A 56,954-nucleotide genomic window follows, 5' to 3' on the forward strand; every position below is an offset into this window, starting at 1 on the left:
GTCGAAAAACTGTGTACCGTTGCTCAACGCCCGGATACTCACGGATACTCGACGTCGCGTGGCATTCCGCGACTGCGACGTGCCATTTCTCGCTGGTATCAGGATCGCTATCAGATTGATATCGATCCTGAAAGCGAAGCTATCGTTACGATTGGATCGAAAGAAGGACTCGCACACCTGATGCTGGCGACGCTGGATCATGGCGATACCGTACTGGTGCCAAATCCGAGCTATCCGATCCATATTTATGGTGCGGTGATAGCTGGCGCGCAAGTTCGTTCCGTGCCGTTGGTAGAAGGCGTGGACTTCTTCAACGAGCTGGAACGCGCGATTCGAGAAAGTTATCCGAAGCCGAAAATGATGATTTTGGGCTTTCCGTCGAATCCGACGGCGCAGTGCGTCGAGCTGGAGTTTTTTGAAAAAGTGGTAGCGCTGGCGAAGCGTTATGACGTGCTGGTGGTCCATGATTTGGCGTACGCCGATATCGTGTATGACGGCTGGAAAGCACCTTCAATTATGCAAGTACCCGGCGCGCGCGATGTGGCGGTTGAATTCTTTACGCTGTCGAAAAGCTACAACATGGCTGGGTGGCGTATCGGATTTATGGTCGGCAATAAAACGCTGGTCAATGCGCTGGCGCGAATCAAAAGCTATCACGACTACGGCACTTTTACGCCGCTACAGGTGGCCGCGATTGCTGCGCTGGAAGGCGATCAGCAATGTGTGCTAGACATCGCCGCGCAGTACAAACGACGCCGCGATGTGCTGGTGAAAGGGCTGCATGAAGCGGGCTGGATGGTCGACATGCCGAAAGCCTCGATGTACGTCTGGGCAAAAATTCCTGAGCACTATGCGGCCATGGGGTCACTGGAGTTTGCTAAAAAGCTGCTTCAGGACGCAAAAGTCTGCGTTTCCCCTGGCATCGGTTTTGGTGATTATGGCGACACGCATGTGCGTTTTGCGCTCATTGAAAATAGCGATCGTATACGCCAGGCGGTGAGAGGGATTAAAGGCATGTTCCGAGCCGATGGTCTTTTGCCGTCGGACAAAAAGAATTTAGCAGAATCTGAATAGCCGTCGCACGCATAAAAAAAGAGGCGCCAATGGCGCCTCTTTTTTTAACGGTTGTTCTTCGCTCAGATCATCAGGGCAAAGGTTCCGGCCCAGACAAATACAATCACCGAAATGCCCATAAAGAAATATTTCACGTTTGTCGCTCCGCGCATCTTTTGATACGCCTAAAAAAACAAAGTCCAACTGAGTATAGAGAGTTGAAATCGGACGCTATCGGAAATAAGAATTATCCCGCTATGCCATCGACTCCAACTCAGAATTCTGTGCCTTCCCGTTGCCAGACGGCGCTAATGTACGCCTAAAAAACAGGAGTGACAAGGGGCATTTTTTTAAATACTTTCCGTCACTTACGAGTGTCGTGGAATGGCGACAGATTAATTTCATCGTGCAATAAATAGACGTTGAGCGACGATGAAAATTAACAATTGAGACTGTGATGGCAGGTGATTGAAAAGGTTAGTTTCTCAACGAAACTAACCTTCAAAGATGTTACGTATAAAGAGAGGATTCACCAACAGGACGTGTTTTGAAGCGGCGATGGACCCACAAATATTGTTCAGGGGCACGCATGATTTCTTTCTCGATCACTTTGTTGATGTAAGCGGCCGCTGCCGTCTCGTCCTGGGGATAATTTTTCAACTCAGGTGATATAAAGAGACGATAACCTGAGTTATCCGCTTTTCTGATCATAGTGACAGTCAGCATCGGTGCGCCAGAAAGACGTGAGATCACAAACGTACCGTTCGTTGTAGCAACATTCCCAACGGCAAAAAACGGAGCAAAGCTGCTTCCTTTGCGGCCATAATCCTGGTCGGGAGCGAACCAGACAGCTTCGCCTTTTTTGAGTGCACTCACTAAGCCACGCAAATTGTTACGGCTGATCATGGCTTTGTTAGACCGAAGACGACCGCGCGTCTGCACCCATTCCATCAGTAAGTTGTTGTGCGGACGATAGGTCGCCATCATGGGTTGGCACAGCCCCATCACCCGACCACCCAGCTCCAGCGACATAAAATGAACGCCAATCACCATTACGCCACGGTTTTGCGCCTGCACCTCTTTCAGATTCTCCAGGCCCTCAACATCGAACCATTTACGCACGCGCTCGTCGGGCCAGAACCAGGCGATACCTGTTTCCAGCAGCGCCATCCCAATGGCTTTGAAGTTTTCTTTAATCATTTTTTCACGTTGAGCGGACGTGTCGTTTGGGAAACAGAGCTCAAGGTTTCTGCGCGCAATGGATTCACGTCGTTTCAGGAAGTGGCGGGATGCACTGCCTAACCGCGAGCCCAGAACACGAATAGCGGGATAAGGTAATTGAACCAGTAGCCAAAGTAGACCAAGACCAAACCACGTTACCCAGTAACGCGGATGAAGAAATGCACGCTGGAATTTGCATTGAGACAAAATAGTGAACCTATATAAAGCCTGAGAAGGTAGCGCAAACTTCGCGTTACAACCTGCTTGCGTAGACCGCATTTCAGGATAGTAGTTTCAGCGCTTACCGATATTTACGGAGTCAATAACCACTGCCAATGTAAGGTAGGCTGCGTAATGTAGCATCGTTGGACACCGTGTTCCACGACTACTTTATCTGAAAAAGCAAGCTCAGTGTGATGAGGACTACAGGCTTTAAAGTGCAACGCGTGCGCCAGTATTTCGACCTATATTGCATAAGTACGACCGCCAATATTGATTGTTAAATATCCTGATAATGAAACCATAATCATCTTATTCCAGTGCTACAGGATATTAAACAACCTGATACAGTCATGAAATAACGTCGTCAAAGAGTCATCTGGCTCTATTATCGGCCCGCATTACGTGAAAGGGTTTCTCGCTTCATCGGTGAACACCATTTACAGAGTGATATTTTGACAGCAAAACGATGAATGTCTGTTTTGTGGTGATAATTCGTCGCCACGTTCAGATAGACTGCTGTTTGATGTTTTATGAAGAGTGCTGTATAGCCTGCTGATTAACATGATTCAACAGGCTTCACGAAATCAGCGTGCAGCCGATTTTACTTGATGAAAGCGGGGAAGATCTAAAATATCGTAGGTGTAAGTGTCTTTCAAATAACAACGGTCGGGCGTATCGCTATTCGCGTACAGTAAAAAATACTGTTGGGTGTCCTCAAAAATCACAAGGTCATCGCCATTCCTGAAGTGAGTCACCACATAAGGCGTGTTATTTTTTGTGCGGGCATGGTTAACACCTGAGGCAATTTGAAAGCGATCGGCCCATTTCATGGTGCTGAGCTGATATTTAAAGTGAGAAATGGTCACACTGCTCCGTAAAGAACAGGAGAGCCGAATAGCAGTGGCGGCAAACGACGGTGAGCTTATGAGGGTGATGAGGCTGAGTAAGAGTAAAATTTTCAAGGTGTCTCCATTGAGGATGATATTGCGAGGAACAGTACTGGAATTGCCGTCAGCATGATTGAATCAGCGGCGTTGTTGACGAGGTACACGCGAGGTGGTGGTCTGGTGATGCCCAGCAGAGATAACATTGTATAGATAACTCAAAGAGATACAAGTTTGGTGCGCAGTTTACTGTCCGTAAAACTTGCACGGAGCTGCATTTCCGGGAGGGATGTACCTTCTCGAATGCATCTGTCACGTTAAGATGAATTGTAATCGGAAATGATTATGTATTCTTGACGGTAAATATAGTCATTAAGGCTCAATGTTTATTTCCCGGATTTTCGCTTGATTGTCTTTATTTATCGTTTTGAGATTGTCTTTTCTGTTATTTTATCAGGCTCGCTTCACAATCCAGTTTTTTGCATACAAGCGGCGCACAGAAAAAGTCTGAATTGCCTCTGAAACGTGTTTTGATGGGCAATTATAGCAACGGAATAGAGCCGCAGCCCATTTCGGATCGCGCAAAGATCAATGTGAATAAAATAACGCTACCAGTCTACTGGCTGAAATCTCGTCAGCCATACATTACCGAGTTCATGGTTGAAGGGCGGGTGTTACACCGGCCTGATCTTTTACAGATTTGGCTTGCTGCATTTCTGTCACCGCTACCGGCAACATAAAAGCCAGCACAGGGGATGTATTGCGTCAGCAGCCTCGTTACCCTAAACAGTAATTTCACAAACGCAGCGGCGGCTTACCAGGCCGATAACAAGAATGACCGGATGCCGTTGTCTCAGGCACAGGTTCAAAGACATTTAGGTTTTTACTCGGGTGGAAGAGGATAATTTTTTGAACACGGAGTAAATAACGTTCAACAGGGGTTGGACTCGTTGAGATTGCTAAGTCGAGAAAAGAGGAGTAACGGCTGATTTCAGGCTAAGTGGGATTTGGTAGATATAACGAGAAGTCTCAATGGTGTCCCCTGCAGGAATCGAACCTGCAACTAGCCCTTAGGAGGGGCTCGTTATATCCATTTAACTAAGGGGACGAAGCGGCACGAGTATAGCGTTATTTACGCTATGCGTTAAGCTCAATGCCGCTTGACTGCTCAAAGAGTCGCCATTTAATCCGTTTTTTTTGGACTTTCGTCATTGTTTTGCCGAGCTTTTTCTTTTTCCTTTAACTCCGCCTTACGTTTATTCGACATGTCATTGCGAATTTGAGCATGGCTTAAGAGGGCGAAAATGAAGGTCCCGCCGCAGATATTTCCTGCCAAAGTCGGCAGCGCGAAGGGCCAGAAAAAGTCTGTCCAGTGCTGCGTCCCATTGAATACCAGGTACAACACTTCAACCGTTCCCACCACAATATGCGTCGTATCGGCCAGTGCAATAAGCCATGTCATCAGGATAATAACGACAATTTTTGCGGATCCCGCAGACGGGAACATCCAGACCATGGTGGCAATAATCCAACCGGAGATAATGGCGTTGGAGAACATCTCAAGAGGCGTGTTCTTCATGACGTCCGTACCAATTTTGACGAACGCGTCGCGCGTCGGCTCATCAAAAATGGGCATATACTCGAAGGCCCACGCAGCCACTCCTGTGCCAATAAGATTCCCCAGTAACACAACGCCCCACAGGCGCATTAAAAGGCCAAAATTTCCCCACGTCGGACTTTGCATCACCGGCAGAACCGCGGTCACTGTATTTTCAGTAAACAGCTGTTGGCGCGCCATTATGACGATGACAAATCCAAAGGTATAACCCAGGCTCTCAATCAAGAAACCACCGGGAACACCTTCTAGCTGTACGTGGAAAATACCTTTCGCCAGCAGCGATGCGCCCATCGACAATCCTGCTGCAATCGCAGACCACAGCAGGGCCATGGCATCACGTTCAAGCTCTTTCTCGCCGTCCTGGCGGATATGCTCGTGAATAGCCATGGCTCGTGAGGGAAGGCGATCTTCATCGACTTCTATTTTTTTACCACGCTGCTTTTCTTCGCTTTCAACTTCAAGCTCATCCGAATGTTTATCGATTTTTTCTTCTTTTAGATCGTCCATAGAAAGTGTCTCGCTTCGTTATCATCCCTATAATCGTAGCGTTTTTTCGGATGTTGCCCGTCGGGATGCTCTTATTTTCTGGTAATGGCAACAAACGCGATACATCACGTTGTGTCACACGCTAAAATCGCCATCAAATGAAATGGCAAAGTCAGGCTATGCTGTGATCAGGGCGTGAGCGATCATCACCCGGCATTGTGTGCGTGGACATCCAGAAACGTGCTGTTACAATCACTTGCATGTTTATAGAGGAGCGTCATGCGCTCCGTTACGGATGGCAATCTACGATAGCCATACTTAACAGGGAGAAATAAATGAAACTTCGGCTGTCGGCGCTTGCGCTGGGCACAAGCCTGCTTGTGGGCTGCGCCAGCTCAGGCGAGCAAACGGGGCGCTCCGATCCTTTAGAAGGATTCAACCGCTCCATGTATAGCTTCAACTACAACGTGCTGGACCCGTATCTGGTTCGTCCGGTGGCTGTGGCATGGCGCGACTATGTTCCACAACCTGCGCGCAATGGGCTGAGCAATTTCACCAGTAACCTGGAAGAGCCCGCAGTGATGGTGAACTTCTTCCTGCAAGGCGATCCGTATCAGGGGATGGTGCATTTTACTCGCTTCTTCCTGAACACCCTGTTGGGTATGGGCGGCTTTATCGATGTAGCTGGGATGTCTAACCAGAAACTGCAACGTGAACAGCCGCACCGCTTTGGTAGTACGCTCGGAAGTTATGGCGTCGGCTATGGCCCGTATATGCATTTGCCATTCTACGGTAGCTTTACCGTTCGTGATGACGGTGGCGATATGGTTGATACGCTTTATCCGGTTCTGTCATGGCTGACGTGGCCGCTGTCGATTGGGAAATGGACGGTCGAAGGTATCGAAACGCGCGCGCAATTGTTGGATTCTGACGGCCTGCTGCGCCAGTCTTCCGATCCTTATATCATGGTGCGTGAAGCTTACTTCCAGAATCATGATTTCATTGCCAGCGGTGGCAAGCTGAAGCCGGAAGATAACCCGAATGCGAAAGCTATCGAAAACGAACTGTCCGAGATTGATGCGGAATAAATAAAAAAAGGTGAGCAAATGCTCACCTTTTTTAATGATTGCGGAATTAGAACGCGTAGTTGAAGTTAGTACCGAACAGCCACGCTTTACCTGCAGATTTGAATTCGTACGCAGACACACCTTCACCCTCGGTGAAGCTGACGTTCTGACCATGCATGTAGGATGCACCCACATCAACAGAAGCATCGTCGTTGAAGGCATAAGTCATACCTGCGCTCAGCCAGAAGCGGTCCTGATCCGGAATTGAGATAGAACGTTTGTCGGCCGGCACCGGGCTGTCATCGAACGCGATACCCGTACGGAAGGTCCAGTTCTTATCGTAGTAGTAGGTTGTACCCAGCGCGATACGATAAGCATCTTTGAAGTTTTCGTCTTTCTGGAACAGCGTCTGGCCGTTGTCGCCCGTCGCTTTCAGTTCCTGGAACTGGCTCCAGCTGGTGTAAGTCAGGCTATAGTGAACGGCCCACTGTGGCGCGACGCGGTTATAACCGGACACTTCCCACATTTCAGGCAGATTCAGAGTAAGCGCACCGTTCTGTGTTCTTCCGCCGGTACCGGTTGGCAGGGAAGTCATCCCCATGTTGGCGAAAATACTGTTAAGCGCCGGGTTAATGGAGCTCTTATAGTCGCCTTCGAAGTCGATTTTAACTTCTGAACGGTAAGTCAGACCCCAGCGGTTGTTTTTATCCAGCTCATACAGAATGCCGGCATTCCAGCCAAAGCCCCACTCGTCACCCTTCAGGTATGCAATTTGGTCGCTCGGTGAGCTAATACCATCCCTGTACGGAGGAGGGAGTTGGGAAGCCAGTAATGGACCCAAATCGCCCGCGTAGCGTTCGATTTTCGCTTTGGCATAAACGGCATCAAAGCCAAGGCCGAAGCTCCAGTTACTGTCCAGACGATATGCACCGCTCAGGTTCAGGTTCATCGTCGTCAGATCGGTTTTGCCGCCGTAAATACCTGCGCCATAGCTGTCATTGAATTCGGTTGCCAGACCATAGTTTGACGTGACCGATGCACCCCAGCCAAACTGATCGTTAATGGGCATCACGAAGTGCATGTTAGGCACCCAGGCTACCGGAGCAATATTGTCCTGATTCGCGCTTTGCCCTGTCAGGCTAGATTTTCCAGTGACGTTTACATCAGGATCGATATAAACCGCACCTATAGAGAAGGTTGGGCGATCAAACATCGTGATCAGCGCCGGGTTACGGCTCACGTTGCCTGCATCATCGGCAATTGCGCCTTCCCCAGAATAGGCACGGCCAAGGCCAGAGGAAGAAAATTCGTTGAGCTGGAAGCCCGCTGACCAGGCGGACGTTGATACGATTGCCACTGCGACTGCCAGCGCAGTCTTTTTGAACAGGGTTTTCTGGCTCATGACCATAACCTCATTGAGTTTTTTTTATTCAATAATTGTTACACGTAGTAACAGGAGCGCGGAGTGTAGGGTCTGTGGTAACACTTAGAAATCAGACCAGTGGCGAGAGTATAGGTCTGACCAGATGGAATGTTGCAAGTTTGTTTATTAAGTTTTTCAAAGATGTTTATCGAAACGGGATCTGCGTGGCAAAAATGCGACCCGTCGCACTCATTGAAAAGGGTGATTTTTGCGTTAGATCATTTTTTAGTGTGATATCGCTCACTTATCGCCTTTTGCGCCATTAACGACTGGAGAGACCACCGGCTCGGGCGTAAAATATCGACAACGTGTTTATCTCGCGCCGTGCGCGAATCCAGAGGAACTTGAGCTATGAGTAAATGCAGTGCTGATGAAACCCCGGTTTGCTGCTGTATGGATGTCGGTACCATCATGGACAATACGGATTGCACCGCGTCTTACAGCCGCGTGTTTAGCAAACGTGCGGACGCCGAAGAAACGCTGAGTGCATTGACTAAGCGCGCTCGCGACGTGGAGTCCGATCCTTGCGAAATCAAATCCACGCTCACCGAAGTTGAAGGTGGTGTGAAACTGGATATCGATTTCATTTTTGCTTGCGAAGCAGAAACATTGATTTTCCAGCTCGGCTTACGTTAATCCCGTCTTTTACGCCTCTGTTCTTCAGGGGCGTTTTCTTTTTCTTCTCTGTGTTTTAGCTCGCATTTTTTCGTTTCCCTGATTGGCTGAATGTAAAAAAATGGTTAAGACTGTTATCAGGTCAGACCACTTTATGCGTTTTGTCATTAACAGGGGAGTGTTATGAGTCAGGCATTACCGCTTATCACCCGCCAGGGCGATCGCATCGCCATTGTCAGCGGATTGCGTACGCCATTTGCACGCCAGGCGACGGCATTTCATGGAATACCGGCTGTCGATTTGGGCAAAATGGTGGTGGGGGAGATGCTGGCTCGCAGCGAAATATCCCCTGACGTCATTGAGCAACTGGTTTTTGGCCAGGTTGTTCAGATGCCTGAAGCACCGAATATCGCTCGTGAAATTGTGCTGGGCACCGGTATGAATGTGCATACCGACGCGTATAGCGTCAGCCGCGCGTGTGCGACCAGCTTTCAGGCGGTGGCAAACGTCGCTGAAAGTCTAATGACGGGAACCATTCGCGCCGGTATTGCGGGTGGCGCCGACTCTTCTTCCGTTTTGCCTATTGGCGTCAGCAAGAAACTGGCGCGTGTGCTGGTGGACGTCAATAAAGCGCGCACAATGGGGCAACGCCTCAAACTTTTCTCTCAACTACGTTTACGCGATCTCGCACCTGTTCCTCCTGCCGTCGCGGAATATTCGACGGGCCTGCGCATGGGCGACACCGCCGAGCAAATGGCAAAAACGTACGGTATCACGCGCGAACAGCAAGATGCCCTGGCGCATCGTTCACATCAGCGCGCTGCGCAGGCCTGGTCAGAAGGCAAGCTCAGGGACGAAGTGATGACGGCGTATATCCCGCCATTTCGCGAACCGCTCACCGAAGATAATAATATTCGCGGCACCTCAACGCTGGCGGATTATGCAAAATTACGTCCGGCATTCGATCGTAAACATGGCACCGTCACGGCGGCAAACAGCACCCCGCTGACCGACGGCGCGGCGGCGGTTATCCTGATGACCGAATCACGGGCGAAAGAGCTGGGTCTGGTTCCACTTGGGTATCTGCGCAGCTATGCGTTTACCGCCATCGACGTGTGGCAGGATATGCTGTTGGGGCCAGCATGGTCGACACCGCTGGCACTGGAGCGTGCCGGATTAGCGCTATCGGATTTAACACTCATCGATATGCACGAAGCCTTTGCCGCGCAAACTCTGGCGAATCTGCAATTGCTGGGCAGCGAACGCTTTGCTCGCGATGTCCTTGGACGGGCACACGCCACGGGCGAGGTCGATGAGAGCAAATTTAACGTTCTTGGCGGCTCGATTGCCTATGGGCACCCCTTTGCGGCCACCGGTGCTCGAATGATTACGCAAACCCTGCACGAGCTTCGCCGTCGCGGGGGAGGGTTTGGTCTGGTTACCGCGTGTGCAGCGGGTGGTTTGGGCGCAGCGATGGTTCTGGAGGCTGAATAATGGAAACGACTTCCGCATTTACACTTAACGTGCGTCTGGACAACATCGCGGTTGTCACTATCGATGTCCCGGGCGAGAAAATGAATACCCTGAAAGCCGAATTTGGCGTTCAGGTACGCAGCATTTTGAAGCAGGTCCGCGACAACAAAAATATCCGTGGGCTGATCTTCATTTCCGCCAAATCTGACAACTTTATCGCGGGTGCGGATATCAACATGATTGCCCGCGCTAACAGTGTGCAAGAGGCTGAAGAGCTTGCCCGGCAAGGGCAGCAAATCATGGCGGAGATCCATAGTTTACTAATCCCGACGATCGCCGCGATCCATGGCGCCTGCCTTGGCGGCGGGCTGGAATTAGCGCTGGCCTGCCATAGCCGCATTTGTACGGATGATGCAAAAACCGTTCTTGGTCTGCCGGAAGTGCAGCTTGGGTTGTTGCCAGGCTCTGGCGGAACGCAACGATTACCACGGCTGGTGGGTGTCAGCACTGCGCTGGAAATGATTCTCACCGGCAAACAGCTCCGCCCACGGCAGGCCCTAAAAGTCGGCCTGGTCGACGAAGTGGTTCCTCATTCTATTCTTCTGACGGCGGCCGTTGAACTGGCGCAAAAGGAGCGGCAGGCAAGCCGTCATTTGCCCGTGCGGGAGCGTATCCTGGCGGGGCCGCTTGGCCGCGCGCTGCTGTTTAATGCGGTTGGCAAGAAAACCGAACAAAAAACCAAAGGCAACTACCCGGCGACGAAACGTATTTTAGACGTTATCGAAACGGGGCTATCACAGGGAAGCAGCAGCGGTTACGCCGCAGAAGCCAAAGCCTTTGGCGAATTAGCAATGACGCCTCAATCGCAGGCCCTGCGAAGCATCTTTTTTGCCAGCACGGATGTCAAAAAAGATCCCGGCAGCGAGGCTGCTCCTGGTCCGCTAAATGCCATTGGCGTTTTGGGCGGCGGATTAATGGGCGGAGGCATCTCTTTTGTGACCGCCAGTAAAGGCAAATTGCCCGTTCGTATCAAAGACATTAATGCGAAAGGCATCAACCATGCGCTGCAATATAGCTGGCAGCTGCTTGATCAAAAGGTAAAACGCCGCCATATCAAAGCCAGCGAGCGAGACCGAGAACTGGCGCTGATTTCAGGCACCACAGACTTTAGCGGTTTCAAACACCGTGACGTGGTCATTGAGGCAGTGTTTGAAGATCTGAAACTAAAGCAACAGATGGTGGCGGACGTTGAGCAGCACTGCGCGCCACATACGATTTTTGCATCAAATACGTCATCTTTGCCAATAGGCGATATCGCGGCAAATGCGGCGCGACCAGAACAGGTGATTGGTTTGCACTTCTTCAGCCCGGTAGAAAAAATGCCGCTTGTTGAAGTGATCCCTCATGCGTCGACCAGCCCACAAACCGTAGCAACGGTCGTTAAGCTCGCTAAGCGGCAAGGGAAAACGCCGATAGTCGTGGCAGATAAAGCGGGATTTTACGTCAATCGTATTCTTGCACCCTATATCAATGAAGCAATGCGGCTGCTGACCGAAGGCGAAAAAGTCGAAAATGTTGATGACGCGTTGGTGAAGTTTGGGTTCCCGGTTGGGCCAATCCAACTTTTGGATGAGGTCGGAATTGATACAGGCACTAAAATTATACCTGTGCTTGAAGCGGCTTATGGCGAGCGCTTTAGTCCCCCTGCGAATATTGTTTCAGCGATTTTGAATGACGATCGCAAAGGCAGAAAAAATGGTCGGGGTTTCTATCTTTACGCAGCAAAAGGGCGTAAAAGCAAGAAACAGGTTGACCCCTCGGTTTATGGGCTTATCAATGCCAGTGGCCAGGGCAAGCTTACCGCGCAACAGTGCGCTGAACGCTGCGTCATGATGATGCTTAACGAAGCGGCGCGTTGCTTTGATGAAAATGTGATTAAAAACGCGCGCGACGGTGACATTGGCGCCGTATTTGGCATTGGTTTTCCGCCTTTTCTTGGCGGCCCGTTCCGCTATATGGATAGTCTGGGCGCGGGTGAAGTTGTGGCGACATTGCAGCGTCTGGCATCACTTTATGGCTCTCGATTTACACCCTGCGAGGCATTAAAACAGATGGCAGAAAATAAGCTGCGTTTTTGGCCAGCACAGGAAACTGACCCAATAAATTAGGGTCAAAATAGAGTAGATCCTGGGGTGAATGGGATAGCCATTGTCTAATTTGTAAACAGATATTGACTATACTTACGCCATTAAGGTAAAAAACAGCGTTTCATTCATCGAATGGATCAGGCACAATGCCCGGCCATCGGGTTTTCTGCCTTTTTGCTGTATTCGCGGGTAGTCAACGCCGGTGATCCTGGTCAACAAAAGCGGTGCAATATGCAAGTTTTTATCATGCGTCACGGCGACGCGGCACTCGATGCCGCCAGTGACTCTGTTCGTCCTTTGACAACCTGCGGCTGTGACGAATCTCGTCTAATGGCCACCTGGCTCAAGGGTCAAAAAGTGGACATTGATCGTGTTCTGGTGAGCCCATTCTTGCGTGCTGAACAGACGCTAGACGTGGTAGGCGAATGTATGAACCTGCCTAAAAACGTGGACGTGCTTCCTGAACTCACACCTTGCGGCGATATCGGTCTGGTGAGCGGTTATCTTCAGACATTGAGTCATGAAGGCGTCGCGTCTGTGCTGGTCATTTCCCACCTGCCACTGGTCGGCTATTTAGTTGCTGAACTGTGCCCTGGCGAAACGCCTCCGATGTTTACCACCTCGGCCATTGCTAACGTCACGCTCGACGAAAGCGGCAAAGGGGTGTTCAACTGGCAAATGAGTCCGTGCAATTTGAAGATGGCAAAAGCTATCTGACGTGACGTGCGATCTGGCGGGTAAATAGTATTACCCGCCACTCTGTCAGGGCAGCTCAGGCGGCTGCCACTCTTCAATTTCAATCAACACCAGCAATGCGGCATCTCCGCCGTACTCTTTCGGTGCCTGATGAAAAGCCATCACGTGTGGGTGCTGAGCCAGCCACAGTGGCGTTTGTTGTTTAAGAATATGTTTGCCGTGCCCGTGCATAACACAGGTGCAAAAAACGTGTTCGCGACGGCATGCCGCAATCAATGCCCCGAGCTCCTGTTTCGCCTGCATCTGCGTCAGGCCATGCAGATCAAGAAACAGCTCCGGCGAATAATCCCCACGACGTAATTTTTTCAGCTCAAAATGGCTGACGTCTTCGCGCACATATTTTACCGGGCCCTGTGTGTTGAGCAGCGGCTGGAATTCATCTGAAAAATAGTGGCTGTTATCGGCCTGTTCCTGAAGCATCCGTTTAACCGGCACTTCGGTGATTTTTTTACGGATCGGACGATGAACAATGGTGTCCTGCGCGATTTGACGCGTCCCGCTCATAAGCTGGCGAAACAGCGACTGATCCTCCTCGCTAAGCGATGTTTTCTTTTTCATTCTTGGGTCTCATCTCTTATTTCCCTTAGTTTACCTGAGGGAGGCGCAAGCAAAACGCATTTTTTCACCTGTCTCGCGTCGCGACAATGCTGATTTATCGCCGTCTTCATGGCAAACTAGCCGCCGAAAATTATGCAAGCATGCCCTGGAGAGAATAATGGATAAAATTTTTGTCGATGAAGCAGTAAACGAACTGCATACCATTCAGGACATGTTGCGCTGGTCCGTTAGCCGCTTCAGCGCCGCTAATATCTGGTACGGTCACGGCACGGATAACCCGTGGGATGAGGCTGTGCAGCTCGTACTGCCGTCGCTTTATCTGCCGTTGGATATCCCCGAAGACATGCGCACTGCGCGCCTGACCTCCAGCGAAAAACACCGTATCGTTGAGCGTGTGATCCGTCGTGTGAACGAACGCATTCCGGTCGCGTATCTGACCAACAAAGCCTGGTTCTGCGGCCACGAATTTTATGTCGATGAACGCGTGCTGGTGCCGCGTTCACCGATTGGCGAGCTGATCAACAATCATTTTGCGGGTCTGATGGACCATCAACCGGAGCATATTCTGGATATGTGTACCGGTAGCGGATGTATTGCGATCGCGTGCGCCTACGCTTACCCGGAAGCAGAAGTCGATGCGGTGGACATCTCGACTGACGCGCTGGCCGTCACTGAACACAACATCGAAGAGCACGGTTTAATTCATCATGTGACGCCGATCCGCTCCGATCTGTTTCGCGATTTGCCGAAGCTGCAATACGATCTGATTGTGACCAATCCGCCGTATGTGGATGCGGAAGATATGTCCGATCTGCCGAATGAATATCGCCATGAACCCGAACTCGGCCTGGCATCCGGTACAGACGGCCTGAAGCTGACGCGCCGCATTCTGGCCTGCGCGCCGGATTATCTGACCGATGACGGCATTCTGATTTGTGAAGTCGGTAACAGCATGGTACATCTGATGGAGCAGTACCCGGAGGTGCCTTTCACCTGGCTCGAGTTCGACAACGGTGGCGAAGGCGTCTTCATGCTGACCAAAGCGCAGCTTATCGCCGCGCGTGAATACTTCAGCATCTATAAAGATTAATCTTGCGGGCTTCGGCCCGTTTCACCTGCTCAAACAGAGAACAACGATAACGGAGCCGTGATGGCAGGAAACAGTATTGGACAATTATTCCGCGTGACCACGTTTGGTGAGTCGCACGGTCTGGCGCTCGGGTGCATCGTAGACGGCGTACCGCCGGGCATCGAACTGACCGAAGCCGATTTACAACACGACCTTGACCGTCGCCGTCCGGGCACCTCGCGTTACACCACGCAGCGTCGCGAGCCAGACCAGGTCAAAATCCTCTCCGGCGTCTTTGAAGGGCGCACTACGGGCACCAGTATCGGCCTGCTGATTGAAAATACCGACCAGCGTTCTCAGGATTACGGCGCGATTAAAGATGTTTTCCGCCCAGGTCATGCTGATTACACCTACGAGCAAAAATTTGGTTTTCGTGATTATCGCGGAGGCGGTCGTTCGTCTGCGCGCGAAACCGCGATGCGCGTTGCCGCAGGTGCGATTGCGAAAAAATATCTGGCGCAGAAGTTTGGCATTGTGATCCGCGGTTGTCTGACCCAAATGGGCGATATTCCGCTGGCCATCAAAGACTGGGATCTGGTTGAACAGAACCCGTTCTTCTGTGCCGATGCGGACAAAATCGATGCGCTGGACGAACTGATGCGCGCCCTGAAAAAAGAGGGCGACTCCATTGGCGCAAAAGTCACCGTTGTCGCTGATGGCGTGCCGCCAGGCTTAGGCGAACCGGTATTTGACCGTCTGGATGCTGATATCGCGCACGCGATGATGAGCATTAACGCTGTGAAAGGTGTAGAGATTGGCGACGGTTTTGAGGTCGTTGCGCTACGCGGCAGCCAGAATCGCGACGAAATCACCGCGCAAGGTTTCCAGAGCAATCATGCGGGCGGTATTTTGGGCGGTATCAGCAGCGGCCAACAGATTGTGGCCAATATCGCACTGAAGCCGACTTCCAGCATCACGGTGCCTGGTCACACGATTAATCGCGCGGGCGAAGAAGTTGAAATGATCACCAAAGGCCGTCACGATCCTTGCGTGGGTATCCGCGCGGTGCCGATTGCTGAAGCGATGCTGGCGATCGTGCTGATGGATCATTTCCTGCGCCAGCGCGCGCAGAACGCGGATGTGATTCCCCCTCTTCCACGCTGGTAACCATGAAAAAAACCGCAATTGCTCTGCTGGCACTGCTTGCCAGTGGAGCCAGTCTGGCAGCCACTCCGTGGCAAAAAATCACCCATCCGGTGGCGGGCAGCGCGCAGTCGATCGGCGCGTTTTCCAACGGATGTATAGTAGGTGCGCAGGAATTGCCGTTGCAGTCCGACACCTATCAGGTGATGCGAACCGATCAGCGCCGTTACTTTGGTCATCCTGATCTGGTGACTTTTATCCAGCGTCTGGGGAATCGGGTTCACAATCTGGGGTTGGGGACGATGCTGATTGGCGATATGGGTATGCCCGCGGGCGGTCGCTTTAATGGCGGACACGCCAGCCACCAGTCGGGACTTGATGTCGATATTTTCCTGCAATTGCCAAAAACACGCTGGAGTTCAGCACAGTTGCTTAAACCTCAGGCGCTGGATTTGGTCGCGCGTGACGGCAAAAATGTTGTGCCGTCACTGTGGACGCCCGATGTGTTCAGTTTGATTAAAGTGGCCGCAAAAGATAACGATGTGACGCGTATTTTCGTCAATCCGGCAATCAAACAGCAGCTCTGTCTGGATGCCGGAACGGATCGCGACTGGTTAAGCAAAGTTCGTCCGTGGTTCCAGCATCGCGCGCACATGCATGTCCGCTTACGTTGCCCGGCGAACAGCCTTGAGTGCGAAGACCAGCCATTACCTCCGCCTGGCGACGGCTGTGGCGCTGAACTACAAAGTTGGTTTGAACCTGCCAAACCTGGAACCACTCAGCCTGAGAAGAAGACACCGCCTCCGCTGCCGCCTTCCTGCCAGGCGCTACTGGATGAGCATGTACTGTAATGGATAACTTCGTCGATCTTTTCATGGTGTCACCGCTGTTGCTGGCGGTGCTTTTTTTTGTCGCCATGCTGGCCGGTTTTATTGATGCGCTGGCGGGGGGCGGGGGATTATTAACGGTTCCCGCGCTATTGGCCGTGGGCATGAGCCCTGCGCAGGCGCTGGCAACCAATAAACTCCAGGCCTGTGGCGGCTCTCTTTCGGCCTCAATTTATTTTATTCGTCGCAAAGTCGTTAGCCTTGCCGATCAGAAGCTCAATATTTTGATGACGTTTATCGGCTCAACGTCAGGCGCGCTGCTGGTTCAGCACGTCCAGTCCGATATTCTGCGCCAAATTTTACCGATTCTGGTTATCTGTATTGGTCTCTATTTTTTGCTGATGCCAAAGCTTGGCGAAGAAGACCGACAGCGTCGTTTGCACGGTTTGCCGTTCGCCCTGATTGCTGGCGGTTGCGTCGGTTTTTACGACGGATTTTTTGGTCCTGGCGCGGGTTCGTTCTATGCGCTGGCGTTTGTTACGCTTGCTGGTTTTAATCTCGCCAAATCCACCGCGCATGCCAAAGTGCTGAATGCGACCTCTAATCTCGGCGGCCTGCTGCTGTTTATTATCGGTGGCAAAGTTATCTGGGCAACCGGTTTTGTGATGATGGTGGGGCAGTTTTTAGGCGCGCGCGTGGGCTCTCGTCTGGTATTAAGCAAAGGGCAGAAACTCATTCGTCCCATGATTGTTATTGTTTCGGCGGTGATGAGCGCCAAACTTCTTTATGACAGCCACGGACAGGAGATCCTCCACTGGTTGGGGATGAACTAATGAACAGTACACATAATTATGAACAGCTGATTGAAATTTTTGACGGCTGTTTCGCTGATGATTTTAATACCCGTCTGATTAAAGGCGACGACGAACCGATCTATCTTCCTGCTGATGCCGACGTGCCGTACAACCGGATTGTGTTTGCGCACGGCTTTTATGCCAGCGGGTTGCATGAAATTTCCCACTGGTGTATTGCCGGGAAAGCGCGTCGCGAGCTGGTAGACTTTGGTTATTGGTACTGCCCGGACGGGCGCGATGCGGCGACGCAGGGGCAGTTTGAAGATGTGGAAGTCAAACCCCAGGCGTTCGACTGGCTGTTCTGCGTGGCGGCAGGTTTTCCGTTTAACGTCAGCTGTGACAATCTCGAAGGCGATTGTGAGCCAGATAGAATTACCTTCCAGCGCCGCGTTCATGCGCAGGTGATGGAATATCTTGAGAAAGGCATCCCGGAACGTCCAGCGCGTTTCATCAAAGCATTGCAGGATTACTACCACACGCCGGAATTAAAGGCGGAACACTTCCCATGGCCGGAAGATATTTAACTGAGGAAAGAAGATGATCGCAGAATTTGAATCACGCATTCTGGCGCTAATTGATGGCATGGTAGAGCACGCCAGTGACGATGAACTGTTTGCCAGCGGTTATCTGCGTGGTCACCTGACGCTTGCCGTAGCGGAGCTGGAAGCGGGCGACGATCACTCGCCTGAAGCCGTTCACGCTGCCGTGGGGCGTGGTCTTGAAAAAGCCATTCAGGCAGGCGAGCTTTCTCCACGCGACCAGTCTTTGGTACTGGATATGTGGGATAATCTGTTTGAACAGGCAAAGTTGCAGTAAATTTTCTGCCCTTGTGAGAACCCTCTTCCAGAAGAGGGTTCAGACCACGTCTTATTTCACCGCTTTCCCTTTCAGCAATTTCCGCACCCACAAACGATTCGGACTCAGACCCGCAAGCGTCGTACTGTCCATCGGAATCGGCTCTTCGCTCATCTGTGATGCCAGGATTTCTGCCAGCAGCGGGGCGGTACACAGCCCGCGCGATCCCAGCGCACCCAGCATAAAGAGGCCTGGATATACCGGCGCAGTGACTACGGTTTCGTTGTGCTCAGCAAGATCCTGATATTGCGTCAGCGTCGATTCGTAATCCGGCACGTTCCCGACCATCGGCAAGTGATCCCGCGTCGCACACCGCACGCCGCAGCGGGCATCTGAATCAGAGACATCCACCTCTTTTGCCCATTCGGCGTTCGGGAAACAATCCACTAAACGCTGGCGATTTTGCTGCTGATCGGCTTCGCTGTACTCCATTTCTGTCTGGCCGCGATGATAGCTGGCGCCTATGCAATGATGGCCATTTGCTGGGTTTTGCGGTGTTAAATAGCCGTCATAACAGAGCACCTGACGGAGTTTTTCGAGCTGTTGAGTCGTGGGAATATGACTGACCTGACCGCCAACCGGATAAACGGGTAACTTTTCTGTTTGCGAAAAATCGCCAATGCGATGGCCGTTAGCCAGCACAACGCTTGAGTGCCGGGCATCAGCGTCATTGTTAAACCGTAACTGCCAGTCACCTTCCTGATGATTTAGGGATTCCAGTTGATAACCGTAATGCACGTCCAGGCCGCGAGACTGCGCCAGACTTATCACCGCAGCCGTCAGTTCCGCCGGGCATAACCACCCGCCTTCAGGGTAGTGAATGCCACCGCAGCCGGTTGGCACACCGGTGTTTTCCAGAACCTGCTGCGCATCCACGGCTGTTGCGATTTGTTCCGGTAAACCCAGTGACAGCATCTGGTCTATTTTTTGTTGGCTTTTTTCATCCCAGCCGAGCTGCGTCACGCCGCACCAGTCGTGCGCATAGGTAACGGGAAGAGCGTCATACAGGCGACGGGCGAAGGTGAAGGCTGCCGGGAAAAACTGGCTGATCGCCGGGTCGTGAGCACTCAGAAGCGGATACAACGCGCCCTGACGGTTGCCGGAGGCGCCATTTGCCGGTGAGTTGTCGGCACAGTAGAGCGTCACCCGCCAGCCGCGCTGAAGTAATGCAAAGGCGAGCAGGGCACTGGCGATGCCGCCGCCAATAATCGCCGTTTCACGTTTTTCAATGCCGCTGCGGGTAAACCAGGGCGCGCGCGGGCTTGGGGCATTGTCCTGCGCCATGACGCCCGTGAGCATTTCGCGTTTGCGGCCAAAACCTTTGCATTTTTGCATGGTAAAACCGGCGTCCTGCAAGCCACGACGAACAAATCCGGCGCAGGTAAATGTTGCCAGGGTTGCACCGGGGCGAGCCAGGCGCGCCATTGCAGCGAATAACTGCTCGCTCCACATATCCGGATTTTTGGACGGAGCAAACCCATCAAGAAACCAGGCGTCGACCTGTTGATTGAGTGAGTCGTCGAGTTGGTCGGTCAGTTCATTGATATCGCCGAACCATAAATCGAGCGTGACTCTGCCTTCATCCAGTAACAGGCGGTGACATCCGCCGATCGGCAACGGCCACTGCGTCTGTAGCTGTTCTGCCCACTGAGCCAGTTCTGGCCAATGCTGATGCGCCAGTTTGAGATCGTGACCGGTGAGGGGATATTTCTCAAAACTGATGAAATGTAATCTTTGTAGCGTAGCTTCGGGATGGTCAGCACGGAACTGCTCAAACGCCTGCCAAAGGGTGAGGAAGTTTAAACCGGTGCCAAAACCGCTCTCCGCCACGACAAATTGGCTGCGGTTATGGAGGGGAAAGCGCGCGTTGAGGTGGTTTCCATCCAGAAAAACATAACGGGTCTCTTCCAGCCCGTTATCATTAGAGAAATAGACATCGTCGAAATCTCGGGAAACAGGTGTACCCTCAGCGTTGAACTCAAGGTTAGCGGGTTGTACGACGTTTTGTTTCACGTAAGTTACTCGTCTGACAGGCAGTGGCATGATCTTAACGATGTGAGCCCGCTGGTGCAAATTTCCACAGAAATTGGCTGATCGGACTTGTTCAGCGTACAAGTGTACGCTATTGTGCCAGTCGAAACTTTAATAGTGCGACTTATAGAGGTATTGAATGAAACGTGCAGTGATTACTGGCTTGGGCATTGTTTCCAGCATCGGTAACAACCAGCAGGAAGTCCTGGCATCTCTGCGTGAAGGACGCTCTGGGATCACTTTCTCTGAAGAGTTTAAAGATTCAGGTATGCGTAGCCACGTATGGGGTAACGTCAAACTGGACACCACCGGTTTGATTGACCGTAAAGTGGTTCGTTTCATGAACGATGCCTCTATTTATGCTTATCTCTCCATGCAGGAAGCAATTGCTGATGCTGGTCTGAGCGAAGAAGTTTATCAGAGCAACCCACGCGTGGGCCTGATTGCAGGCTCCGGCGGATCTTCAAAAGCGCAGGTATTCGGTGCTGACGCTATGCGTAGCCCGCGTGGCCTGAAAGCAGTGGGTCCGTATGTTGTGACCAAAGCGATGGGTTCAGCGGTTTCCGCGTGCCTCGCGACGCCGTTCAAAATTCACGGCGTAAACTACTCCATCAGCTCTGCCTGTGCGACTTCAGCACACTGCATCGGTAACGCGGTTGAACAAATTCAGCTGGGTAAACAGGACATCGTCTTTGCCGGCGGCGGCGAAGAGCTGGGCTGGGAAATGGCCTGTGAGTTTGATGCGATGGGCGCACTGTCCACCAAATATAACGAAACGCCAGAAAAAGCGTCCCGTACCTATGATGCACACCGTGACGGTTTCGTTATCGCGGGCGGCGGCGGTATGGTTGTCGTTGAAGAGCTGGAACATGCGCTGGCACGTGGCGCGCACATTTATGCAGAAATCGTGGGCTACGGCGCAACGTCCGATGGCGCAGATATGGTCGCTCCATCCGGTGAAGGCGCAGTGCGCTGCATGAAGATGGCGATGCAAGGTCTGGACACCCCGATCGATTACCTGAACTCCCACGGGACGTCTACGCCAGTAGGCGACGTGAAAGAGCTGGGTGCCATCTGTGAAGTGTTCGGCGACAACAGCCCGGCCATTTCCGCCACCAAAGCGATGACCGGTCACTCTCTGGGCGCTGCTGGCGTTCAGGAAGCCATTTACTCACTGCTGATGTTGGAACATGGCTTTATCGCACCAAGCATCAACGTTGAAGAACTGGACGAGAAGGCTGCGGGTCTGAACATCGTGACCAAGCCAACTGAGCAAACGCTGACGACCGTTATGTCTAACAGCTTCGGCTTCGGCGGGACGAACGCCACGCTGGTTATGCGTAAACTGAAAGCGTAAGTTTTCCGTATCACGTTAAACATCACGTAAAAAGGGAGCCAGATGGCTCCCTTTTTGTATATGTATTTGGGTGTTATGCCGCTCGGCACAGATGCCACTTAGCACGTTTTCAACGAATTTTTCGCACCTGCACGAGCATTTGCGCTTAAATCACAATCCACACGATCGCCAGCGCAATCATCAGGGCAATGAACATCAGCCCTGGGCGCGCGGACATTGATTTGAGTGTTTCCACCACGGGCGCAAACAGCGGGCTGTAAATTGGCTGGATATTACGGGCTTCTGGCACACCCGATTCGCGCTCAGCGCGGCGGACAAAAATCTGGTTGAGGAGATCCTGCACCTGCGCGGTCGTCAGTACCGCCTGCGGCGTCACCTGCCAGTTTTGTTGCGCGTAATCACGTATCGCTTCAAATTCCCGTGGCTCAAGCGGCTGTTTTAGCGCAGCCTGTAGGGTGTGCAGCGTTGGCGCGCTTTGCGTGCTCAACGTCTGACGCGCCTGAAGCCAGGTCACCAAATGGGTAAACTGTTTGGCTGGGATTAATTCGCCATCCTTTACGCCAGAAAGTTCCAGCATGGATTGCCAGATGAGCTTCGTGGGTTCTCCGGTCGCAGCGGCGAGTTTAGTCACCATCTGCTTGAGCGTGTTGTGCTCGGCGGGCAAGAGCGAGCGTTCTGTCGCCGGGCGCGTTTGCGGCTGCGGAATCGACATTTCATTATTTTGCAGCAGCGTCAGCACGGTTTTTAGCTGATCCGGCGTCAGTTGACTCAGCGCCGTCTGGCCAAATTGCTGGCGGATAAAATCACTCACCGCCTGGCGATTGTTACCCTGACCTAACAGCTCGGTGAGCTGCGAGATTGTCTGGCGCGTTGTGTGATTTTGTTGCGCGGTGTTCAGACGCGTATTCAGGTTTTGTTCCGCCGCTGGAAAGTGACGCGACAACAACGGCGCATCGTTTTTCAGTCCGAGCTCGTGTTTGACCCCAGCCCATACTTCCGCACTCTGTTGCGAAGTGAGGGCAACAAGACGGACGATCAGACGCTCCAGCACGGTGCGCTGCAGCGTAGAAAGCGGTTGTTCACCAGCGGCGGAGGGAACTCCCGGGCCATCACCTGGAGGGCGCGGCGGCGTACCTGAAATGGGCTGCATCGTCATAAATCCTTAAAGTCGTTACTCACCGTAATCCAGGCTACCTGTACGTGTATGCCTGGGGGCGAGATTATGGCACACTTGCCCGGTTAACTTCCTCTCAAACAGGTACTCAGACGTGAAAATCCTCGTTGACGAAAATATGCCTTACGCTCAGGCGCTATTCAGCCGCCTGGGCGACGTCAAAGCTGTTCCTGGTCGTCCTATTCCCGTTGCTGAACTCGACGATGCGGATGCCCTGATGGTGCGCTCCGTGACCAAAGTGAATGAGACGCTGCTGGCCGGAAAAGGCATCAAGTTTGTGGGTACCGCAACGGCGGGTACCGACCATGTGGATGATGCCTGGCTCGCCAAAGCCGGTATTGGATTTTCGGCAGCGCCTGGCTGTAACGCGATTGCGGTTGTGGAATACGTTTTCTCATCGTTATTGATGCTGGGTGAGCGTGATGGCTTTGCGCTTCAGGACCGCACCGTGGGCATTGTCGGTGTCGGTAACGTGGGCGGCCGTCTGCAAAAACGTCTCGAGGCATTGGGGATTCGCACGCTGCTGTGCGATCCGCCGCGCGCCGATCGCGGTGATGAAGGCCATTTTGTCACCCTTGATGAACTGGTCGAGCAGGCGGATGTGATCACCTTCCATACGCCGCTGTTTAAAGACGGCCCATACAAAACGTTCCATCTGGCCGATGAGACGCTGATTCGTCGCCTTAAGCCTGGCGCTATTCTGATAAATGCCTGCCGTGGCCCGGTTGTGGATAATGCAGCATTGCTGAAATGTCTGGAAGAGGGGCAAAATCTCAGCGTTGTGCTGGATGTCTGGGAGCCAGAACCGGATCTCAACGTGGCGCTGCTGAATCGCGTTGACGTGGCAACCGCACACATCGCGGGCTACACGCTGGAAGGGAAAGCACGCGGCACAACGCAGGTCTTTGAGGCCTATAGCGCGTTTATTGGCAATCCACAGCAGGTGGCGCTGGATACGCTGCTGCCCGCGCCGGAATTTGGCCGTATTACGCTCCATGGCCCACTCGACGCGTCTTCGCTAAAAAGGCTGGTGCATTTAGTGTATGATGTGCGCCGCGATGACGCGCTGTTGCGAAAAGTAGCAGGAATTCCGGGTGAGTTTGACAAGCTGCGCAAGCACTATCTTGAGCGCCGCGAATGGTCTTCTTTGTATGTGATTTGTGACGATGCCGATGCGGCAGCGTTATTGAATAACTTAGGTTTTAACGCCGTACATAACCCGGCGCGTTAATGTCTTCTTAATGCTCCCTGCCGGATAATCTGGCGGGGACGCTAATTCATTTCTGGAGTACACCACCATGTCTGAAGGCTGGAATATTGCCGTACTGGGTGCCACTGGCGCTGTGGGCGAAGCCCTGCTCGAAACACTTGCGGAGCGTCAATTCCCGGTGGGAGAAATTTTTGCACTGGCGCGCGCAGAAAGCGCGGGCGAAGGGCTGCGCTATGAAGGAAAAACGGTGCGCGTTCAGGATGTCGCACAGTTTGACTGGTCGCAGGCCCAACTGGCGTTCTTTGCCGCGGGCGCTGAGGCATCAGCCGCTTACGCCGACGAAGCCGCCAACGCAGGTTGTTTAGTTATCGATTTGAGCGGCCATTTTGCGCTTGAGCCTGACGTCCCATTGGTCGTGCCGGACGTTAACCCGTTTGTGCTGGCAGATTACCGTAATCGCAATATTATCGCCGTACCGGATAGCCTGACCAGCCAGCTTCTGACGGCGCTTAAACCGTTGATCGACGATGGCGGTTTATCGCGTATTTCAGTGACCAACCTGCTTTCTGTCTCCGCGCGCGGGAAAAAAGCCGTCGACGCGCTGGCAGGGCAGAGCGCGAAACTCCTGAACGGTATCCCGGTTGACGAAGATGATTTCTTTGGTCGTCAACTGGCGTTCAACATGATGCCAATTCTGCCGGATCGCGAAGGTAGCGTGCGCGAAGAACGCCGTATCGTCGAAGAGACGCGGAAAGTGATGCAGGACGAAGGCCTGATGGTTTCCGTCAGTTGCGTACAGTCCCCCGTATTTTACGGTCATGCGCAGATGGTGAGCTTTGAAGCGCTGCGCCCACTGGCCGCCGATGAAGCCCGCGAAGCGTTTGAACGCTGCGATGATATCTCCCTGAGCGATGAAACGGATTTCCCGACCCAGGTGGGGGATGCCACCGGCAGCGCGCATCTTTCCGTCGCCTGCGTGCGTAATAACTACGGTGTGCCAGGTGAAGTACAGTTCTGGTCGGTTGCCGATAACGTCCGTTTTGGTGGCGCGCTAATGGCCGTCAAAATCGCCGAGAAACTGGTGCAGGAGTATCTGTACTGATGTCAGAAGTGGAACTCAAGCCGGTTCATAGAATTGCCCTTGGAATTGAGTACGATGGCAGTAAATACTATGGCTGGCAGCGTCAAAATGAAGTGCGCAGTGTTCAGGAAAAACTGGAAAAAGCGCTCTCTCAGGTGGCGAATCATCCGATCGCTGTCTATTGCGCGGGTCGTACTGATGCAGGCGTGCACGGTACCGGCCAGGTTGTGCATTTTGAAACCACGTCGGTGCGTAAAGACGCTGCATGGACGCTAGGCGTAAATGCGAATTTACCTGGTGACATCGCTGTGCGCTGGGTGAAAGATGTGCCGGATGATTTTCACGCGCGTTTCAGCGCCACGGCGCGTCGCTATCGCTACATCATCTACAATCAGCGCCTTCGCCCGGCGATACTTGGGCAAGGTGTGACGCACTTTTACGCGCCGCTGGATGCGGAACGTATGCAGCGCGCTGCGCAATCGCTGATTGGTGAAAATGACTTTACCTCGTTTCGCGCGGTGCAGTGCCAGTCGCGCACGCCGTGGCGAAACGTGATGCACATAAACGTCAGCCGTTATGGCGCGTATGTGGTGGTGGATATCAAAGCAAATGCCTTTGTACATCATATGGTGCGGAATATTGTTGGCAGCCTGATGGAAGTGGGCGCCGGACACCAGCCGGAGAGCTGGATTGCAGAACTGCTGGCAGCGAAGGACAGAACGCTTGCAGCAGCAACGGCAAAAGCGGAAGGTTTGTATCTGGTTTCAGTTGATTATCCAGAACGTTTTGACCTTCCAAAACCGCCAATGGGCCCGCTGTTTTTAGCGGACTAACGCAGTTGCAATTAAGGCTTAACCAATATGGACGTAATACATTTTATTATCGATTTCATCCTGCATATTGATGTGCATTTGGCGGAGCTGGTCGCGCAATACGGCGTCTGGGTGTATGCCATTCTGTTCCTGATTTTGTTCTGTGAAACCGGCCTGGTCGTGACACCGTTTTTGCCGGGGGATTCCCTGCTGTTCGTCGCGGGTGCGCTTTCAGCGCTTCCGACCAACGATCTGAATGTGCACCTGATGGTGATGCTCATGATTGTTGCGGCGATTGTTGGCGATGCGGTGAATTACACTATTGGACGGCTGTTTGGTGAAAAACTGTTCAGCAATCCAGACTCAAAGATCTTCCGTCGCAGTTATTTAGACAAAACGCACGCGTTCTATGCACGTCACGGGGGGAAGACCATTATCCTGGCGCGTTTTGTGCCAATCGTTAGAACGTTTGCGCCGTTTGTTGCGGGAATGGGGCACATGTCCTATCGTCATTTTGCGGCGTATAACGTCATCGGCGCGCTGCTGTGGGTTCTGCTGTTTACCTATGCAGGCTACATCTTTGGCGATCTGCCGATCGTGCAGGAAAATCTTAAGTTATTGATTGTTGCTATCATTGTGCTCTCGGTTCTGCCGGGTGTGGTCGAAATCATTCGACACAAACGAGCAGCAGCAAAGCAAGCGAAGTAAGTACGCATTTGCGGTTCGACCACTTTTTTATCCAAAGTTTCGGGCTGTTATGTTTTAATGTGCAACATTCATGGTCTGTTTGTGGCAAAAATGGCATTATGCGCCGCTTACAGCAAAACTGGCATACGACCAGGTTCAGGCAGAAAGGTTATCAATGAGCTGGATTGAACGAATTAAAAGCAACATAGCCCCAACCCGTAAGGCGAGTATTCCTGAAGGGGTGTGGACCAAGTGTGATAGCTGCGGCCAGGTTCTGTACCGCGCTGAGCTGGAACGCAATCTTGAGGTTTGCCCGAAGTGTGACCATCACATGCGTATGTCGGCGCGCAATCGCCTGCATAGCTTGCTGGATGAAGGCTCGATGGTAGAGCTGGGCAGTGAACTTGAGCCGAAAGATCTGCTGAAGTTCCGTGACTCCAAGAAATACAAAGATCGCATCGCTTCTGCGCAAAAAGAGACCGGCGAGAAAGATGCGCTGGTGGTGATGAAAGGCACTCTGCACGAGATGCCGGTTGTCGCTGCAGCCTTTGAGTTCTCCTTTATGGGTGGCTCGATGGGTTCTGTCGTGGGCGCGCGTTTCATCCGCGCCGTTGAGCAGGCACTGGAAGACAACTGTCCTCTGATCTGCTTCTCCGCCTCGGGTGGCGCACGTATGCAGGAAGCGCTGATGTCCCTGATGCAGATGGCGAAAACCTCTGCGGCACTGGGCAAAATGCAGGAACGTGGTCTGCCGTATATCTCCGTACTGACTGACCCGACCATGGGCGGCGTGTCGGCGAGCTTCGCCATGCTTGGCGATCTGAACATCGCTGAACCGAAAGCCCTGATTGGCTTTGCGGGGCCGCGTGTTATCGAGCAAACCGTGCGTGAGAAATTGCCGCCTGGCTTCCAGCGCAGCGAATTCCTCATCCAAAAAGGCGCCATCGATATGATCGTTCGCCGTCCGGAAATGCGCCTGAAACTGGCAAGTATCCTGGCGAAGCTGATGAATCTGCCCGCGCCGAGCCCGGATGAACCACGCGAAAGCGTCGTTGTACCGGATCAGGAACCCGAAGCCTGATAACTCGAAAGGGCAGGGCCAAACGGCGCTGCCCTTTTGCTTTCTCACCGTAACTGAAAAGTGCGTATCATGGAAAACAACAGCATTCCCCAAGCCACGTCACCCCTGGTCACGTGGCTTTCTTATCTGGAAAACCTGCACAGTAAAACCATCGATATGGGGCTTGAGCGCGTCAGCCAGGTAGCGGCTCGCCTTAATGTGTTGAAACCCGCGCCGTTCGTTTTCACCGTCGCCGGCACCAACGGCAAGGGCACCACCTGCCGTACGCTGGAGTCAATGCTGATGGCGGCAGGGTATAAGGTCGGCGTGTACAGCTCTCCGCACCTGGTACGCTACACAGAGCGCGTTCGCATTCAAAATACCGAGCTGCCAGAGTCTGCGCATACCGCCTCTTTTGCCGAAATCGAAGCGGCGCGTGGTGAGATTTCATTATCTTATTTCGAGTACGGCACGCTCTCGGCGCTGTGGCTCTTTAAGCAGGCGAAGCTGGACGTAGTGATCCTGGAAGTCGGTCTCGGCGGGCGTCTTGATGCCACCAATATGGTTGATGCCGATGTTTCGGTGGTCACCAGCATCGCACTGGATCATATCGACTGGCTGGGACCGGACCGCGAAAGTATTGGTCGTGAGAAAGCGGGCATTTTCCGGGCGAATAAACCGGCTGTCGTAGGCGAGCCTGATATGCCGCATACCATTGCCGATGTGGCGCAGGAAAAGGGCTCTGTCCTGCTGCGTCTGGGCGTAGACTGGCAGTATGACGTGACGGAAAACGACTGGCGCTTTAGTGATGCGCAGGGTGTGCTTGAGCATCTTCCGCTCCCGCATGTTCCTCAGCCCAATGCCGCCACCGCGCTCGCAGCGATACGCGCAAGCGGTTTGAACGTCAGCGAGCAGGCAATCCGCGACGGCATCCAAAACGCCATGCTTCCGGGACGTTTCCAGATAGTGAGTGAATCGCCGCGTTTGATTCTGGACGTTGCGCACAACCCACACGCTGCTGGCTATCTCGCAGAACGCCTGAAATCATTGCCAAAAAACGGGCGCGTTCTGGCGGTTATCGGTATGCTTCATGATAAAGATATTGGCGGCACGCTGGCCTGCATGGAGAGTGTTGTCGATTGCTGGTATTGTGCTCCACTGGAAGGGCCACGCGGTGCGACTGCTGAACAGCTGATGGAACATATTAGCGCAGGAACCGCCTTTGATAGCGTGGCACAGGCGTGGCATGCGGCGATGGCTGATGCTAAACCTGAAGATACCGTGCTGGTATGTGGGTCATTCCATACCGTTGCACATGTCATGGAAGTGATGGACGCGGGGAGAACCAGTGGCGAGTAAGTTTCAGAACCGTTTAACAGGAACCATTGTGTTGGTGGCGCTGGGAGTGATTATTCTTCCTGGCCTGTTGGATGGGCAAAAAAAACATTATCAGGATGAATTTGCGGCAATCCCACTGGTGCCAAAACCAGGCGATCGTGATGAACCTGACATGTTACCTGCGGCAACGCAGGCGCTGCCGGCACAGCCGCCTGAAGGTGCCGCGGAAGAAGTGCGCGCCGGAGACGCGGCTGCGCCATCGCTGGATGGCACTCGCTTAACCGGCAACGGCAGTAACGAGCTGGATCCTGTCGCAGAGCCGGTGGTGCAACCGAAGCCTGTCGAGAAAGCAAAACCTGTCGAAAAACCTCAACCGAAACCGCAGCGAGATAAAGCCAGCGAGCAAATTGCTGCTGCGACGGAAGTGCCTCCGGAAAAACCGGCCCAGGAAGAAAAACCTGCACCAACCGGAAAAGCCTACGTTGTGCAGTTGGGCGCGTTAAAAAATGCCGATAAAGTCAATGAAGTCGTCGGTAAATTACGCGGTGCGGGATATCGTGTTTACACTTCACCTTCGACGCCAGTGCAGGGTAAAATTACCCGCATTCTCGTCGGCCCGGATGCCTCGAAAGATAAACTGAAAGGGTCGCTTGGCGAGCTGAAGCAGATTTCCGGTTTGAGCGGCGTGGTGATGAATTACAGTGCAAACTGATTGACCTTATCCCGGCCCTTTCTCTAAAAAGAGCGGGGGAAAACCGTCCCATTTTCCCTTTAAGGAGAGGGGGACGGTGAGAGGAGAAGGTCCAGGCATCCGTCCGAAGAGACGTAAGAAGCCCTCGGCGTTGAACATTTTTTCAGCGCCTTTTTTATTTACGCGGGGGAAGGAAATCCCTACGCAAACGTTTTCTTTTTCTGTTAGAATTCGCCCCGAACTGGATGACAGGGCGTTTAATCGTGGGACATATATGGTCTGGATTGATTACGCCATCATTGCGGTGATTGGTTTTTCCTGTCTGGTTAGCCTGATCCGTGGCTTTGTTCGTGAAGCGTTATCGCTGGTGACATGGGGTTGTGCTTTCTTTGTTGCCAGTCATTACTACACGTACCTGTCCGTTTGGTTCACGGGCTTTGAAGATGAACTGGTCCGAAATGGGATCGCCATCGCGGTGCTGTTTGTTGCGACTCTACTCGTCGGCGCTATCGTCAATTACGTGATAGGTCAGCTGGTCGAGAAAACCGGTCTGTCAGGAACAGACAGGGTGTTGGGGATCTGTTTTGGTGCGTTGCGAGGCGTATTGATTGTGGCCGCGATACTGTTCTTCCTTGATACCTTTACCGGGGTTTCAAAAGGTGAAGACTGGCAGAAATCGCAGTTGATACCACAGTTCAGCTTCATCATCAGATGGTTCTTTGACTATCTGCAAAGCTCGTCGAGTTTCTTGCCCAGGGTCTAACCCTGAGATGTGGCTTAGAGTTTGGTTTATTAGGGTACGTGTTCGCTCCAGTTGTTGGGCGCTGTCTGCACTCAAACTGCCTGCGACAATGACGCCTACTAAACCACGCTCTTAACGAGGAAAAGACGAATGTGCGGTATTGTCGGTATCGCCGGTTTCATGCCGGTAAACCAGTCTATCTATGACGCGTTATCGGTGCTTCAGCACCGTGGTCAGGATGCAGCGGGTATCATCACGATTGATGCAAACAACTGCTTCCGTTTACGCAAAGCGAATGGCCTGGTCAACGATGTGTTTGAAGCCCGCCATATGCAGCGCCTGCAAGGCAACATGGGTGTTGGTCACGTTCGTTATCCTACTGCTGGCAGTTCCAGCGCTTCTGAAGCTCAGCCTTTTTATGTGAACTCACCGTACGGTATTACGCTTGCCCACAATGGCAATCTGACCAATGCGCATGAGCTACGTAAAAAGCTCTTCGAAGAGAAACGTCGCCACATTAACACCACTTCTGATTCAGAAATCCTGCTCAATATCTTTGCCAGTGAGCTGGATAACTTCCGCCATTATCCGCTGGAAGCAGACAACATTTTTGCCGCGATTGCCGCGACAAATCGCCTGATTCGGGGCGCTTATGCCTGCGTCGCGATGATTATCGGCCACGGTATGGTGGCCTTCCGCGACCCGAACGGTATTCGTCCGCTGGTGCTGGGTAAACGCGATCTGGGTGATGGCCGAACCGAATACATGGTTGCCTCCGAGAGTGTGGCGTTAGACACGCTGGGCTTCGAATTCCTGCGCGACGTTGCGCCGGGTGAAGCGGTGTACGTTACCGAAAAAGGCCAGCTGTTTACCCGTCAGTGTGCGGAAAACCCGGTTAGCAATCCGTGCCTGTTTGAATACGTTTACTTCGCACGTCCAGACTCCTTCATTGATAAAATTTCCGTGTACAGCGCACGCGTTAACATGGGAACCAAACTCGGTGAAAAAATTGCCCGTGAGTGGGACGATCTGGATATCGACGTGGTCATTCCGATTCCCGAAACCTCCTGTGATATTGCGCTGGAAATGGCGCGCATTCTGGGTAAACCGTACCGCCAGGGCTTTGTGAAAAACCGCTACGTTGGCCGTACCTTTATCATGCCGGGTCAACAGCTGCGCCGTAAATCAGTGCGCCGTAAGCTGAACGCCAACCGCGCTGAGTTCCGTGATAAGAACGTTTTGCTGGTGGATGACTCCATCGTGCGTGGCACGACTTCTGAGCAGATCATTGAGATGGCGCGTGAAGCCGGTGCGAAGAAAGTCTACCTGGCCTCTGCCGCCCCTGAAATTCGCTTCCCGAATGTGTACGGTATCGATATGCCAACGGCGAACGAACTGATTGCGCACGGTCGTGAAGTCGACGAAATTCGTCAGATAATCGGTGCCGACGGTTTGATTTTCCAGGATCTGGATGACTTAATCGACGCGGTTCGTGCTGAGAACCCGGATATTCAGCAGTTTGAATGCTCCGTGTTTAACGGCATTTACGTGACTAAAGATGTTGATCAGCAATATCTTGATTATCTGGATTCGCTGCGCAATGACGACGTTAAAGCCGTTCAGATGCAAAACGATCTCGAAAGTTTAGAGATGCACAACGAAGGCTAATCCCTTCGCGAGTGAGGGCGCTGGCCCTCACTTGCAACTCCCCGCAAAATCCTGCAAAGTCTGCCCTGATACAAGAAAGGGCGAAATTATGAAACGACTCATCGTAGGGATCTCAGGTGCCAGTGGCGCAATTTATGGCGTACGCTTACTGCAAGTGCTGCGCGACGTGCCAGAGGTCGAAACCCATCTGGTGATGAGCCAGGCTGCGCGCCAGACGTTGACGCTCGAAACCGATTTTTCCCTGCGCGATGTTCAGGCTCTGGCAAACGTGGTGCACGATGCCCGCGATATCGCCGCCAGCATCTCTTCCGGCTCATATAAAACGGCTGGCATGGTTATCTTGCCGTGCTCAATCAAAACCCTTTCTGGGATTGTGAACAGCTATACTGACACGCTGGTGACGCGCGCGGCGGATGTGGTGCTTAAAGAGCGGCGTCCCCTGGTGCTCTGCGTGCGTGAAACCCCGTTGCATCTGGGGCATTTGCGTTTGATGACGCAGGCCGCCGAACTGGGTGCGGTGATTATGCCTCCCGTTCCGGCGTTTTATCATCGGCCTCAATCGCTGGATGATGTGATTAATCAGACCGTCAACCGCGTACTCGATCAGTTTGATATCGACCTGCCAGAAGATCTCTTTACCCGCTGGCAGGGCGCTTGATCCCTCGCACAACGTCGGTGCATGAAAAATGGATTTGCCCTGTTTCGGGGCAAATATGCAACCGCGATCATATCCTCAACATTTAATTCGTTTTTTCCCCTTTTCCCTCTGCGGTTCGTTCGGTAGACCTGCTATCTTTCACCATTAAGGCATTATCGCAACGTTTTATTAACATATTTAACGTCGATTTTTTCACCCGACGGCAATGTGGCATAAGACCTGCAAGGATCGCCTGCAATACAACACACAACACAATACATAATAAAATCACGACACTTGAGGGTAAATGTATGAAGAAGACGGTTCTGGCTCTGTCTTTGCTGGTGGGGTTAAGTGCGGCGGCAAGCAGCTATGCAGCACTTCCACAGACAGTTCGTATCGGTACCGACGCAACCTACGCGCCATTCTCGTCGAAAGATGCCAAAGGTGATTTTGTAGGCTTTGATATCGATCTGGGCAATGAGATGTGCAAGCGTATGCAGGTTAAATGCACATGGGTGGGCAGTGATTTTGACGCGCTGATCCCGTCGCTGAAAGCCAAAAAAATTGATGCGATTATCTCCTCACTCTCTATCACCGAAAAACGTCAGCAGGAAATTGCGTTCTCCGAGAAGCTGTACGCTGCGGATTCCCGTCTGATTGCTGCTAAAGGTTCCCCAATTCAGCCAACCATTGAATCGCTGAAAGGCAAGCATGTGGGCGTGCTGCAAGGCTCCACGCAGGAAGGGTATGCTAACGCTGACTGGCGCGAAAAAGGTGTCGATGTCGTGGCTTACCAGAACCAGGATCTGATCTATTCCGATCTGGCGGCGGGTCGTCTGGATGCGGCATTCCAGGACGAAGTGGCGGCGAGCGAAGGCTTCCTGAAACAGCCTGCAGGTAAAGATTTTGCGTTTGCTGGCCCGTCGGTTAAAGATAAAAAATACTTTGGCGACGGCACCGGGATTGGCTTACGTAAAGACGATGCCGAGCTGAAAGCCGCATTCGATAAAGCCTTTAACGAAATGCGTAAAGACGGTACCTACGACAAACTGGCTAAAAAATACTTCGACTTCAACGTTTACGGCGATTAATCGTCAATAACGGGAAAGGGTGCCATGGCGATTCCCTGCCATGGTGCGCCTCGGGTGTGAATGACCCAATGTGGTGCAAAAAACGCACCATGTTGGGTCGTCAGGTGCATAGTTAAGCACTTATGATGCAAAAAACTCCATACAGCGGGCATTATACTTTGCCATGTCTGGGGGATTGATGGCACATTAACGACACCCCCTCGTCGTAAAATCCCGTAATAGACAGTTTGTTGAGGATAGATATGAAAAAACTGGTGTTGTCACTTTCACTGGTGCTGGCGTTTTCCAGCGCTACCGCGGCGTTCGCTGCCCTCCCGCAAAAAGTTCGTATCGGCACAGATCCCACTTATGCCCCGTTTGAATCGAAGAATTCGAAAGGTGAATTGGTCGGTTTTGATATCGATTTGGCAAATGAGCTGTGCAAACGTATCAAAGTGCAATGTACCTACATTGAGAACCCACTGGATGCGCTGATCCCCTCGCTGAAAGCGAAAAAAATTGACGTGATCATGTCTTCTCTGTCTATCACCGAAAAGCGCCAGCAGGAGATTGCCTTCACGGATAAACTCTACGCGGCTGATTCTCGTCTGGTGGTGGCAAACGCCTCTGATATCCAGCCGACACTTGAGTCCCTGAAAGGCAAACGCGTAGGCGTGTTGCAGGGTACAACTCAGGAAACCTACGGCAATGAACACTGGGCGCCAAAAGGGATCGAAATCGTCTCTTATCAGGGCCAGGAAAATATCTACGCTGATCTGACCGCGGGTCGTATCGACGCCGCATTCCAGGACGAAGTCGCTGCCAGCGAAGGTTTCCTGAAAACGCCGGTCGGTAAAGACTATAAGTTTGGCGGTCCGTCCATTAAGGACGAAAAACTCTTTGGCGTCGGCACCGGTATGGGTCTGCGCAAAGAAGATAATGAATTGCGCGAAGCGCTGAATAAGGCCTTTGCAGAAATGCGCGCTGACGGAACGTACGAAAAGCTGGCAAAGAAATACTTCGATTTTGATGTATACGGCGGCTAATTGCGCTGTTGAATAACGTGCGGCCCCTCTCGTTACGGGAGGGGAAAAGACACGGTTTGACCACTCACGACACGACAGGGCAGGCGTTATGCTGTACGGATTTTCTGGCGTTATTTTACAAGGCGCGCTTGTCACCCTCGAACTGGCCCTCAGTTCTGTGGTGCTGGCGGTGCTGATAGGCCTGGTGGGTGCGGGAGCGAAACTTTCGAGCAATCGAATTCTGGCATTGGTCTTTGAAGCCTATACCACACTGATTCGCGGCGTACCCGATCTGGTATTGATGCTGTTGATTTTCTATGGCCTGCAAATTGCGCTTAACAGCCTGACGGATGCCATCGGGATGTCGCAAATTGATATTGACCCGATGGTGGCCGGTATCATCACGCTGGGCTTTATCTACGGCGCATACTTCACTGAAACGTTCCGTGGCGCGTACATGGCCGTCCCCAGAGGACATATCGAAGCGGCGACCGCTTTTGGCTTTACCGCGTCGCAAATCTTCCGTCGAATTATGTTCCCGGCCATGATGCGTTTTGCCTTACCGGGCATTGGCAACAACTGGCAGGTTATCCTCAAAGCGACGGCGCTGGTGTCACTGCTTGGTCTGGAAGATGTGGTCAAAGCCACTCAGCTTGCCGGGAAAAGCACGTGGGAACCGTTCTATTTTGCTGTCGTATGCGGATTGATTTATCTGGTGTTTACCACCGTCTCCAATGGCGTGCTGCTTCTACTCGAACGTCGCTATTCCGTGGGTGTGAAGAGGGCTGACCTGTGATTGAGATTATTCAGGAATACTGGAAATCGCTGCTGTGGACAGATGGCTATCGCTTCACCGGCGTGGCAATCACCCTGTGGCTGCTGATCTCCTCCGTCGTAGTCGGCGGAATTTTGGCGGTGTTTTTAGCGATTGGTCGCGTCTCGAACAATAAGTACATCCGCTTTCCGATCTGGCTGTTCACCTATGTGTTTCGCGGAACGCCGCTTTACGTGCAACTGCTGGTGTTCTATTCCGGGATGTATACGCTTGAGATCGTGAAAGGCACCGAGATGCTGAATGCGTTCTTTCGCAGCGGGCTGAACTGTACCGTCCTGGCACTCACGTTGAATACCTGTGCATATACCACCGAGATTTTCGCCGGGGCGATTCGTTCGGTGCCTTACGGTGAGATTGAAGCGGGTCGGGCGTACGGCTTTTCATCGGTGAAACTCTATCGCTGCATTATTTTGCCCTCGGCGCTGCGTATTGCGCTCCCGGCCTACAGCAATGAAGTGATCCTGATGCTGCACTCCACCGCGCTGGCGTTTACCGCCACCGTACCGGATTTGCTGAAAATCGCCCGTGATATTAACTCGGCGACCTATCAGCCCTTTACCGCATTCGGTATCGCTGCGGTGCTGTACTTAATTATTTCGTACGTTCTGATTAGCCTGTTCCGTAAAGCGGAAAAACGCTGGCTGCAGCATGTCAAACCTTCGACGCACTGAGAATAAAGATGGCTGAGAACAAACTAAACGTTATCGACTTGCACAAGCGCTACGGCGAACATGAAGTGCTGAAAGGGGTGTCGTTGCAGGCAAACGCGGGCGATGTCATCAGTATTATCGGGTCATCCGGTTCGGGGAAAAGTACTTTCCTGCGCTGCATTAACTTCCTCGAAAAACCGAGCGAAGGCTCTATTGTTGTCAGCGGGCAACAAATTAATCTGGTGCGCGATAAAGACGGACAGCTGAAAGTGGCGGATAAACATCAGCTGCGTTTGCTGCGTACCCGTCTGACGATGGTATTCCAGCACTTCAATCTCTGGAGCCATATGACGGTGCTGGAGAACGTGATGGAAGCGCCGATTCAGGTATTAGGTCTGAGCAAGCAAGAGGCACGCACCCGCGCAGAAAAATATCTGGCGAAAGTGGGCATTGACGAGCGCCAGCAGATTAAATATCCGGTGCATCTGTCGGGCGGTCAGCAACAGCGCGTTTCGATTGCGCGTGCTCTGGCGATGGAGCCCGAAGTGCTGCTGTTTGATGAACCGACGTCGGCGCTGGACCCGGAGCTGGTGGGAGAAGTGCTGCGCATCATGCAACAGCTCGCCGAAGAGGGAAAAACGATGGTGGTGGTGACGCACGAAATGGGCTTTGCCCGTAACGTATCTAACCACGTCATCTTCCTGCATCAGGGCAAAATCGAAGAGCAAGGACATCCGGATGACGTTTTAGCGAATCCGAAAAGCCCGCGCTTGCAGCAGTTTTTGAAAGGGTCACTCAAGTAGTTATCGTTCCCCCTCTCCCGCTGGGAGAGGGCATCAAACCGCACGCATTTCCAGCCGATACACCCAGTCGTCAAACTTCACGCCGTCAATCTCGTAGGCTTTTTCCAGCACCTGCGTACGCACAAATCCGGTTTTCTCAAGCACCCGCACTGAACCGACATTGTCCGCCAGCACATACGCATTCACCGCTTTAACGCCCAGGTTAAACGCGTAATCGCACACCGCGCGTAGCGCTTCGCTGGCAATACCTCTGCCCTGCGCTTGCGGAATTACGGTGTAACCGATGTCTGCCTCTTCGCGGAACTGGGTGCTCACTTGCAGGCCAATGTCACCCAGCGGGGTGTCATCGTCATGAGCGCGCATGACAAAGGTATGCTGCGCCGTCAGGCGGGCGGCAAAAACGCGACGGGTCTCTTTTTCTGAAACGATGCTGGCCATAAACCGCATGATGTCGCGGTCTTCACGCAGCGAACGAAAAAACGCCCAGTCGGAGGGTTCAAAAGGAGTGAGAAGGAGTCGGGGAGTGGTGATTGTTGCCATCGTTACGCCATCGCAGTGAGTCTGAATGCTGACTTTACCATACGTAACGCGGCAAATTTAACCCACCACATCTCCCAGGGCTTCTTCTAGGTCATACCAGCGAAACGCAAATCCTGTCGCTTCTAATCGTTTTGGCAGCGCACGCTGCCCACCAAGCACGAGCACCGACGATTCACCCATCAGCAGGCGAACGGCGGTTGCCGGGGCGCGCAGAATAGCAGGACGTTTTAGCGCATGACCGAGCGCATGCGCAAATTGTTCATTGCGAACCGGATACGGCGACACCATATTGAACGGGCCGCGCAGATCGTTATCCAGCAGCCAAATAATCGCATTGATCATATCGTCCACATGAATCCACGCCAGATACTGACGTCCGCTGCCAATGGGGCCGCCCAGTCCCAGCTTAAAGACGGGCATCATTTTCGCCAGTATCCCGCCTTTGGGGGCGAGTACGACGCCGGTGCGCAACAGGCAAACGCGGGTGCGGTCGCTTTGCGCGCCGCAGGCAATCTGCTCCCAGCGGGCGCACAGTTTGTGGGTGAACTCGTTATGCGGAGGCTCTTCTTCGGTGACAACGACTTCGCCGAGATCGCCGTAGTAACCCGCCGCCGATCCAGAGATGAATACCGATGGCGGCGTTTCACTGGCATGAAAAAGATCGACCAGTTTTTGCGTGATGTTCCAGCGGCTATCGCACAAACGCTGTTTTTGCTGCTCCGTCCAGCGCTTATCGGCAATGGGTTCACCGGCGAGATTGATGACAGCATCAAAGCCGTCGAGATTCTGATGCTCAGCCAGCCCTTTCCAGATGCCAACATCATTGCCGAGCACCTGGCGCGCTTTATCCGGGCTGCGCGTGACGACGGTGACGTCATGTTTCAGCGCTTGCAAACGTGGAATAAGATGGCGACCAATCAGGCCAGTACCGCCTGTCATCAGAATCTTCATGCAACCTCCTGGCTTGCGCTTAGCCTCGCCAGCTCAACGTCATCGAGACGGAGTCGGCATAGCGTAGCGCGTGAAGTTTATCGATCTCTACCTCAGCATAAGTGACCCAATGATGTTCGCGTGCGATATCGAGCACATCCTGAGTTAATTTTTCCAGCAACGAGAAACGGTTATTTTCAACATATTTAATGATGTTTTTGGTAACGGTGCGATAGTTCAGCGCATCGTTGATATCCTCACTGGCGCGCGCTTTATCAGCCGGATAATGGATAACCACATTGATGAGGATATCCTGTCGATTCTCCATCTCTTCGGCTTTGATCCCAATAAACGTGCGCAGGCGTAAATTTTTTATACGAATAATCGCGTCGTGCTGTGACATTGCAGGCTTCCTCCGTTCATTATTTGCCTCATGATACATGAGGAAATACGCCGCGCACATTCCGCCACGCGCTTATATTTGCTGCATTTTCTGCATGGCACGTTCGGTTGCCGGGCGGTGACGGATTCGCTCGAACCAGTTGTTTACCGCAGGATAGTTGGTCAGATTTATTCGCTGACGCTCATGCGCGTTGATCCACGGCCAGCAGGCGATATCAGCAATGCTGTAATGGTCTCCGCCCAGCCATGGCGACGTCTCCAGCCGTTTGTTCATCACGGTGTAAAGTCGTTGAGTTTCAAACTGATAACGTTCGATGGCATAGGGAATGGTCTGCGGGGCGAAATGATTAAAGTGATGATTTTGCCCAAGCATTGGCCCCAGCCCGCTGGACTGCCAGAAGAGCCATTGCAGCGTGTGGTGGCGCTCACGCAATTCACCACTCAATAGTTTTCCGCATTTTTCAGCCAGATAAAGCAAGATCTCGCCAGATTCAAATAAGCTTAATGGCTTTCCGGCATCGGCCGGCTCGCTATCGACAATGGCCGGAATTTTGTTGTTGGGGGAGATGGCCAGAAAGTCGGGCCTGAACTGATCCCCCTTGCTGATATCCACTTTAATGACACGGTAATCTAATTGTGTTTCTTCCAGAAAAAGCGTGATTTTATGACCGTTTGGGGTTGGGGCGTAATAGAGGTCTATCATTTCAACTCCTGTCGTGACATGACTCAGCGAATAGAATCGAGTATAGGTGCTTGCGGTAAATCGTGAGTTTTGATCAAGTGACAGGAAAGCCAGGAGGCGATATGTTGGATGAAAACCGAACTGCCGATGAGGATGCTATGAGTCAACCTACGATTACCCTGTGGTCCGATGCTAACTATTTCTCACCTTACGTCATGAGTGTGTATGTTGCGCTGGCGGAGAAGGGGCTGACTTTCACGCTTAAAGCCGTAGATTTGGATCGGGGTGAGCATCTCACGCCGCAATGGCAGGGCTATAAGCAAACGCGTCGCGTGCCTGTTCTGGAAATTGATGACTTTGAGTTGAGCGAGTCTTCCGCTATTGATGAGTATCTGGAAGAGCGTTTTGCACCGCCAGAATGGGAGCGCATCTATCCGCACGACCTGCAAAAGCGCGCCCGCGCCCGGCAGATTCAGGCGTGGTTACGCAGCGATTTGGGACCGATTCGTGAAGAGCGTTCGACCGACGTTATTTTTGCTGGTGTGAAAAAGCCTGCGCTGACACAAGCGGGCGCGGCGAGCGCCAGTAAACTGTTCGATACGGCCTCCAGGCTGCTCGAGCATGGCAATCCCAATTTGTTTGGTGAATGGTGTATTGCGGATGCCGATCTCGCCCTCATGCTCAATCGCCTTGTCCTGAACGGTGATGACGTGCCGCAAGCGCTGGCAGATTATGCCGCATTCCAGTGGCAACGCGCTTCCGTGCAGCGTTATGTCGCGCTTTCTGCTAAGCGCGCAGGCTGATTAAGACAGCAGACTGCGGTATCATAGGGCCGTGTTTTTTCGTCAGGAGTGATTGATGAAACTAATGTTTGCAACAGATATCCACGGCTCGCTGCCCGCCACCGAACGCGTGTTGTCACTGTTTGAACAAAGCGGCGCACAGTGGCTCATTATTTTGGGTGACGTGCTCAATCATGGCCCACGTAACGCCTTGCCGGAAGGTTATGCCCCTGCGCAGGTAGCTGAAAAACTTAATCAGTACGCAGATAAAATCATTGCGGTTCGGGGAAATTGCGACAGCGAAGTGGACCAGATACTGCTGCATTTTCCGATAACCGCACCCTGGCAACAGGTTTTACTGGATAATTGCCGTTTATTTTTGACCCACGGCCATCTCTTTAGCCCGGATAATCTGCCCGCGCTGACAACTGGCGATGTGCTGGTTTACGGTCATACTCATATTCCAGTGGCGGAGACGCGGGGGGATATTGTGCATTTTAATCCCGGCTCAGTCAGTATTCCGAAAGGCGGGCATGTTCCCAGCTACGGTGTTCTGGACGATAATCAATTACGCGTTATCGCACTTAATGATCAGCAAGTTATTGCGCAGGTCAGCATTAATACGTAAGTTACACCTCAACTGTAAACGCGCCAAAAGAGCGCTTAACGAGAAGGGTTCCCGATGGTGGAGCAGAGTCATTTGGCAAGTACAGAATGGGTTGATATTGTCAGCGAAGACAATGAAGTGATCGCCCAGGCGAGCCGCGAGCAAATGCGCGCAGAGCGTCTGCGTCATCGCGCAACTTACATCGTTGTTCACGACGGAATGGGCAAGATCCTGGTACAGCGACGTACTGAAACAAAAGATTTTCTTCCGGGTATGCTGGATGCCACCGCTGGGGGTGTCGTACAGGCAGATGAAATTCTGTTGGACTCTGCTCGCCGCGAAGCAGAAGAAGAGTTAGGCATCGCGGGCGTGCCGTTTGCCGAGCACGGTCAGTTCTATTTTGAAGATCAACACTGCCGCGTCTGGGGAGGCCTGTTTAGCTGCGTGTCCCACGGACCCTTCGCCCTTCAGGAAGAAGAAGTGAGCGAAGTGAGCTGGATGACGCCAGAAGAGATTACCGCGCGCTGCGACGAGTTTACGCCGGACTCACTTAAAGCGCTGGCTCTGTGGATGAGCCGTAATGCTAAAAATGAATCCGCTAAACCCGAAAAGCAAGAACAGGCTGAATAAGCCTTAGCAACTTTCCCGCAGACACAGACTGGAAGCGATCGGTTTCTGATCGCGCCAGTCGCCACCGTTCATCCGTTCCAGCAAAGCCCGTCCTGCTTCAACACCAATCTTACGATGGGGTACTGCCATTGTGGTCAAGGGTGGCTGACAAACGCGGCTCACATCACTGTCGCCAAACCCGACAACGGCCAGATCGTCAGGCACTTTGATGCGTCTGCGCTGACATTCATACAGCACTCCGCACGCCAGCTCATCCGAAACGCATACCAGCGCATCCAGTTCCGGCCAGGCGAGTAAAAATTCCGGCAGTTGCGACGCGCCGGTCGAGAAATTAGGTGGCAGCGCCGCGTTGATCACTCTATTAGGCGAAAGGTGGTGGCGTAACATCGCTTTATACCAGCCTTGCAGATGCTGCTGGAAAATCCACTGCTCCTGATTGGCGCACAGCAGACCAATGTTTTGATATCCCCGCTGAATGACCAGCTCGGTTATCTCGTACATCGCGGCAACGTTATCAATTCCGATGTTCATATCAAGCGGATCGGCGCGCATCGCACCCATTTCCATCACTGGAATTGACGCATTCTTCAGCCAGTGACGGACAGTGTCAGTATGTTCAACACTGAGTAAGATCGCGGCAGCGATATTCGATGCCAGCAGCGTTTCCAGTAATTTCTCTTCTTGCTCCGGGCGGTGTTGAGATTCAGCCAGGATAATCTGGTATCCGGCGGGTTGCAGGATTTGTTGCAATCCGGCAAACATCTCAGAACAACCATCTTCTGCAAGATTTGGAACGACCATTGCGATGGTCCATGATGACGCGGACGCCAACGCACTGGCGGCAAGATTGGGCATATAGCCCAGTTCATGTACCGCCGCTTCTATTTTTTCTCTTAGCTTATCGGAAACCTGTTCGGGCGTGCGCAATGCGCGGGAAACCGTCATTGTCCCTACGCCGGCAAGCTGTGCAACGTCAGAGATCGTCACTTTGCCGGTACTACGTCGTTTTCGGGTTAAAGACATACTCGTTCCTGATGACAGACGCGATCTTCTTCTCATCCTTCGCTTCACGTTGATTGAGTATACGCCTTAAATCCCTTTTTTTACTGTGATTTACCGCGCTGATTGTAATTTGATAGCGCTATCACAATTTTGAATGTTAGAAATTGGTAGCGCTATCTTTGTGATCTTGATCGCAGCTAACTATTCATGGGTTGAATAAAGTTTGCTCATTGTAGGCGCAAGGGCAGGAGGAGAAGGTGCTCAATAAATGGTTAAACGATGCCACCATTATGCTTGAGGATCGGGTTGAAAACTGGCCACAGGCACTGGAATTATGTGCCCAGCCACTGCTGGATATGAACGTGATTGCTCCAGAATACGTTACGGCGATCGTTGAACAACATCACAAGTTAGGACCGTATTATGTGCTGGCACCAGGGCTAGCAATGCCGCATGCGCGGCCAGAAGAAGGGGCAAAAGGACTGGGTCTCTCATTATTAAAACTTAAACAGGGAGTTTCATTTGGCGCCGGAGAATTCGACCCGGTTGATATTATCATCATGCTTGCTGCACCTGACAAAAATAGTCACATCGAAATGATCTCTGCACTGGCTGAGTTATTTTCCAGTGATGATGATTTGGCTGAATTGCACAGGGCAAACACACGCGAGGAAATAAACGCCGTCATCGAACGATTCTAGATATTACGCATTCCAGTAATTAAACACATTACGCCTGCGCGTGATGCGGATGTACTCTACTCGAAAAAGGCATAACAATGAAAATTATGGCGATTTGCGGTTCCGGCCTGGGCAGCAGTTTCATGGTCGAAATGAATATCAAAAAAGTGCTAAAAAAATTAAATATTGAAGCTGAAGTAGAGCACTCCGATCTCTCCTCTGCAACACCGGGTGCTGCCGACGTTTTCGTGATGGCGAAAGATATTGCCGCCAGCGCAAGCGTGCCTGAAAGCCAGCTGGTGGTGATCAACAACATCATCGACATTAATGAACTCGAAGCGCAATTACGCGCCTGGTTCGACAAACAATAACTTTAGTGAGGTGGATATGTTTATCCTCGAAACGCTGAATTTCGTTGTTGATATTTTAAAAGTCCCTTCGGTACTGGTTGGCTTAATTGCATTGATCGGGCTGGTGGCGCAAAAAAAACCTTTTTCTGATGTTGTTAAAGGTACGATTAAAACCATTCTCGGCTTTATTGTATTGGGCGGTGGTGCGACCGTGCTGGTCGGATCATTAAATCCATTAGGCGGTATGTTTGAGCACGCTTTTAATATTCAAGGGATTATTCCGAATAATGAAGCGATTGTTTCCATCGCGCTGGAAAAATATGGCGCATCAACCGCGCTGATCATGGCCTTTGGTATGGTGGCAAATATTATTGTCGCCCGCTTTACGCGCCTGAAATACATCTTCCTCACCGGCCATCACACTTTTTATATGGCCTGTATGATCGGTGTGATCCTTACGGTCGCTGGGTTTGAGGGTGTCGGTCTGGTCTTTACCGGCTCGTTGATTCTCGGTCTGGTGATGGCGTTCTTCCCGGCGATTGCGCAGCGCTACATGAAACGTATCACCGGGAACGACGATATCGCCTTTGGTCACTTCGGTACCCTGGGATACGTGCTCTCTGGCTGGATCGGCAGCAAATGCGGTAAAGGTTCACGTTCAACGGAAGAGATGAATCTGCCGAAAAACCTGAGCTTCCTGCGCGACAGCTCCATTTCAATCTCGCTGACCATGATGATTATTTACCTGATCATGGCGGTGAGTGCCGGACGTGAGTACGTAGAAAGCACGTACAGCGGCGGGCAAAACTACCTGGTTTACGCGATTATCATGGCCATTACGTTTGCCGCTGGCGTATTCATCATCCTGCAGGGTGTGCGTCTGATTTTGGCAGAAATCGTTCCGGCCTTTACCGGGTTCTCGGAAAAACTGGTACCGAATGCGCGCCCTGCGCTGGACTGTCCGGTGGTTTATCCCTACGCCCCTAACGCGGTGCTGATTGGTTTCCTGTTTAGCTTCCTCGGTGGGCTGGTGGGCTTGTTAATCTGCGGCCAGTTGAACTGGGTGCTGATCCTGCCAGGCGTTGTTCCGCACTTCTTCACCGGTGCGACAGCGGGTGTATTTGGTAATGCGACGGGCGGGCGTCGTGGCGCAATGATAGGTGCTTTTGCCAACGGCCTGCTGATCACGTTCCTCCCGGTCCTGCTGTTGCCTGTGCTCGGTGCAATCGGGTTTGCTAACACCACATTCTCGGACGCTGACTTTGGTGCCGTCGGGATCCTGTTGGGCAATCTCGCCCGCTATCTCTCACCGTTTGCGATCACAGGCCTTGTCGTGGCGGTCTTCGCACTGCTGGTGGCCTACAACGTGTTTGCTAAACAAAAATCTGCTGGCGGTAATGCGCAGGAAAACACTGGAGCGAAATCATGAATGTGAATGAGGTTACCCGACTGGCGCGTGATATTCGCGTGGCGACGCTCAAATCGCTGACGCAGCTGGGTTTTGGGCATTATGGCGGCAGTATGTCAGTGGTCGAGACTCTTGCCGTGCTTTACGGTTCGGTGATGAAAATTGATCCAGCGGATCCCGACTGGCCCGAGCGTGATTACTTTGTGCTGTCGAAAGGTCACGCGGGTCCGGCGCTTTACAGCACGCTGGCGATTAAAGGCTATTTCCCGGTTGAAGAGTTAAGCACCCTTAATCATAACGGCACACGTTTGCCGAGCCACCCGGATCGGCTCAAGACGCGTGGTGTAGATGCCACGACCGGTTCCCTGGGTCAGGGGATCTCCATTGCGGGTGGCATGGCGTTGTCGCATAAGCTGGCGGGACGACCAAATCGCGTTTTCTGCATTGTGGGCGATGGCGAGTTGAACGAAGGCCAGTGCTGGGAGGCGTTCCAGTTTATCGCCCATCATCGTCTGAATAACCTGACCGTGTTCGTCGACTGGAATAAACAACAGCTCGATGGTGAACTGGACGAGATCATTTGCGCCTTTGATCTGGAAGGGAAATTCCGAGCATTCGGTTTTGACGTGGTGAAGGTTAAGGGTGATGACATTCCTGGCCTGCTCGAGGTGGTTACGCCAGTACCTGATGCTCAGGCCAGGCCGCGCGTGGTCATCCTCGACAGTATTAAAGGGCAGGGCGTGCCGTATCTGGAGCAGCTAAGCAACTCCCACCACTTACGCCTGACGGACGAAGTTAAAGCCACACTCAACGAGACGATTCGCCAACTGGAGGCCGCAAATGATTAAGGTTGCACCCGCAGGACAGAAAGACGCTGTTGAGATGCGTAAAGTGTATGCCGGATTTGTGGCGAGTCAGATAGAAGCGGGCAGCGAGATTATTGCCCTTGAAGCGGACCTGATGAGCTCAATGGCGATGGATGGCGTGGCGCGTGATTATCCACAGCACGTCATCAACTGCGGCATTATGGAAGCCAACGTGATTGGCACAGCCGCGGGGTTATCGCTCACCGGGCGTAAGCCGTTTGTGCATACCTTTACGGCCTTTGCCAGCCGTCGTTGTTTTGACCAGCTGTTTATGTCGTTGGATTATCAACGCAATAACGTCAAGGTCATCGCGTCGGATGCAGGCGTTACGGCCTGTCATAACGGCGGCACGCACATGTCATTTGAGGACATGGGCATTGTGCGCGGTCTGGCGCATTCCGTGGTGCTGGAAGTGACGGATGCCGTCATGTTTCAGGATGTACTGCGTCAGCTTATCGATCTGAAAGGATTCTACTGGGTCCGCACCATCCGCAAGCAAGCGCCAAGCGTTTACGCGCCGGGCTCAACGTTTACCATCGGCAAAGGCAACGTATTGCGGGAGGGGGATGACATTACCCTTATCGCCAACGGCATCATGGTCGCGGAAGCGTTAGAAGCTGCACGTCAGCTTGAACAAGAGGGCGTAAGCGCGGCAGTCATCGATATGTTCACCCTTAAACCTATCGACCGAATGCTGGTGAAAAACTACGCTGAAAAAACGGGTCGGATTGTGACGTGCGAAAACCACAGTATCCACAACGGGTTGGGTTCTGCGGTCGCAGAAGTGCTGGTCGAAACGTGCCCGATACCGATGCGGCGCGTAGGCGTAAAAGAGCGTTACGGTCAGGTCGGAACGCAGGATTTCTTGCAAAAAGAGTATGGTCTGACGGCTCACGATATCGTGTCAGCGGCGCGAGAGTTGCTGTAATTGCGCAGTAAATAAAAAGGGCGACCCACGGGTCGCCCTTTTTGATTGCCCGGAGGCAGATTACTGCTGCTGAGAAGACTGAATCGCAGTCAGCGCGATGGTGTAAACGATGTCGTCTACCAGTGCGCCACGGGACAGGTCGTTCACAGGTTTGCGCATGCCTTGCAGCATCGGCCCAATGGAGATCAGGTCGGCAGAACGCTGTACCGCTTTGTAGGTGGTGTTACCGGTGTTCAAATCTGGGAAGATGAACACGGTAGCGCGACCCGCAACCGGAGAGTTTGGTGCTTTGGATTTTGCCACATCAGCCATCACGGCGGCGTCATACTGCAGCGGACCGTCGATGATCAGATCAGGACGTTTTTCCTGCGCCAGACGTGTCGCTTCGCGAACTTTCTCTACATCGCTACCTGCACCAGACGTGCCGGTTGAGTAGGAGAGCATTGCAACGCGTGGCTCGATACCAAAGGCAATAGCGGAATCCGCAGACTGAATCGCGATTTCAGCCAGCTGTTCTGCGGTTGGATCTGGGTTGATCGCGCAGTCACCGTAAACATAAACCTGTTCTGGCAGCAGCATGAAGAACACAGAAGAAACCAGAGAACTGCCTGGTGCTGTTTTGATCAGCTGCAGCGGCGGACGAATGGTGTTCGCAGTAGTATGAACCGCACCGGAAACGAGGCCATCAACTTCATCCTGTTCCAGCATCAGCGTACCCAGCACCACGTTGTCTTCAAGCTGTTCGCGGGCAACGGCTTCGGTCATGCCCTTGCTCTTACGCAGCTCAACCAGACGGGCAACATAGCTTTCGCGTACCACTTCTGGATCAACGATTTCGATACCTGAACCCAGCTCAACGCCTTGAGATGCGGCGATGCGGGTGATTTCATCAGGATTACCGAGCAGTACGCAGGTCGCGATTCCGCGTTCTGCGCAGATAGCGGCTGCTTTAACGGTACGTGGCTCATCACCTTCTGGCAGTACAACGCGTTTGCCGGCTTTACGTGCCAGCTCAGTCAGCTGGTAACGGAAGGCTGGCGGAGACAGACGGCGGCTGCGCTCAGAGGTGGCTGTCAGGGATTCGATCCAGTCAGCATTGATGAAGCTTGCAACGTATTCCTGAACTTTCTCGATACGCTCATGGTCGTCAACCGGAACTTCCAGGTTGAAGCTCTGCAGGCTCAAAGAGGTCTGCCAGGTGTTGGTGTTAACCATGAATACCGGCAGGCCAGTCGCGAAAGCGCGTTCGCACAGCTTGCTGACGCGCGCGTCCATTTCGTACGCGCCGGTCAGCAGAATTGCACCGATTTCTACGCCATTCATTGCGGCCAGACACGCTGCTACCAGCACGTCTGGACGGTCTGCGGAAGTCACCAGCAGAGAACCTGCACGGAAGTGTTCCAGCATGTGCGGAATGCTACGGGCACAGAAGGTCACGGACTTCACGCGGCGGGTCTGAATGTCGCCTTCGTTGACTACGGTAGCGTTCAGGTGGCGCGCCATGTCGATTGCGCGAGTCGCAATCAGATCAAAGCTCCACGGTACCGCGCCCAGAATAGGCAGTGGGCTGCTTTCGCTAAGCTGAGCAGGGTCCACTTTCACGACTTTCGCTTTGGAAGAGTCGTCAAAAATTTCTGACAGATCCGGGCGAGTACGGCCTTGTTCATCAACCGGCGCATTCAGCTTGTTGACGATAACGCCAGTGATGTTAGCGTTTTTCGCGCCACCGAAGCTGCTGCGGGTCAGTTCGATACGTTCTTTCAGCTGTTCCTGAGTGTCGGTACCCTGAGACATCACAAACACGATTTCAGCGTTCAGAGTCTTAGCAATTTCGTAGTTCAGTGACTGAGCAAACTGGTGTTTACGCGTCGGAACCAGACCTTCAACCAGAACCACTTCCGCGTTCTGGGTGTTCGCGTGGTAGTTCGCGATGATCTCTTCCATCAGCACGTCTTTCTGATTGCTGGAAAGCAGAGATTCAACGTGGCTCATCTTCAGCGGTTCAGCCGCTGGCAGATTAGAATTGGCACGCACAATGGCGGTGGTTTGGTCTGGCGCATCGCCACCCGCACGAGGCTGGGCGATAGGCTTAAAGACGCTCAGACGAACGCCTTTGCGTTCCATAGCACGGATAACGCCAAGGCTGACGCTGGTCAGGCCGACGCTGGTTCCGGTAGGGATCAGCATAATAATACGGGACACGGTTTATCCTCTTTTGGTTACCGCCGCAGTGGGCGGGGTACAAAACAGCACCGCCAGCAAGGCTGGCGGTGTGGTATTAGGCAGTCAGACGGTTTGCGTCTTGTGCGATGACCAACTCTTCATTGGTTGGGATAACCATCGCCAGACGGGTGCCTTCTTTGTTGATGTAACCGGATTTGCCGAAACGAGCAGCCAGGTTACGTTCGTGATCAACTTCGAAGCCCAGAACGCCCAGTTTGCCCAGGGACAGTTCGCGAACCATCGCGGCGTTTTCACCGATACCACCGGTGAAGACAACAGCATCCAGACGACCGTCCATCAGTGCAGTGTAAGAACCGATGTATTTCGCCAGACGGTGGCAGTAAACGTCCATGGCACGTTTTGCGTCTTCTTTATCTGCGTAGTTGTCTTCAACATAACGGCAGTCGCTGGTGACTTCGGTCAGACCCAGCAGGCCAGACTCTTTGGTCAGCATTTTGTTGATGTCGTCAACGCTCATGCCCAGAGTGTCGTGCAGGTGGAAGATAATCGCCGGATCGATGTCACCGGAACGCGTACCCATCACCAGACCTTCCAGCGGGGTCAGACCCATAGAAGTATCAACACATTTGCCGTTACGGATAGCAGAAACAGAACCGCCGTTGCCCAGGTGGCAAGTGATGATGTTCACTTCTTCAACCGGCTTGTTCAGGACTTTTGCCGCTTCCTGAGTCACATAGAAGTGGCTGGTGCCGTGTGCGCCATAGCGACGTACGCTATGTTCTTTGTAGAGTTTGTACGGCAGGGCATAGAGGTAAGACTCTTCCGGCATGGTCTGATGGAACGCAGTATCGAACACAGCCACGTTTTTGTCTTTCAGATGCGGGAAGGATTTCAGCGCTTCGTAGATACCGATCAGGTGAGCCGGGTTGTGCAGCGGTGCAAATGGTGCTGCATCTTTAATACCCTGAATCACGGTCTCATCAATGATCACGGATTTGGTGTATTTTTCGCCGCCGTGGACGATACGATGACCAATTGAGGTCAGCTGAGCAGACAGTTCTGGTTTTTGTGCCAGAATAGTGTTAACGATAAAGTTCAGCGCTTCACTGTGAGCGGCGCCTGCACCTAAAGCCGCTTCTTGTTTGCTACCGTCCATTTTCCATTTGATACGTGCTTCAGGAAGATGGAAACACTCGGACAAACCAGAGAGGTACTCTTCACCGTTGATTGCATCGATGATGGCAAATTTGAGGGAAGAACTACCGCAGTTCAGAACCAGTACTAACTTACTCGACATGGAAGTACCTACTATTGATACGTGGCTAAAAAAACGTCAGTGAGTCTAAAAGCGTAACGCAAGATGACTCAGACATTTATGATTAACATCATGCCAAACAAACTTTCTGGCATGATGAAAGAAATCCATATGATTTTACGCCATTTTGAACGATTTTCAGACAATGGCATAATATGCGATAATTTGACGAGTTAACGATTCTCGTCTAAGGCCCTTTGAGGCTGGCACAGAATACCCGATACTGGGTAGCGATGACAAAATATTTTGAACGTTGTCATAGCGTGTTGTGGTTTTGCACGAAAATTTTAAATTTTATATGTGAAGTTGAGGTACAGCCATGTCGACACCTGAAAACCCCTCCGTGAACTTCTTCAGTCTGTTTCGTCGGGGACAGCATTATGCAAAGACGTGGCCGTTGGAAAAACGCCTTGCGCCAGTGTTTGTCGAAAATCGTGTCATCCGTATGACGCGCTATGCGATTCGCTTTATGCCGCCGATCGCGGTGTTTACCCTTTGCTGGCAGATAGCGTTAGGCGGTCAGCTTGGCCCGGCTGTTGCCACCGCACTCTTTGCGCTTACGCTGCCCATGCAGGGTTTATGGTGGCTGGGTAAACGCTCTGTTACGCCGCTGCCACCTACTATATTACACTGGTTTTATGAAGTGCGCGGCAAACTTCAGGAAGCAGGGCAAGCGCTCGCTCCGGTCGAAGGCAAACCCGATTATCAGGCGCTGGCGGATACGCTCAAGCGGGCGTTTAAGCAACTTGATAAAACATTCCTTGATGACTTGTGATTGATCATCGAAACGGTTGTAAAAAGAAGGCACAGTAACAAACAGTTACCGTGTCTTTTTTTTAAGTGCCATGCGCAACAGGAGTCGAAAGATGGAAATGACCAACGCTCAACGTCTGATTTTGTCCAATCAGTACAAAATGATGACCATGCTTGATCCCGACAACGCTGAGCGCTATCGCCGCTTGCAAACCATCGTTGAACGCGGCTTTGGCTTGCAGATGCGCGAGTTGGACCGTGAGTTTGGTGAATTGAAGGAAGAAACCTGTCGCACCGTTATCGACATCATGGAGATGTATCATGCGCTGCATGTTTCCTGGACCAACCTGAAAGATGCCCAAACCATTGATGAGCGTCGTGTGACGTTCCTGGGCTTTGATGTCGCCACCGAATCGCGCTATCTGAGTTACGTCCGCTTCATGGTCAACACGGAAGGGCGTTACACCCATTTTGATGCGGGTACGCATGGCTTTAACTCGCAAACTCCGATGTGGGAAAAATACCAACGGATGTTGAGCGTGTGGCATTCATGCCCGCGTCAGTACCATTTAAGTAGCAACGAGATCCAACAAATCATCAACGCCTGAGGGGGTGAATGTGCAGTGTAAAGGTTTTCTGTTTGATCTGGACGGTACGCTGGTGGATTCGCTGCCGGTTGTCGAGCGTTCATGGTGCCATTGGGCCGACAGGCATGGCATTGACCATCAGGACGTACTGAATTTTATCCATGGCAAACAGGCCATTACTTCTCTCCGCCATTTTCTGCCTGGAAGAAGCGAAGAGGAAATTCAGTCCGAGTTCACGTATCTGGAGCAAATCGAAGCGGCCGATACCGACGGCATCGTTGCGTTGCCGGGTGCAATTGAACTGCTCCAGCATTTGAATGAAGCGCACATTCCATGGGCAATTGTGACGTCAGGTTCGATTCCGGTTGCGCATGCGCGCCACAAAGCGGCGGGCCTCCCGTTACCGGAAGTTTTCGTCACGGCAGAACGTGTTAAGCGCGGTAAACCTGAGCCTGACGCCTTTTTGTTGGGGGCGGAATTGCTGGGACTTCACCCTGCCGATTGCGTTGTGGTCGAAGACGCCGCCGCCGGTGTGCTGGCAGGCCTTAACGCTGGCAGCCATGTGATTGCCGTCAACGTGCCGGCCGGTTCACCCCGACTGGACGAAGTCGACTTCGTGATCTCTTCTCTGGAGACGCTTGACGTCCACAGGAATTCAGACGGGAATGTGACCGTCTCCCTGAAAATGTAACCCCATGAATTGGCCCCACATTGTTGGGGCCTTTTTGTGGCAAAATTTCTTCTTTTCCCTGACAAGGACATGTTGTGAACGGTGAATTGATTTGGGTGCTCAGCCTGCTCGCTATCGCCATTATCCTCTTTGCAACCGGCAAAGTACGCATGGACGCCGTTGCGCTGCTGGTTATTGTTGCGTTCGTACTGAGCGGTACGCTAACGCTTTCTGAAGCGTTCTCTGGATTTAGCGATCCCAACGTTATTCTGATTGCCGCCCTCTTTATTATTGGTGACGGGCTGGTCCGAACCGGAGTGGCGACGGTGATGGGCTCGTGGCTGGTAAAAGTGGCGGGTAGCAGTGAAACCAAGATGCTCATTTACCTGATGCTCACTGTGGCAGGGCTTGGCGCATTTATGAGCTCCACTGGCGTGGTCGCCATTTTCATCCCGGTCGTGTTAAGCGTCTCAATGCGTATGCAAACGTCACCCTCGCGGTTAATGATGCCGCTGAGTTTTGCAGGGCTCATCAGTGGGATGATGACGCTCGTGGCGACGCCGCCGAATCTGGTGGTGAACAGCGAGCTGTTGCGAGAAGGATACGCAGGTTTCAGCTTCTTTAGCGTGACGCCTATTGGATTGGTCGTGTTGGTACTCGGCGTGTTTTACATGCTGCTGACCCGTTTTGCCCTGAAAGGGGATCCCCTCCATAAAAATAAAGATGGCTGGCGTCGACGGACTTTTCGCGATCTGATCAAAGAGTATCGCCTTACCGGCCGGGCACGCCGTCTGGCGATCCGCCCGGGTTCGCCGCTGATCGGCCAGCGTCTTGACGATCTCAAGCTGCGCGAGCGCTATGGCGCAAATATTATTGGTGTCGAACGCTGGCGGCGGTTCCGGCGCGTCATCGTTAACGTTAACGGGGTATCGGAGTTTCGTGCACGAGACGTATTACTGATCGATATGTCGACGGCAGATGTTGATTTACGTGAGTTTTGTGCTGAACAACTGCTCGAGCCGATGGTGCTGCGCGGGGAATATTTCTCCGATCAGGCGCTTGACGTCGGAATGGCGGAAGTTTCGCTTATCCCTGAATCCGAACTGCTGGGCAAAACTGTGCGCGAAATGGGTTTTCGTACCCGGTATGGCCTTAACGTTGTTGGGTTAAAGCGTGATGGCGTTGCGGTGGAAGGGGCGTTGGTGGATAAGCCGTTACAGTTGGGCGACATCTTCCTGGTTGTCGGAAACTGGAAACTCATCAACCAGTTGGGGCAAAAAGGACGCGATTTTGTGGTGTTGAATATGCCCGTAGAAGAGAGCGATGCATCGCCCGCGCACAGCCAGGCTCCACACGCCATTTTCTGTCTGGTACTCATGGTGGCATTGATGCTAACCGATGAAATTCCGAATCCTATCGCCGCGATAGTTGCCTGCTTGCTGATGGGGAAATTCCGCTGTATCGATGCCGAAAGCGCCTATAAAGCCATCCATTGGCCGAGCATTATTCTTATCGTGGGGATGATGCCATTTGCCCTTGCACTGCAAAAAACAGGCGGCGTGGATTTAGTCGTTAAAGGATTGATGGACGTCGGCGGGGGTTATGGGCCTTACATGATGCTGGTGTGTCTGTTCGTGATGTGCGCGTCGATTGGACTCTTTATCTCCAATACCGCAACGGCAGTATTGATGGCGCCTATCGCTTTGGCAATGGCGAAATCAATGGGGGTATCGCCTTATCCGTTTGCCATGATGGTGGCGATGGCGGCTTCCGCTGCGTTTATGACGCCCGTGTCATCACCGGTCAATACGCTGGTGTTGGGGCCAGGAAATTATAAATTCAGTGATTTCGTCAAGCTCGGCGTGCCGTTTACGCTTTTAGTGATGATGGTGTGTGTCGTGCTGATCCCGGTTCTTTTCCCGTTCTGATTTATTCGCCCGGCAGCCACCGGGCGAGACGGTTACAGCGGTGAATCCTGACTTATCTCATCCAGCGACAGCTGAAAACTCGGCACAAACACCTGCATAAAATAATCCATCTCCTCACTGCGCCGAGATTCCAGTGTTTTTTCCAGGCGCGATTTCGCTAACAGGAATTCATTGTTGCCCGCGGAGAGTTCTTCCAGACATTTCAGATAGGCGCACAGAGCATCGGCCTGTTTCACCAGTAATCTCTCTTCTTCGCTGCACTGATGCTCGTCGATCAGAGGAGCAAAAATATCGCGTAACTCCTCCGGAACCATATCAACCAGCTTCTGTTGGGCGATCTTTTCAATGGCTTTATATTCTTGCGCAATCTGCGAGTTGAAATATTTTACTGGCGTCGGTAAATCGCCCGTTAACACTTCTGACGCATCGTGATACATCGCCAGCAGGGCAATGCGTTCGGCGTTGACTTTCCCATTGAATTTGCGATTTTTAATCGCCGCCAGCGCATGGGCGACCATAGCTACCTGCAAACTGTGCTCAGACACATTTTCAGTACGCACATTGCGCATCAGCGGCCAGCGGTTGATGAGTTTCAGGCGGGAGAGATGGGCGAAGAAATGACTTTGACTCATAAGTTACCTTTTGTCTTTCACGGCGACAGATTTCATTGTGCGGGGAGGGGAGGCAAGATGCAAATCAGGCTGCCGAAGGCAGCCTGATGAAGGTTAGAGCTGATGGTAACCTGACAGGAAACGGCCAAATCGGCTGATTGCCATTTCAAGCTCGTCTTCGCGAGGTAAGGTAACAATACGGACGTGGTCAGGCCATGGCCAGTTAAACGCCGTACCCTGTACCAGCAGCACTTTTTCCTGTAACAGGAAATCGAGCACCATTTTCTGGTCATCATGAATATTGAAGCGCTTTGCATCAATTTTCGGGAACATATAAAGCGCGCCATTTGGCTTCACGCACGACACGCCAGGAATATCATTAATCAATTCCCACGCGCGGTTACGCTGTTCGTACAGGCGCCCGCCCGGCACGATAAATTCGCTGATGCTTTGATACCCGCCAAGCGCGGTCTGAATCGCGTGTTGTGCCGGAACGTTTGCACACAGGCGCATAGACGCCAGCATTTCAAGGCCTTCAATATAACCTTTAGCGTGCTTTTTCGGGCCATGAAGGACCATCCATCCCTGGCGGAAACCCGCCACGCGGTAAGTTTTTGACAAACCGTTAAATGTCACCGTTAGCAGATCGGGTGCCAGTGCCGCGATGGAGTGGTGCTGTGCGGCGTCGTACAGAATTTTGTCGTAAATCTCGTCGGCGTAAATGATCAGGTTATGCTGACGGGCGATCTCAACGATCTCCATTAACAGCTCTTTGGAGTAGACCGCACCGGTTGGGTTATTCGGGTTGATAATAACGATACCACGGGTGCGCGGCGTGATTTTAGAACGGATATCGTCAAGGTCCGGGAACCAGTCAGAAGATTCATCACACAGATAATGCACGGCTTTACCGCTCGAAAGCGATACGGCGGCAGTCCACAGCGGGTAATCCGGCGCGGGAACGAGCATCTCATCGCCGCTGTTCAACAGCGCCTGCATGGCCTGCACGATCAATTCGGAAACGCCGTTACCGATATAGATATCTTCAACGGTGACATCACGCATACCACGGGCCTGATAATGCTGCATGATCGCTTTACGGGCGGAGTACAACCCCTTTGAATCACAGTAGCCTTGGGCCGTGGGAAGGTTTCGAATCACATCAACGAGGATTTCGTCCGGCGCATCAAAACCAAACGGCGCAGGGTTACCAATGTTGAGTTTCAGAACTTTGTTGCCTTCCTCTTCCAGGCGTTTTGCCTCTTTGAGAACGGGGCCGCGGATGTCGTAACAGACATTATCTAATTTGCTGGATTTTTCGATAGGGGACATGAATCTTTGACCTTTTAGCTGTTATTGCCACTCCCTGCCGTGGAAGTCAGCACGAAACAATGTACTCCCACCGCGTGGCATTTTGAAGGGTGTGCAGTAGAAGATTTTGTAGAGTGAAGAAAATGATGTGGAATGTCTTTAACTGAGTAAATAGCTTTTATGTGGTCAAAACGTTTGCTTAATTAATGTTTTTTAGTGTTATATCTTGATGGGTAAAATTTTTATTGTATTTTATCCTGTTTGAAATTAAGGTAAAGCAACTAAAGTCGATGAGTCTGGAATGGTTTCTTCTCGTGACCTTTCGTAAAATCGGAATGCTTCTTACTATCTTTGGTACATGTTTAATTTTGACAAACGTTACGCGTGTGAAAATAATGTTAAGCAGTATTAATGAATAAACCTAATCTAAATTAATGTTTATTTATTATTGACGCTTAAATCTTAACTTTCGTTAATTTTAATAAAATTAGTTTAGCGCTATATCAACATCGTTTAATCAGTGATGATGCGATAATACTTATAAATAAAGTGGGTTTGAGTTAAGATGTTGCCTCAGTAAACGGATGAATGTTTACATTTCAGTGTATTTTTTTCTGTTTTGACTGTATTAATTGATTGTTAT

General features: G+C 52.2%; 58 protein-coding genes and 1 tRNA gene (1 of these 59 running past the window's edge). 41 read left to right on the forward strand and 18 right to left on the reverse strand.

All coding sequences use genetic code 11. The annotated features are described in order from the left end of the window. On the forward strand, positions 1-1,074 hold the 3' portion of the coding sequence (gene alaC, locus AC0LWE_RS11790) for an alanine transaminase (protein WP_059179366.1). It extends 162 nt beyond the left edge of the window; 1,074 of the gene's 1,236 nt are visible here — the last part of the coding sequence; its start codon lies off the left edge, out of view; it ends in the stop codon at positions 1,072-1,074. A gap of 62 nt (positions 1,075-1,136) precedes the next feature. Here alaC and ypdK read toward each other — a convergent pair whose 3' ends face one another. From ypdK to AC0LWE_RS11805, 3 genes are all read right to left on the reverse strand, one after another. Beyond that, on the reverse strand, positions 1,137-1,208 hold the full coding sequence (gene ypdK, locus AC0LWE_RS11795; protein WP_106379800.1) for a membrane protein YpdK: 72 nt from the start codon (positions 1,206-1,208) through the stop codon (positions 1,137-1,139). A gap of 355 nt (positions 1,209-1,563) precedes the next feature. Beyond that, positions 1,564-2,484, reverse strand: coding sequence for a kdo(2)-lipid IV(A) palmitoleoyltransferase (gene lpxP / locus AC0LWE_RS11800; RefSeq protein ID WP_216981835.1), 921 nt, complete (start codon positions 2,482-2,484; stop codon positions 1,564-1,566). Between the two features lie 596 nt (positions 2,485-3,080). Continuing rightward, complete coding sequence (locus AC0LWE_RS11805; protein WP_234592825.1) at positions 3,081-3,458, reverse strand: hypothetical protein; 378 nt, start codon at positions 3,456-3,458, stop codon at positions 3,081-3,083. Positions 3,459-3,913: 455 nt separating this feature from the next. Between AC0LWE_RS11805 and AC0LWE_RS11810 the strand changes: the two genes are divergently transcribed. Continuing rightward, positions 3,914-4,120 (forward strand): hypothetical protein, encoded by a 207-nt coding sequence (locus tag AC0LWE_RS11810; RefSeq protein WP_234592823.1) that lies wholly within the window; start codon positions 3,914-3,916, stop codon positions 4,118-4,120. A 293-nt stretch (positions 4,121-4,413) separates the two neighbouring features. Here the strand turns inward: AC0LWE_RS11810 and AC0LWE_RS11815 are convergent. Then, positions 4,414-4,488: transfer RNA gene (locus AC0LWE_RS11815), tRNA-Arg, on the reverse strand. 75 nt (positions 4,489-4,563) lie between these two features. Then, on the reverse strand, positions 4,564-5,505 hold the full coding sequence (locus AC0LWE_RS11820; RefSeq protein WP_219347521.1) for a formate/nitrite transporter family protein: 942 nt from the start codon (positions 5,503-5,505) through the stop codon (positions 4,564-4,566). 314 nt (positions 5,506-5,819) lie between these two features. Here AC0LWE_RS11820 and mlaA point away from each other — a divergent pair, with 314 nt between their 5' ends. After that, on the forward strand, positions 5,820-6,572 hold the full coding sequence (gene mlaA / locus AC0LWE_RS11825) for a phospholipid-binding lipoprotein MlaA (protein ID WP_059179363.1): 753 nt from the start codon (positions 5,820-5,822) through the stop codon (positions 6,570-6,572). 46 nt (positions 6,573-6,618) lie between these two features. Here mlaA and fadL read toward each other — a convergent pair whose 3' ends face one another. Next, positions 6,619-7,953, reverse strand: coding sequence for a long-chain fatty acid transporter FadL (gene fadL / locus AC0LWE_RS11830; RefSeq protein WP_219347522.1), 1,335 nt, complete (start codon positions 7,951-7,953; stop codon positions 6,619-6,621). Between the two features lie 372 nt (positions 7,954-8,325). On the opposite strand from fadL, the gene AC0LWE_RS11835 reads away from it, so the two are divergent. The 4 genes from AC0LWE_RS11835 (at position 8,326) to sixA (ending at position 12,926) form a co-directional block, all read left to right on the forward strand. Continuing rightward, positions 8,326-8,610 (forward strand): YfcZ/YiiS family protein, encoded by a 285-nt coding sequence (locus AC0LWE_RS11835; protein ID WP_015959881.1) that lies wholly within the window; start codon positions 8,326-8,328, stop codon positions 8,608-8,610. Between the two features lie 162 nt (positions 8,611-8,772). Then, positions 8,773-10,083, forward strand: coding sequence for an acetyl-CoA C-acyltransferase FadI (gene fadI / locus AC0LWE_RS11840; protein WP_202667435.1), 1,311 nt, complete (start codon positions 8,773-8,775; stop codon positions 10,081-10,083). Continuing rightward, positions 10,083-12,230 (forward strand): fatty acid oxidation complex subunit alpha FadJ, encoded by a 2,148-nt coding sequence (gene fadJ, locus AC0LWE_RS11845; RefSeq protein WP_202667436.1) that lies wholly within the window; start codon positions 10,083-10,085, stop codon positions 12,228-12,230. The genes fadI and fadJ overlap by 1 nt, the downstream gene beginning before the upstream one ends. A gap of 210 nt (positions 12,231-12,440) precedes the next feature. Next, on the forward strand, positions 12,441-12,926 hold the full coding sequence (sixA, locus tag AC0LWE_RS11850) for a phosphohistidine phosphatase SixA (RefSeq protein WP_131489070.1): 486 nt from the start codon (positions 12,441-12,443) through the stop codon (positions 12,924-12,926). 45 nt (positions 12,927-12,971) lie between these two features. Here the strand turns inward: sixA and smrB are convergent, their stop codons facing one another. Continuing rightward, positions 12,972-13,523 carry an endonuclease SmrB gene (gene smrB, locus AC0LWE_RS11855; protein ID WP_219347523.1) on the reverse strand — a complete coding sequence of 184 codons (552 nt, stop codon included), beginning with the start codon at positions 13,521-13,523 and terminating at the stop codon, positions 12,972-12,974. Positions 13,524-13,680: 157 nt separating this feature from the next. Between smrB and prmB the strand changes: the two genes are divergently transcribed. From prmB to AC0LWE_RS11885, 6 genes are read left to right on the forward strand one after another with little or no spacing between them, the layout of a single operon-like run. Beyond that, positions 13,681-14,613 carry a 50S ribosomal protein L3 N(5)-glutamine methyltransferase gene (gene prmB / locus AC0LWE_RS11860; RefSeq protein ID WP_015959876.1) on the forward strand — a complete coding sequence of 311 codons (933 nt, stop codon included), beginning with the start codon at positions 13,681-13,683 and terminating at the stop codon, positions 14,611-14,613. 60 nt (positions 14,614-14,673) lie between these two features. Continuing rightward, entirely contained in the window at positions 14,674-15,759 is a 1,086-nt protein-coding gene (aroC, locus tag AC0LWE_RS11865; RefSeq protein WP_059179357.1) for a chorismate synthase, read from the forward strand. A 2-nt stretch (positions 15,760-15,761) separates the two neighbouring features. Then, a complete protein-coding gene (gene mepA, locus AC0LWE_RS11870) occupies positions 15,762-16,586 on the forward strand; it encodes a penicillin-insensitive murein endopeptidase (protein ID WP_202667437.1) in 825 nt (274 codons plus the stop codon). Beyond that, a complete protein-coding gene (locus tag AC0LWE_RS11875) occupies positions 16,586-17,395 on the forward strand; it encodes a sulfite exporter TauE/SafE family protein (RefSeq protein ID WP_059179355.1) in 810 nt (269 codons plus the stop codon). The genes mepA and AC0LWE_RS11875 overlap by 1 nt, the downstream gene beginning before the upstream one ends. Further along, positions 17,395-17,940, forward strand: coding sequence for an elongation factor P hydroxylase (locus AC0LWE_RS11880; RefSeq protein ID WP_131489076.1), 546 nt, complete (start codon positions 17,395-17,397; stop codon positions 17,938-17,940). The genes AC0LWE_RS11875 and AC0LWE_RS11880 overlap by 1 nt, the downstream gene beginning before the upstream one ends. 13 nt (positions 17,941-17,953) lie before the next feature. Further along, positions 17,954-18,232 (forward strand): YfcL family protein, encoded by a 279-nt coding sequence (locus AC0LWE_RS11885; RefSeq protein ID WP_131489078.1) that lies wholly within the window; start codon positions 17,954-17,956, stop codon positions 18,230-18,232. A 51-nt stretch (positions 18,233-18,283) separates the two neighbouring features. Here AC0LWE_RS11885 and mnmC read toward each other — a convergent pair whose 3' ends face one another. Further along, positions 18,284-20,284 (reverse strand): bifunctional tRNA (5-methylaminomethyl-2-thiouridine)(34)-methyltransferase MnmC2/FAD-dependent 5-carboxymethylaminomethyl-2-thiouridine(34) oxidoreductase MnmC1, encoded by a 2,001-nt coding sequence (mnmC, locus tag AC0LWE_RS11890; protein ID WP_219347524.1) that lies wholly within the window; start codon positions 20,282-20,284, stop codon positions 18,284-18,286. Between the two features lie 157 nt (positions 20,285-20,441). Here mnmC and fabB point away from each other — a divergent pair, with 157 nt between their 5' ends. After that, a complete protein-coding gene (gene fabB, locus AC0LWE_RS11895) occupies positions 20,442-21,659 on the forward strand; it encodes a beta-ketoacyl-ACP synthase I (RefSeq protein ID WP_059179351.1) in 1,218 nt (405 codons plus the stop codon). Between the two features lie 145 nt (positions 21,660-21,804). Here the strand turns inward: fabB and flk are convergent, their stop codons facing one another. Further along, positions 21,805-22,809: a flagella biosynthesis regulator Flk gene (flk, locus tag AC0LWE_RS11900; protein ID WP_202667439.1), complete on the reverse strand. Its 1,005-nt coding sequence runs from the start codon at positions 22,807-22,809 to the stop codon at positions 21,805-21,807. 118 nt (positions 22,810-22,927) lie between these two features. Here flk and pdxB point away from each other — a divergent pair, with 118 nt between their 5' ends. The 15 genes from pdxB (at position 22,928) to hisP (ending at position 37,145) form a co-directional block, all read left to right on the forward strand. After that, positions 22,928-24,064, forward strand: a complete 1,137-nt coding sequence (gene pdxB / locus AC0LWE_RS11905; protein WP_219347525.1) for a 4-phosphoerythronate dehydrogenase PdxB — start codon at positions 22,928-22,930, stop codon at positions 24,062-24,064. A gap of 67 nt (positions 24,065-24,131) precedes the next feature. Continuing rightward, positions 24,132-25,145, forward strand: a complete 1,014-nt coding sequence (locus AC0LWE_RS11910) for an aspartate-semialdehyde dehydrogenase (protein ID WP_059179348.1) — start codon at positions 24,132-24,134, stop codon at positions 25,143-25,145. Beyond that, positions 25,145-25,957, forward strand: a complete 813-nt coding sequence (truA, locus tag AC0LWE_RS11915) for a tRNA pseudouridine(38-40) synthase TruA (RefSeq protein ID WP_059179347.1) — start codon at positions 25,145-25,147, stop codon at positions 25,955-25,957. Before AC0LWE_RS11910 ends, truA begins: the two co-directional genes overlap by 1 nt. Positions 25,958-25,984: 27 nt before the next feature. Beyond that, complete coding sequence (locus AC0LWE_RS11920; protein ID WP_059179346.1) at positions 25,985-26,644, forward strand: DedA family protein; 660 nt, start codon at positions 25,985-25,987, stop codon at positions 26,642-26,644. A 154-nt stretch (positions 26,645-26,798) separates the two neighbouring features. Continuing rightward, positions 26,799-27,704: an acetyl-CoA carboxylase, carboxyltransferase subunit beta gene (accD, locus tag AC0LWE_RS11925; protein ID WP_059179500.1), complete on the forward strand. Its 906-nt coding sequence runs from the start codon at positions 26,799-26,801 to the stop codon at positions 27,702-27,704. A gap of 69 nt (positions 27,705-27,773) precedes the next feature. Beyond that, positions 27,774-29,042, forward strand: a complete 1,269-nt coding sequence (gene folC / locus AC0LWE_RS11930; protein ID WP_131489090.1) for a bifunctional tetrahydrofolate synthase/dihydrofolate synthase — start codon at positions 27,774-27,776, stop codon at positions 29,040-29,042. After that, positions 29,032-29,733: a cell division protein DedD gene (gene dedD / locus AC0LWE_RS11935; protein ID WP_174343125.1), complete on the forward strand. Its 702-nt coding sequence runs from the start codon at positions 29,032-29,034 to the stop codon at positions 29,731-29,733. Before folC ends, dedD begins: the two co-directional genes overlap by 11 nt. A gap of 253 nt (positions 29,734-29,986) precedes the next feature. Continuing rightward, on the forward strand, positions 29,987-30,475 hold the full coding sequence (cvpA, locus tag AC0LWE_RS11940; protein WP_015959860.1) for a colicin V production protein: 489 nt from the start codon (positions 29,987-29,989) through the stop codon (positions 30,473-30,475). 129 nt (positions 30,476-30,604) lie between these two features. Beyond that, positions 30,605-32,122 (forward strand): amidophosphoribosyltransferase, encoded by a 1,518-nt coding sequence (purF, locus tag AC0LWE_RS11945; protein WP_059179343.1) that lies wholly within the window; start codon positions 30,605-30,607, stop codon positions 32,120-32,122. Positions 32,123-32,210: 88 nt separating this feature from the next. Continuing rightward, positions 32,211-32,780, forward strand: coding sequence for a UbiX family flavin prenyltransferase (locus AC0LWE_RS11950; RefSeq protein WP_059179342.1), 570 nt, complete (start codon positions 32,211-32,213; stop codon positions 32,778-32,780). 290 nt (positions 32,781-33,070) lie between these two features. Beyond that, the gene (gene argT / locus AC0LWE_RS11955) at positions 33,071-33,853 is read left to right on the forward strand and encodes a lysine/arginine/ornithine ABC transporter substrate-binding protein ArgT (RefSeq protein WP_219347526.1); all 783 of its coding nucleotides are present in this window, start codon (positions 33,071-33,073) and stop codon (positions 33,851-33,853) included. A 242-nt stretch (positions 33,854-34,095) separates the two neighbouring features. Beyond that, entirely contained in the window at positions 34,096-34,878 is a 783-nt protein-coding gene (hisJ, locus tag AC0LWE_RS11960; protein WP_059179340.1) for a histidine ABC transporter substrate-binding protein HisJ, read from the forward strand. Between the two features lie 88 nt (positions 34,879-34,966). Further along, complete coding sequence (locus tag AC0LWE_RS11965) at positions 34,967-35,653, forward strand: histidine ABC transporter permease HisQ (protein WP_059179339.1); 687 nt, start codon at positions 34,967-34,969, stop codon at positions 35,651-35,653. Continuing rightward, entirely contained in the window at positions 35,650-36,363 is a 714-nt protein-coding gene (locus AC0LWE_RS11970) for an ABC transporter permease (protein WP_131489097.1), read from the forward strand. Before AC0LWE_RS11965 ends, AC0LWE_RS11970 begins: the two co-directional genes overlap by 4 nt. An 8-nt stretch (positions 36,364-36,371) precedes the next feature. Continuing rightward, a complete protein-coding gene (gene hisP, locus AC0LWE_RS11975) occupies positions 36,372-37,145 on the forward strand; it encodes a histidine ABC transporter ATP-binding protein HisP (protein ID WP_015959853.1) in 774 nt (257 codons plus the stop codon). Positions 37,146-37,178: 33 nt separating this feature from the next. Here the strand turns inward: hisP and AC0LWE_RS11980 are convergent, their stop codons facing one another. The 4 genes from AC0LWE_RS11980 to yfcG all read right to left on the reverse strand — a co-directional run bounded on the left by AC0LWE_RS11980 (position 37,179) and on the right by yfcG (position 39,720). Next, positions 37,179-37,685 (reverse strand): GNAT family N-acetyltransferase, encoded by a 507-nt coding sequence (locus AC0LWE_RS11980; RefSeq protein ID WP_202667443.1) that lies wholly within the window; start codon positions 37,683-37,685, stop codon positions 37,179-37,181. A 57-nt stretch (positions 37,686-37,742) separates the two neighbouring features. Beyond that, positions 37,743-38,636, reverse strand: coding sequence for a TIGR01777 family oxidoreductase (locus AC0LWE_RS11985; RefSeq protein WP_202667444.1), 894 nt, complete (start codon positions 38,634-38,636; stop codon positions 37,743-37,745). 19 nt (positions 38,637-38,655) lie between these two features. Next, positions 38,656-39,018, reverse strand: coding sequence for a dihydroneopterin triphosphate 2'-epimerase (gene folX / locus AC0LWE_RS11990; protein ID WP_059179334.1), 363 nt, complete (start codon positions 39,016-39,018; stop codon positions 38,656-38,658). A 72-nt stretch (positions 39,019-39,090) separates the two neighbouring features. After that, positions 39,091-39,720, reverse strand: coding sequence for a GSH-dependent disulfide bond oxidoreductase (yfcG, locus tag AC0LWE_RS11995; RefSeq protein WP_202667445.1), 630 nt, complete (start codon positions 39,718-39,720; stop codon positions 39,091-39,093). Between the two features lie 137 nt (positions 39,721-39,857). Here yfcG and yfcF point away from each other — a divergent pair, with 137 nt between their 5' ends. The 3 genes from yfcF to yfcD are packed head-to-tail and all read left to right on the forward strand — an operon-like array spanning position 39,858 to position 41,718. Next, on the forward strand, positions 39,858-40,502 hold the full coding sequence (gene yfcF, locus AC0LWE_RS12000; RefSeq protein ID WP_059179499.1) for a glutathione transferase: 645 nt from the start codon (positions 39,858-39,860) through the stop codon (positions 40,500-40,502). A gap of 55 nt (positions 40,503-40,557) precedes the next feature. Beyond that, positions 40,558-41,109, forward strand: coding sequence for a phosphodiesterase (yfcE, locus tag AC0LWE_RS12005; protein ID WP_219347527.1), 552 nt, complete (start codon positions 40,558-40,560; stop codon positions 41,107-41,109). A 54-nt stretch (positions 41,110-41,163) separates the two neighbouring features. Then, positions 41,164-41,718 (forward strand): NUDIX hydrolase YfcD, encoded by a 555-nt coding sequence (yfcD, locus tag AC0LWE_RS12010; protein WP_059179331.1) that lies wholly within the window; start codon positions 41,164-41,166, stop codon positions 41,716-41,718. A gap of 3 nt (positions 41,719-41,721) precedes the next feature. Here yfcD and AC0LWE_RS12015 read toward each other — a convergent pair whose 3' ends face one another. Further along, the gene (locus AC0LWE_RS12015) at positions 41,722-42,741 is read right to left on the reverse strand and encodes a LacI family DNA-binding transcriptional regulator (protein WP_015959845.1); all 1,020 of its coding nucleotides are present in this window, start codon (positions 42,739-42,741) and stop codon (positions 41,722-41,724) included. 236 nt (positions 42,742-42,977) lie between these two features. On the opposite strand from AC0LWE_RS12015, the gene AC0LWE_RS12020 reads away from it, so the two are divergent. From AC0LWE_RS12020 to AC0LWE_RS12040, 5 genes are all read left to right on the forward strand, one after another. Beyond that, positions 42,978-43,421 (forward strand): PTS sugar transporter subunit IIA, encoded by a 444-nt coding sequence (locus AC0LWE_RS12020; protein ID WP_059179330.1) that lies wholly within the window; start codon positions 42,978-42,980, stop codon positions 43,419-43,421. Positions 43,422-43,498: 77 nt separating this feature from the next. After that, positions 43,499-43,771 carry a PTS sugar transporter subunit IIB gene (locus AC0LWE_RS12025; RefSeq protein ID WP_015959843.1) on the forward strand — a complete coding sequence of 91 codons (273 nt, stop codon included), beginning with the start codon at positions 43,499-43,501 and terminating at the stop codon, positions 43,769-43,771. Positions 43,772-43,787: 16 nt separating this feature from the next. Continuing rightward, a complete protein-coding gene (locus AC0LWE_RS12030) occupies positions 43,788-45,179 on the forward strand; it encodes a PTS ascorbate transporter subunit IIC (protein ID WP_059179329.1) in 1,392 nt (463 codons plus the stop codon). Continuing rightward, positions 45,176-46,006 (forward strand): transketolase, encoded by an 831-nt coding sequence (locus tag AC0LWE_RS12035; RefSeq protein WP_202667447.1) that lies wholly within the window; start codon positions 45,176-45,178, stop codon positions 46,004-46,006. The genes AC0LWE_RS12030 and AC0LWE_RS12035 overlap by 4 nt, the downstream gene beginning before the upstream one ends. After that, positions 45,999-46,952, forward strand: coding sequence for a transketolase family protein (locus AC0LWE_RS12040; RefSeq protein ID WP_219347529.1), 954 nt, complete (start codon positions 45,999-46,001; stop codon positions 46,950-46,952). The genes AC0LWE_RS12035 and AC0LWE_RS12040 overlap by 8 nt, the downstream gene beginning before the upstream one ends. Positions 46,953-47,012: 60 nt before the next feature. Here the strand turns inward: AC0LWE_RS12040 and pta are convergent, their stop codons facing one another. Together pta and ackA are read right to left on the reverse strand one after the other, a co-directional pair. Beyond that, complete coding sequence (pta, locus tag AC0LWE_RS12045; RefSeq protein ID WP_059179326.1) at positions 47,013-49,154, reverse strand: phosphate acetyltransferase; 2,142 nt, start codon at positions 49,152-49,154, stop codon at positions 47,013-47,015. 76 nt (positions 49,155-49,230) lie between these two features. After that, on the reverse strand, positions 49,231-50,433 hold the full coding sequence (gene ackA / locus AC0LWE_RS12050; RefSeq protein WP_202667449.1) for an acetate kinase: 1,203 nt from the start codon (positions 50,431-50,433) through the stop codon (positions 49,231-49,233). Positions 50,434-50,770: 337 nt separating this feature from the next. Here ackA and yfbV point away from each other — a divergent pair, with 337 nt between their 5' ends. From yfbV to AC0LWE_RS12070, 4 genes are all read left to right on the forward strand, one after another. After that, positions 50,771-51,226 carry a terminus macrodomain insulation protein YfbV gene (yfbV, locus tag AC0LWE_RS12055; protein WP_059179324.1) on the forward strand — a complete coding sequence of 152 codons (456 nt, stop codon included), beginning with the start codon at positions 50,771-50,773 and terminating at the stop codon, positions 51,224-51,226. A 91-nt stretch (positions 51,227-51,317) separates the two neighbouring features. Then, positions 51,318-51,812: a YfbU family protein gene (locus tag AC0LWE_RS12060; RefSeq protein ID WP_015959836.1), complete on the forward strand. Its 495-nt coding sequence runs from the start codon at positions 51,318-51,320 to the stop codon at positions 51,810-51,812. Positions 51,813-51,822: 10 nt separating this feature from the next. Next, a complete protein-coding gene (locus AC0LWE_RS12065; RefSeq protein ID WP_202667450.1) occupies positions 51,823-52,482 on the forward strand; it encodes a sugar phosphatase in 660 nt (219 codons plus the stop codon). A 74-nt stretch (positions 52,483-52,556) separates the two neighbouring features. Next, positions 52,557-54,389, forward strand: a complete 1,833-nt coding sequence (locus AC0LWE_RS12070) for an SLC13 family permease (protein WP_219347531.1) — start codon at positions 52,557-52,559, stop codon at positions 54,387-54,389. A 32-nt stretch (positions 54,390-54,421) separates the two neighbouring features. Here the strand turns inward: AC0LWE_RS12070 and yfbR are convergent, their stop codons facing one another. After that, a complete protein-coding gene (yfbR, locus tag AC0LWE_RS12075; RefSeq protein ID WP_059179321.1) occupies positions 54,422-55,021 on the reverse strand; it encodes a 5'-deoxynucleotidase in 600 nt (199 codons plus the stop codon). 93 nt (positions 55,022-55,114) lie between these two features. Then, entirely contained in the window at positions 55,115-56,332 is a 1,218-nt protein-coding gene (alaA, locus tag AC0LWE_RS12080; RefSeq protein ID WP_015959832.1) for an alanine transaminase AlaA, read from the reverse strand. Between the last annotated feature and the right edge of the window lie 622 nt (positions 56,333-56,954).

Source organism: Lelliottia sp. RD5 (assembly GCF_056032945.1).

Bases quoted from the DNA above. Each gene is read 5' to 3' on its own strand.
- AC0LWE_RS11985 (WP_202667444.1), bottom strand. From the start codon at position 38,636: ATGAAGATTCTGATGACAGGCGGTACTGGCCTGATTGGTCGCCATCTT.
- folC (WP_131489090.1), top strand. From the start codon at position 27,774: ATGGAAAACAACAGCATTCCCCAAGCCACGTCACCCCTGGTCACGTGG.
- ackA (WP_202667449.1), bottom strand. From the start codon at position 50,433: ATGTCGAGTAAGTTAGTACTGGTTCTGAACTGCGGTAGTTCTTCCCTC.
- AC0LWE_RS12040 (WP_219347529.1), top strand. From the start codon at position 45,999: ATGATTAAGGTTGCACCCGCAGGACAGAAAGACGCTGTTGAGATGCGT.
- AC0LWE_RS11980 (WP_202667443.1), bottom strand. From the start codon at position 37,685: ATGGCAACAATCACCACTCCCCGACTCCTTCTCACTCCTTTTGAACCC.
- yfcE (WP_219347527.1), top strand. From the start codon at position 40,558: ATGAAACTAATGTTTGCAACAGATATCCACGGCTCGCTGCCCGCCACC.
- smrB (WP_219347523.1), bottom strand. From the start codon at position 13,523: ATGAAAAAGAAAACATCGCTTAGCGAGGAGGATCAGTCGCTGTTTCGC.
- AC0LWE_RS11810 (WP_234592823.1), top strand. From the start codon at position 3,914: ATGGGCAATTATAGCAACGGAATAGAGCCGCAGCCCATTTCGGATCGC.
- yfcD (WP_059179331.1), top strand. From the start codon at position 41,164: ATGGTGGAGCAGAGTCATTTGGCAAGTACAGAATGGGTTGATATTGTC.
- accD (WP_059179500.1), top strand. From the start codon at position 26,799: ATGAGCTGGATTGAACGAATTAAAAGCAACATAGCCCCAACCCGTAAG.
- fabB (WP_059179351.1), top strand. From the start codon at position 20,442: ATGAAACGTGCAGTGATTACTGGCTTGGGCATTGTTTCCAGCATCGGT.
- AC0LWE_RS12030 (WP_059179329.1), top strand. From the start codon at position 43,788: ATGTTTATCCTCGAAACGCTGAATTTCGTTGTTGATATTTTAAAAGTC.
- hisP (WP_015959853.1), top strand. From the start codon at position 36,372: ATGGCTGAGAACAAACTAAACGTTATCGACTTGCACAAGCGCTACGGC.
- AC0LWE_RS11875 (WP_059179355.1), top strand. From the start codon at position 16,586: ATGGATAACTTCGTCGATCTTTTCATGGTGTCACCGCTGTTGCTGGCG.
- yfcG (WP_202667445.1), bottom strand. From the start codon at position 39,720: ATGATAGACCTCTATTACGCCCCAACCCCAAACGGTCATAAAATCACG.
- aroC (WP_059179357.1), top strand. From the start codon at position 14,674: ATGGCAGGAAACAGTATTGGACAATTATTCCGCGTGACCACGTTTGGT.
- AC0LWE_RS11820 (WP_219347521.1), bottom strand. From the start codon at position 5,505: ATGGACGATCTAAAAGAAGAAAAAATCGATAAACATTCGGATGAGCTT.
- fadL (WP_219347522.1), bottom strand. From the start codon at position 7,953: ATGAGCCAGAAAACCCTGTTCAAAAAGACTGCGCTGGCAGTCGCAGTG.
- cvpA (WP_015959860.1), top strand. From the start codon at position 29,987: ATGGTCTGGATTGATTACGCCATCATTGCGGTGATTGGTTTTTCCTGT.
- folX (WP_059179334.1), bottom strand. From the start codon at position 39,018: ATGTCACAGCACGACGCGATTATTCGTATAAAAAATTTACGCCTGCGC.
- truA (WP_059179347.1), top strand. From the start codon at position 25,145: ATGTCAGAAGTGGAACTCAAGCCGGTTCATAGAATTGCCCTTGGAATT.
- AC0LWE_RS12035 (WP_202667447.1), top strand. From the start codon at position 45,176: ATGAATGTGAATGAGGTTACCCGACTGGCGCGTGATATTCGCGTGGCG.
- hisJ (WP_059179340.1), top strand. From the start codon at position 34,096: ATGAAAAAACTGGTGTTGTCACTTTCACTGGTGCTGGCGTTTTCCAGC.
- flk (WP_202667439.1), bottom strand. From the start codon at position 22,809: ATGCAGCCCATTTCAGGTACGCCGCCGCGCCCTCCAGGTGATGGCCCG.
- fadI (WP_202667435.1), top strand. From the start codon at position 8,773: ATGAGTCAGGCATTACCGCTTATCACCCGCCAGGGCGATCGCATCGCC.
- AC0LWE_RS11885 (WP_131489078.1), top strand. From the start codon at position 17,954: ATGATCGCAGAATTTGAATCACGCATTCTGGCGCTAATTGATGGCATG.
- prmB (WP_015959876.1), top strand. From the start codon at position 13,681: ATGGATAAAATTTTTGTCGATGAAGCAGTAAACGAACTGCATACCATT.
- yfcF (WP_059179499.1), top strand. From the start codon at position 39,858: ATGAGTCAACCTACGATTACCCTGTGGTCCGATGCTAACTATTTCTCA.
- AC0LWE_RS12060 (WP_015959836.1), top strand. From the start codon at position 51,318: ATGGAAATGACCAACGCTCAACGTCTGATTTTGTCCAATCAGTACAAA.
- AC0LWE_RS11835 (WP_015959881.1), top strand. From the start codon at position 8,326: ATGAGTAAATGCAGTGCTGATGAAACCCCGGTTTGCTGCTGTATGGAT.
- AC0LWE_RS11910 (WP_059179348.1), top strand. From the start codon at position 24,132: ATGTCTGAAGGCTGGAATATTGCCGTACTGGGTGCCACTGGCGCTGTG.
- mepA (WP_202667437.1), top strand. From the start codon at position 15,762: ATGAAAAAAACCGCAATTGCTCTGCTGGCACTGCTTGCCAGTGGAGCC.
- AC0LWE_RS12015 (WP_015959845.1), bottom strand. From the start codon at position 42,741: ATGTCTTTAACCCGAAAACGACGTAGTACCGGCAAAGTGACGATCTCT.
- mlaA (WP_059179363.1), top strand. From the start codon at position 5,820: ATGAAACTTCGGCTGTCGGCGCTTGCGCTGGGCACAAGCCTGCTTGTG.
- AC0LWE_RS11880 (WP_131489076.1), top strand. From the start codon at position 17,395: ATGAACAGTACACATAATTATGAACAGCTGATTGAAATTTTTGACGGC.
- alaA (WP_015959832.1), bottom strand. From the start codon at position 56,332: ATGTCCCCTATCGAAAAATCCAGCAAATTAGATAATGTCTGTTACGAC.
- purF (WP_059179343.1), top strand. From the start codon at position 30,605: ATGTGCGGTATTGTCGGTATCGCCGGTTTCATGCCGGTAAACCAGTCT.
- AC0LWE_RS11950 (WP_059179342.1), top strand. From the start codon at position 32,211: ATGAAACGACTCATCGTAGGGATCTCAGGTGCCAGTGGCGCAATTTAT.
- AC0LWE_RS11965 (WP_059179339.1), top strand. From the start codon at position 34,967: ATGCTGTACGGATTTTCTGGCGTTATTTTACAAGGCGCGCTTGTCACC.
- argT (WP_219347526.1), top strand. From the start codon at position 33,071: ATGAAGAAGACGGTTCTGGCTCTGTCTTTGCTGGTGGGGTTAAGTGCG.
- yfbV (WP_059179324.1), top strand. From the start codon at position 50,771: ATGTCGACACCTGAAAACCCCTCCGTGAACTTCTTCAGTCTGTTTCGT.
- AC0LWE_RS11920 (WP_059179346.1), top strand. From the start codon at position 25,985: ATGGACGTAATACATTTTATTATCGATTTCATCCTGCATATTGATGTG.
- fadJ (WP_202667436.1), top strand. From the start codon at position 10,083: ATGGAAACGACTTCCGCATTTACACTTAACGTGCGTCTGGACAACATC.
- yfbR (WP_059179321.1), bottom strand. From the start codon at position 55,021: ATGAGTCAAAGTCATTTCTTCGCCCATCTCTCCCGCCTGAAACTCATC.
- sixA (WP_131489070.1), top strand. From the start codon at position 12,441: ATGCAAGTTTTTATCATGCGTCACGGCGACGCGGCACTCGATGCCGCC.
- AC0LWE_RS12025 (WP_015959843.1), top strand. From the start codon at position 43,499: ATGAAAATTATGGCGATTTGCGGTTCCGGCCTGGGCAGCAGTTTCATG.